The 57671-nt window shown below is 63.4% G+C and carries 45 protein-coding genes (1 of these 45 cut by a window edge); 29 read left to right on the top strand and 16 right to left on the bottom strand.

Annotation, left to right across the window (positions count from 1 at the left end; genetic code table 11):
* Positions 1-284: 284 nt before the first annotated feature.
* On the top strand, positions 285-719 hold the full coding sequence (locus Q7C30_RS08140) for a hypothetical protein (RefSeq protein ID WP_304484016.1): 435 nt from the start codon (positions 285-287) through the stop codon (positions 717-719).
* A gap of 73 nt (positions 720-792) precedes the next feature.
* Here Q7C30_RS08140 and Q7C30_RS08145 read toward each other — a convergent pair whose 3' ends face one another.
* The gene (locus Q7C30_RS08145; RefSeq protein WP_029613234.1) at positions 793-2010 is read right to left on the bottom strand and encodes an argininosuccinate synthase; all 1218 of its coding nucleotides are present in this window, start codon (positions 2008-2010) and stop codon (positions 793-795) included.
* A 128-nt stretch (positions 2011-2138) separates the two neighbouring features.
* Positions 2139-3119, bottom strand: a complete 981-nt coding sequence (locus Q7C30_RS08150) for an OmpA family protein (RefSeq protein ID WP_317871217.1) — start codon at positions 3117-3119, stop codon at positions 2139-2141.
* Between the two features lie 130 nt (positions 3120-3249).
* Here Q7C30_RS08150 and pyrC point away from each other — a divergent pair, with 130 nt between their 5' ends.
* Positions 3250-4296: a dihydroorotase gene (gene pyrC / locus Q7C30_RS08155; RefSeq protein WP_317871218.1), complete on the top strand. Its 1047-nt coding sequence runs from the start codon at positions 3250-3252 to the stop codon at positions 4294-4296.
* Positions 4293-4958, top strand: a complete 666-nt coding sequence (rnt, locus tag Q7C30_RS08160) for a ribonuclease T (protein WP_029613236.1) — start codon at positions 4293-4295, stop codon at positions 4956-4958. The genes pyrC and rnt overlap by 4 nt, the downstream gene beginning before the upstream one ends.
* 112 nt (positions 4959-5070) lie before the next feature.
* Here rnt and Q7C30_RS08165 read toward each other — a convergent pair whose 3' ends face one another.
* Entirely contained in the window at positions 5071-5673 is a 603-nt protein-coding gene (locus Q7C30_RS08165; RefSeq protein WP_295481347.1) for a peroxiredoxin C, read from the bottom strand.
* A 212-nt stretch (positions 5674-5885) separates the two neighbouring features.
* On the opposite strand from Q7C30_RS08165, the gene Q7C30_RS08170 reads away from it, so the two are divergent.
* Entirely contained in the window at positions 5886-6107 is a 222-nt protein-coding gene (locus Q7C30_RS08170) for a bacterioferritin-associated ferredoxin (RefSeq protein ID WP_029613237.1), read from the top strand.
* Positions 6108-6308: 201 nt separating this feature from the next.
* Entirely contained in the window at positions 6309-6782 is a 474-nt protein-coding gene (bfr, locus tag Q7C30_RS08175; RefSeq protein ID WP_029613238.1) for a bacterioferritin, read from the top strand.
* A 71-nt stretch (positions 6783-6853) separates the two neighbouring features.
* Here bfr and grxD read toward each other — a convergent pair whose 3' ends face one another.
* Positions 6854-7189: a Grx4 family monothiol glutaredoxin gene (gene grxD, locus Q7C30_RS08180; RefSeq protein ID WP_039575941.1), complete on the bottom strand. Its 336-nt coding sequence runs from the start codon at positions 7187-7189 to the stop codon at positions 6854-6856.
* A 104-nt stretch (positions 7190-7293) separates the two neighbouring features.
* On the bottom strand, positions 7294-9402 hold the full coding sequence (locus Q7C30_RS08185; RefSeq protein ID WP_317871219.1) for a molybdopterin oxidoreductase family protein: 2109 nt from the start codon (positions 9400-9402) through the stop codon (positions 7294-7296).
* A gap of 363 nt (positions 9403-9765) precedes the next feature.
* Between Q7C30_RS08185 and argF the strand changes: the two genes are divergently transcribed.
* Both argF and Q7C30_RS08195 read left to right on the top strand, forming a co-directional pair.
* Entirely contained in the window at positions 9766-10686 is a 921-nt protein-coding gene (argF, locus tag Q7C30_RS08190) for an ornithine carbamoyltransferase (RefSeq protein WP_029613239.1), read from the top strand.
* Positions 10683-11792 carry an ABC transporter ATP-binding protein gene (locus Q7C30_RS08195; protein WP_317871220.1) on the top strand — a complete coding sequence of 370 codons (1110 nt, stop codon included), beginning with the start codon at positions 10683-10685 and terminating at the stop codon, positions 11790-11792. The genes argF and Q7C30_RS08195 overlap by 4 nt, the downstream gene beginning before the upstream one ends.
* A 28-nt stretch (positions 11793-11820) precedes the next feature.
* On the opposite strand, the gene ybaK is transcribed toward Q7C30_RS08195, so the two are convergent.
* On the bottom strand, positions 11821-12291 hold the full coding sequence (ybaK, locus tag Q7C30_RS08200) for a Cys-tRNA(Pro) deacylase (RefSeq protein ID WP_039575937.1): 471 nt from the start codon (positions 12289-12291) through the stop codon (positions 11821-11823).
* A gap of 306 nt (positions 12292-12597) precedes the next feature.
* On the opposite strand from ybaK, the gene Q7C30_RS08205 reads away from it, so the two are divergent.
* The 4 genes from Q7C30_RS08205 to glpD all read left to right on the top strand — a co-directional run bounded on the left by Q7C30_RS08205 (position 12598) and on the right by glpD (position 17631).
* The gene (locus Q7C30_RS08205; protein ID WP_317871221.1) at positions 12598-13449 is read left to right on the top strand and encodes an MIP/aquaporin family protein; all 852 of its coding nucleotides are present in this window, start codon (positions 12598-12600) and stop codon (positions 13447-13449) included.
* Positions 13450-13515: 66 nt separating this feature from the next.
* Positions 13516-15015, top strand: coding sequence for a glycerol kinase GlpK (glpK, locus tag Q7C30_RS08210; RefSeq protein ID WP_304483988.1), 1500 nt, complete (start codon positions 13516-13518; stop codon positions 15013-15015).
* A gap of 137 nt (positions 15016-15152) precedes the next feature.
* Positions 15153-15908, top strand: a complete 756-nt coding sequence (gene glpR / locus Q7C30_RS08215; protein ID WP_029615293.1) for a DNA-binding transcriptional repressor GlpR — start codon at positions 15153-15155, stop codon at positions 15906-15908.
* A 196-nt stretch (positions 15909-16104) separates the two neighbouring features.
* Entirely contained in the window at positions 16105-17631 is a 1527-nt protein-coding gene (gene glpD, locus Q7C30_RS08220; protein ID WP_317871222.1) for a glycerol-3-phosphate dehydrogenase, read from the top strand.
* 45 nt (positions 17632-17676) lie between these two features.
* On the opposite strand, the gene Q7C30_RS08225 is transcribed toward glpD, so the two are convergent.
* Positions 17677-21954 (bottom strand): NEL-type E3 ubiquitin ligase domain-containing protein, encoded by a 4278-nt coding sequence (locus tag Q7C30_RS08225; protein WP_317871223.1) that lies wholly within the window; start codon positions 21952-21954, stop codon positions 17677-17679.
* A 329-nt stretch (positions 21955-22283) separates the two neighbouring features.
* Between Q7C30_RS08225 and Q7C30_RS08230 the strand changes: the two genes are divergently transcribed.
* From Q7C30_RS08230 to Q7C30_RS08255, 6 genes are all read left to right on the top strand, one after another.
* Positions 22284-23201 carry a glutamate/aspartate ABC transporter substrate-binding protein gene (locus Q7C30_RS08230; RefSeq protein ID WP_317871224.1) on the top strand — a complete coding sequence of 306 codons (918 nt, stop codon included), beginning with the start codon at positions 22284-22286 and terminating at the stop codon, positions 23199-23201.
* Positions 23202-23348: 147 nt separating this feature from the next.
* Complete coding sequence (locus Q7C30_RS08235) at positions 23349-24095, top strand: amino acid ABC transporter permease (RefSeq protein ID WP_039575926.1); 747 nt, start codon at positions 23349-23351, stop codon at positions 24093-24095.
* The gene (locus Q7C30_RS08240) at positions 24095-24766 is read left to right on the top strand and encodes an ABC transporter permease subunit (protein ID WP_317871225.1); all 672 of its coding nucleotides are present in this window, start codon (positions 24095-24097) and stop codon (positions 24764-24766) included. Before Q7C30_RS08235 ends, Q7C30_RS08240 begins: the two co-directional genes overlap by 1 nt.
* Positions 24763-25497 (top strand): amino acid ABC transporter ATP-binding protein, encoded by a 735-nt coding sequence (locus Q7C30_RS08245; RefSeq protein WP_317871226.1) that lies wholly within the window; start codon positions 24763-24765, stop codon positions 25495-25497. Before Q7C30_RS08240 ends, Q7C30_RS08245 begins: the two co-directional genes overlap by 4 nt.
* 60 nt (positions 25498-25557) lie before the next feature.
* Positions 25558-27462, top strand: a complete 1905-nt coding sequence (locus tag Q7C30_RS08250; protein WP_116887694.1) for an ATP-binding protein — start codon at positions 25558-25560, stop codon at positions 27460-27462.
* 13 nt (positions 27463-27475) lie between these two features.
* On the top strand, positions 27476-28801 hold the full coding sequence (locus Q7C30_RS08255) for a sigma-54 dependent transcriptional regulator (RefSeq protein WP_317871227.1): 1326 nt from the start codon (positions 27476-27478) through the stop codon (positions 28799-28801).
* Between the two features lie 46 nt (positions 28802-28847).
* On the opposite strand, the gene Q7C30_RS08260 is transcribed toward Q7C30_RS08255, so the two are convergent.
* Positions 28848-29843 carry an alpha/beta hydrolase gene (locus Q7C30_RS08260; RefSeq protein ID WP_317871228.1) on the bottom strand — a complete coding sequence of 332 codons (996 nt, stop codon included), beginning with the start codon at positions 29841-29843 and terminating at the stop codon, positions 28848-28850.
* Positions 29844-30038: 195 nt separating this feature from the next.
* Between Q7C30_RS08260 and metR the strand changes: the two genes are divergently transcribed.
* Positions 30039-30956 carry a transcriptional regulator MetR gene (gene metR / locus Q7C30_RS08265; protein ID WP_039575916.1) on the top strand — a complete coding sequence of 306 codons (918 nt, stop codon included), beginning with the start codon at positions 30039-30041 and terminating at the stop codon, positions 30954-30956.
* Here the strand turns inward: metR and Q7C30_RS08270 are convergent.
* Positions 30940-31353 carry an NUDIX domain-containing protein gene (locus Q7C30_RS08270; protein WP_317871229.1) on the bottom strand — a complete coding sequence of 138 codons (414 nt, stop codon included), beginning with the start codon at positions 31351-31353 and terminating at the stop codon, positions 30940-30942. The two genes, metR and Q7C30_RS08270, sit on opposite strands and share 17 nt — an antisense overlap.
* A 113-nt stretch (positions 31354-31466) precedes the next feature.
* Here Q7C30_RS08270 and Q7C30_RS08275 point away from each other — a divergent pair, with 113 nt between their 5' ends.
* Positions 31467-35765, top strand: coding sequence for a DEAD/DEAH box helicase (locus Q7C30_RS08275; protein WP_317871230.1), 4299 nt, complete (start codon positions 31467-31469; stop codon positions 35763-35765).
* Between the two features lie 28 nt (positions 35766-35793).
* On the opposite strand, the gene Q7C30_RS08280 is transcribed toward Q7C30_RS08275, so the two are convergent.
* Positions 35794-36054 (bottom strand): type B 50S ribosomal protein L31, encoded by a 261-nt coding sequence (locus Q7C30_RS08280; protein WP_317871231.1) that lies wholly within the window; start codon positions 36052-36054, stop codon positions 35794-35796.
* Positions 36055-36216: 162 nt separating this feature from the next.
* Here Q7C30_RS08280 and Q7C30_RS08285 point away from each other — a divergent pair, with 162 nt between their 5' ends.
* The 3 genes from Q7C30_RS08285 (at position 36217) to Q7C30_RS08295 (ending at position 42005) form a co-directional block, all read left to right on the top strand.
* On the top strand, positions 36217-37836 hold the full coding sequence (locus Q7C30_RS08285) for an FMN-binding glutamate synthase family protein (protein WP_039575906.1): 1620 nt from the start codon (positions 36217-36219) through the stop codon (positions 37834-37836).
* Positions 37837-37938: 102 nt separating this feature from the next.
* Positions 37939-41055, top strand: a complete 3117-nt coding sequence (locus Q7C30_RS08290) for a transglycosylase domain-containing protein (protein ID WP_317871232.1) — start codon at positions 37939-37941, stop codon at positions 41053-41055.
* A 188-nt stretch (positions 41056-41243) separates the two neighbouring features.
* Positions 41244-42005 carry a siderophore-interacting protein gene (locus Q7C30_RS08295; protein ID WP_317871233.1) on the top strand — a complete coding sequence of 254 codons (762 nt, stop codon included), beginning with the start codon at positions 41244-41246 and terminating at the stop codon, positions 42003-42005.
* A gap of 9 nt (positions 42006-42014) precedes the next feature.
* Here Q7C30_RS08295 and Q7C30_RS08300 read toward each other — a convergent pair whose 3' ends face one another.
* Together Q7C30_RS08300 and Q7C30_RS08305 are read right to left on the bottom strand one after the other, a co-directional pair.
* Positions 42015-42650, bottom strand: coding sequence for a Pr6Pr family membrane protein (locus tag Q7C30_RS08300; RefSeq protein ID WP_317871234.1), 636 nt, complete (start codon positions 42648-42650; stop codon positions 42015-42017).
* A complete protein-coding gene (locus Q7C30_RS08305; protein WP_116887687.1) occupies positions 42647-42868 on the bottom strand; it encodes a VF530 family protein in 222 nt (73 codons plus the stop codon). Before Q7C30_RS08305 ends, Q7C30_RS08300 begins: the two co-directional genes overlap by 4 nt.
* Before the next feature lie 210 nt (positions 42869-43078).
* On the opposite strand from Q7C30_RS08305, the gene Q7C30_RS08310 reads away from it, so the two are divergent.
* The 5 genes from Q7C30_RS08310 to Q7C30_RS08330 all read left to right on the top strand — a co-directional run bounded on the left by Q7C30_RS08310 (position 43079) and on the right by Q7C30_RS08330 (position 52246).
* Entirely contained in the window at positions 43079-45085 is a 2007-nt protein-coding gene (locus tag Q7C30_RS08310) for a TonB-dependent receptor (RefSeq protein WP_317871235.1), read from the top strand.
* 253 nt (positions 45086-45338) lie between these two features.
* The gene (locus tag Q7C30_RS08315; RefSeq protein ID WP_317871236.1) at positions 45339-46685 is read left to right on the top strand and encodes a carbohydrate porin; all 1347 of its coding nucleotides are present in this window, start codon (positions 45339-45341) and stop codon (positions 46683-46685) included.
* Positions 46686-46715: 30 nt separating this feature from the next.
* Positions 46716-49127, top strand: coding sequence for a glucose/quinate/shikimate family membrane-bound PQQ-dependent dehydrogenase (locus Q7C30_RS08320; RefSeq protein WP_317871237.1), 2412 nt, complete (start codon positions 46716-46718; stop codon positions 49125-49127).
* A gap of 227 nt (positions 49128-49354) precedes the next feature.
* Positions 49355-51775, top strand: coding sequence for an endopeptidase La (lon, locus tag Q7C30_RS08325; protein ID WP_317871238.1), 2421 nt, complete (start codon positions 49355-49357; stop codon positions 51773-51775).
* 78 nt (positions 51776-51853) lie between these two features.
* Positions 51854-52246: a protease inhibitor I42 family protein gene (locus Q7C30_RS08330; RefSeq protein WP_029614103.1), complete on the top strand. Its 393-nt coding sequence runs from the start codon at positions 51854-51856 to the stop codon at positions 52244-52246.
* Positions 52247-52252: 6 nt separating this feature from the next.
* On the opposite strand, the gene Q7C30_RS08335 is transcribed toward Q7C30_RS08330, so the two are convergent.
* Positions 52253-53194, bottom strand: coding sequence for an alpha-xenorhabdolysin family binary toxin subunit B (locus Q7C30_RS08335; protein WP_317871239.1), 942 nt, complete (start codon positions 53192-53194; stop codon positions 52253-52255).
* Between the two features lie 11 nt (positions 53195-53205).
* A complete protein-coding gene (locus tag Q7C30_RS08340) occupies positions 53206-54393 on the bottom strand; it encodes an alpha-xenorhabdolysin family binary toxin subunit A (RefSeq protein ID WP_317871240.1) in 1188 nt (395 codons plus the stop codon).
* 247 nt (positions 54394-54640) lie between these two features.
* On the opposite strand from Q7C30_RS08340, the gene cmoA reads away from it, so the two are divergent.
* Together cmoA and cmoB are read left to right on the top strand one after the other, a co-directional pair.
* Entirely contained in the window at positions 54641-55384 is a 744-nt protein-coding gene (gene cmoA / locus Q7C30_RS08345; RefSeq protein ID WP_029614107.1) for a carboxy-S-adenosyl-L-methionine synthase CmoA, read from the top strand.
* On the top strand, positions 55381-56337 hold the full coding sequence (gene cmoB, locus Q7C30_RS08350; RefSeq protein WP_317871241.1) for a tRNA 5-methoxyuridine(34)/uridine 5-oxyacetic acid(34) synthase CmoB: 957 nt from the start codon (positions 55381-55383) through the stop codon (positions 56335-56337). The genes cmoA and cmoB overlap by 4 nt, the downstream gene beginning before the upstream one ends.
* 31 nt (positions 56338-56368) lie before the next feature.
* Here the strand turns inward: cmoB and pdxJ are convergent, their stop codons facing one another.
* Positions 56369-57118: a pyridoxine 5'-phosphate synthase gene (gene pdxJ / locus Q7C30_RS08355; RefSeq protein WP_029614108.1), complete on the bottom strand. Its 750-nt coding sequence runs from the start codon at positions 57116-57118 to the stop codon at positions 56369-56371.
* A gap of 43 nt (positions 57119-57161) precedes the next feature.
* Positions 57162-57671 carry the 3' portion of a DNA repair protein RecO gene (recO, locus tag Q7C30_RS08360; RefSeq protein ID WP_317871242.1) on the bottom strand. It continues 174 nt past the right edge of the window, so the window shows 510 of its 684 coding nt (coding positions 175-684); its start codon lies beyond the right edge, outside the window; the stop codon is at positions 57162-57164.

The raw sequence follows: 57671 nt of genomic DNA on the forward strand, positions 1-57671 counted from the left end.
TCAAAGATGAAACTTACACTGCTAATAGAAACGTCCTACATTTGTGCGACAGATCCGTTCGATATCCATCACCTGAATGGGCGATCAAGTGAAAGTCCGGTGGCCGCAAAAATGCAAAGTGTGGATAGCACGACCAACGAGTGAGATCTTTCAATCTTTTGGGAGCGAATAGTTATACCGGGCCCATGACAACCGGTAATTTTTTCCTTGAGGGGAAACAGCAAGCGTTTTTCTCGGCGAGGCGACAGGGTACAGATGGACAAAGCCCGAAGGAGGCCCTCGCCATGAACAGCACCGAACAGATGAGTCCCTTGACGATCATTGCCATTTTCTCCGGCATCATCGAGGCGTCGGCGCTTGCTTCGTTGCCGTTCCTGAGCGAGAGCAGTCAATCGATCTACACCTGGTTTCTGGTGGGCTTCCCGTTTTTCCTCACCGTGCTGTTCTTTTTGACGCTGAACTTCAACCACGAGTCGCTCTACACCCCGGACAAGCGCGCTGTGGACGATGAGGAGCCGCTCTACGCCGATACCCAGGCGCCCATGACCATCGCCCTGTCAGGGCCCGGTGCACACAAGAACATCGAGACTCACGTGCTCAATGCACTCGATCGCCCCCCCGGCAGGGAGTGCCGGTGGATCTTCTACAACCTGGAGTGCCGATCACGCATCTTGCTGTCGATTCGAGCGTTGGAGAAAGGCGACAAAATCGACTTGTAGGCGGGCCGGAGCACTACCTGCAGATACAAAAAACCCGGTCGTTGCGACCGGGCTTTGTTCACTGCAACAACAATCAGAGCAGCGAGCGGCCCTTGTTCGCAGCAATACGCATGCGCAGGGCGTTGAGCTTGATGAAGCCTGCCGCGTCGGCCTGATTGTAGGCGCCGCCATCTTCCTCGAAGGTAGCGATGTTGGCATCGAACAGCGAGTCGTCCGACTTGCGACCGACGACGGTGACGTTGCCCTTGTACAGCTTCAGGCGCACGACACCGTTCACGTTGACCTGGGAAGCGTCGATCATCTGCTGCAGCATCACCCGCTCCGGGCTCCACCAGTAACCGGTGTAGATCAGGCTGGCGTACTTGGGCATCAGCTCATCCTTGAGGTGAGCGACTTCGCGGTCCAGCGTGATCGACTCGATGGCACGGTGCGCCTTGAGCATGATGGTACCGCCAGGCGTCTCGTAGCAGCCGCGCGACTTCATGCCCACGTAGCGGTTTTCGACGATGTCCAGGCGACCGATGCCGTTGGCGCCGCCAATGCGGTTCAGATCGGCCAGCACGGTGGCCGGCGTCTTCTCGACGCCGTCAATGGCCACGATGTCACCGTTGCGGTAGGTCAGCTCGAGATAAGTCGCCTGGTCCGGGGCATTTTCCGGGGAGACGCTCCAGCGCCACATGTCTTCTTCGTGCTCGGTCCAGGTATCTTCCAGAACGCCGCCTTCGTAGGAGATGTGCAACAGGTTGGCGTCCATCGAGTACGGCGATTTCTTCTTGCCATGACGCTCGATCGGAATACCGTGTTTCTCGGCGTAGTCCATCAGCTTTTCACGGGACAGCAAGTCCCATTCACGCCACGGGGCGATGACCTTGACGCCCGGCTTGAGCGCATAGGCGCCCAGCTCGAAGCGCACCTGGTCGTTGCCTTTGCCGGTGGCGCCGTGGGAGATCGCGTCGGCACCGGTTTCGTTGGCGATTTCGATCAGACGCTTGGCGATCAACGGACGGGCGATGGAGGTACCCAGCAGGTACTCGCCTTCGTAGACGGTATTGGCACGGAACATCGGGAAGACGAAATCGCGGACGAACTCTTCGCGCAGGTCGTCGATGTAGATTTCCTTGACGCCCATGGCCTGCGCCTTGGCACGGGCCGGTTCGACCTCTTCGCCCTGGCCCAGGTCAGCGGTGAAGGTCACCACTTCGCAGTTGTAGGTGTCTTGCAGCCACTTGAGAATCACCGAAGTATCAAGGCCGCCGGAATACGCCAGTACGACCTTCTTTACGTCCGCCATGCCATCACTCCACGGGGTTGTACGGAAAACCCGCGATTCTACCGATCTCGTTGAGGAATTTACAGTGGCGCGACAGCTTCTGATGCCAAAGCGACAGGAAGTGTCGCGGGCGCGACCTTCCGTCGAAATCAGATTTTCTTGGCCGAGGCCGCCGCAGCGGTGGCCGCTGGCGCAGCGGTCGCGGCAGGTGCCGCAGCGGGCTGGGCGGGCGTGGCAGGCGCCGCGTCGTGGGGCTTCTCGACCGGTTTCTCGACCGGCGTGACACGGTCTAGCTGAATGTTCACACGCCGATTGCGCGCGCGATTGGCGGGGGTGTTGTTCTTGACCAGCGGATAACGCTCACCGTGGAAACGTACGACGATCTGCGCCTGCGGCACGCCGTGGGCTTGCAGATACTCGGCCACGGCCATGGCACGACGCCGCGACGCGTCGCGGTTGGCCAGGCGATTGCCGCTGTTGTCGGAATGGCCGTCGAGCTCGATATGGTTGACCGTCGGATCGGCCTTCATGTAGTCGAGGATCACGTCCAGACGCGCCCGTGCCGAGCTGTCCAGCTCGAAACCGGTGCCGGGGAACGGTATCTGGGTCTGACGAATCTGATCGTAATTCATCGGCAACAGCTTGGCGGCGCAGACCTGATAGTCGCTGTAGGCCTTGGCGAAGCTGACCGGCAACACATGCACTTCCATGGGCCGGCCGCCCTCGCCGGTATAGTTGCGCACCACGGTACTGCGGCCGTCGAGCAACCCGTTGATCAACCGGCTGGCCTGTCCCTGGGAGGTGCTGAACAGCACGCCGGAGCGGCTTAGACGCACGGCCCCCAGGTTGACGTCGCCACGTCCGGGTTGCCATGGCGCGGCAGCCGCCAACAGGGTGGCCGAGCCCGCGCCCAGCGCGTTGCTGTCAGAACGCAACTGGAACACCGGCTGCTCTCCGGCACGGCGCACGAACTGGCCGCTGCCGAAGCCCTCGATGGGCTGAATCAGCCGACACTCGAACTGATCGCCTTCGACCTTCCACGCGATGTTCTCCATGCGGGTCTGGAAGGTCATTGCACCGGCCGGCAGGCTGGCGCACAGGCTGAGCAGGAGTAGGTAACGCTGGCGCACAGGCGGCTCCACAAATTCTGACGTCTTACCTGCAGGCTATCGGACGCCTGCTGGAAAACTTGATAGCCGTGCCGCTCTCAGGGTTTTCCGGTAGCATTGGCGGCTGAGTTCGAACCGCCTGGAAACCCCAATGTCCGATCGCCTGACCCTCCTGCGTCCCGACGACTGGCACATCCATCTGCGCGATGGAGCTGTGCTGCGACATACCGTCGGCGACGTGGCGCGTACCTTCGCCCGCGCCATCATCATGCCCAATCTGGTTCCACCGGTACGTACCGCCCATGAAGCCGAAGCCTACCGCGAGCGCATCCTCGCGGCGCGTCCTGCCGGCAGCCGTTTCGAGCCCCTGATGGTGCTGTACCTCACCGACCGCACCCGCCCCGAAGACATCCATGCGGCCAAGGCCAGCGGCATCGTGTTCGCTGCCAAGCTCTATCCGGCCGGCGCCACGACCAACTCCGACTCGGGCGTCACCAGCATCGACAACATCTTCCCGGCGATCGAAGCGCTGGCCGAAACCGGGCTGCCGCTGTTGGTGCATGGTGAAGTGACGCGCGCGGACATCGACGTGTTCGACCGCGAAAAACGCTTCATCGATGAGCATATGCGTCGCCTGGTCGAGCGCTTCCCGACGCTCAAGGTGGTGTTCGAGCACATCACCACCGCCGATGCCGCGCAATTCGTCAGCGAGGCCACGGCCAACGTCGCGGCGACCATCACCGCGCAGCACCTGCTGTACAACCGCAACCACATGCTGGTCGGCGGCATTCGTCCACACTTCTATTGCCTGCCGATCCTCAAGCGCAATACGCACCAGGTGGCCCTGCTGGATGCGGCGACCAGCGGTAATCCGAAGTTCTTCCTCGGTACCGACTCAGCGCCGCATGCCCAGCATGCCAAGGAAGCGGCCTGCGGTTGCGCCGGTTGCTACACCGCCTACGCGGCCATCGAGCTGTACGCCGAAGCCTTCGAGCAACGCAACGCCTTGGACAAGCTGGAGGGCTTCGCCAGCCTGCACGGTCCAGCGTTCTATGGTCTGCCGGCGAACACCGACCGCATCACGCTCATCCGTGAAGACTGGACCGCACCGACCAGCCTGCCATTCGGCGATACCCAGGTGGTGCCGCTGCGTGCGGGTGAAACCCTGCGCTGGCGCCTGCTGGAGGACAACGTATGAGCGAAGACCTCTACGAAGACGATCAAGACTTGCCGTCCGGTGGCGGTTCGCGCCATCCCATGGCCGAGCGTTTTCGCGGCTACCTGCCGGTGGTGGTGGATGTCGAGACCGGCGGTTTCAACAGCGCCACCGACGCGCTGCTGGAAATTGCCGCCGTCACCATCGGCATGGACGAAAAGGGCTTCCTGTTCCCGGAACACACCTACTTCTTCCGTGTCGAGCCGTTCGAAGGCGCCAATATCGAGCCTGCTGCGCTGGAGTTCACCGGCATCAAGCTGGATCACCCGCTGCGCATGGCCGTGAGCGAGGAAAGCGCACTCACCGACATCTTCCGTGGTGTGCGCAAAGCGCTGAAGGCCAATGGCTGCAAGCGGGCGATCCTGGTCGGCCACAACAGCAGCTTCGACCTGGGCTTCCTCAACGCTGCGGTGGCGCGCAACGACCTCAAGCGCAACCCCTTCCACCCCTTCTCCAGCTTCGACACCGCCACGCTGGCCGGCTTGGCCTACGGTCAGACGGTACTGGCCAGAGCGTGCCAAAGCGCAGACATCGATTTCGACGGCCGCGAGGCGCACTCGGCGCGCTACGACACGGAGAAAACCGCTGAGCTGTTCTGCGGCATCGTCAACCGCTGGAAGGACATGGGCGGCTGGCGCGGCTGAGCAAGCGGCAAGCGTGGACACCGCAGTGCTGGCTTTCTTTGCCGCTTGTCGCTAAAAACTCGACGCTCAAAAAAACCGGCCAGGAGGCCGGTTTTTTTTGCATCACGCCGTATTACAGCTTGCCGGCGTTCTCGCTCAGGTAGGCCGCAACGCCTTCCGGCGAAGCGTTCATGCCTTTGTCGCCTTTCTTCCAGTTGGCCGGGCAGACTTCGCCGTGCTCTTCGTGGAATTGCAGGGCGTCGACCAGGCGCAGCAGCTCGTCCATGTTACGGCCCAGCGGCAGGTCGTTGACGATCTGCGAACGGACCACGCCGTTCTTGTCGATCAGGAACGCACCACGGAAGGCCACGCCGCCTTCGGACTCGACGTCGTAGGCCTTGCAGATTTCGTGAGTGATGTCGGCAGCCAGGGTGTACTTCACTTGGCCGATGCCGCCGTTGTTGACCGGGGTGTTACGCCAGGCGTTGTGGGTGAAGTGCGAGTCGATCGACACGCCGATCACTTCTACGCCGCGGGCTTCGAAATCGGGAATGCGGTGGTCCAGGGCAATCAGCTCGGACGGGCAGACGAAGGTGAAGTCCAGCGGGTAGAAGAACACCAGGCCATACTTGCCTTTGATCGCCGAAGCCAGGTTGAAGCTGTCGACGATCTCGCCGTTGCCCAGCACGGCTGGAACGGTGAAGTCCGGGGCTTGTTTACCAACGAGTACGCTCATTCGTCATCTCCTGATGGGGGTGAAAACCGTTGCCCAGGCGAGACAACTCGCCCGGCATCCTGCAAAGACCGACCATCATACACGGGATATCATGACAGGCCGAATCGGACCGCCGGTCGCGCGAAGATGAATCATTCTTCAAGTGCTTTGACAAGCATTCTCATTACCATTAGTCTCCAACGCATCGACTCACCCAGCGATGGTCAGACCCTATGTACGTATGTCTCTGCGTCGGCGTCACCGATGGACAGATCCGCGATGCGATCTACGAAGGATGCTGCAGCTACAAGGAAGTCCGTACCGCCACCAACGTGGCCAGCCAATGTGGTAAATGCGCCTGCCTGGCCAAACAGGTGGTTCGTGAGACCCTGACCGAACTTCAGCTCGCCCAGCAGCCTGCACTGCCCTACCCCGTCGAATTCACCGCCGCTTAAAACGCCCCCCTTTCAAAGAACCGGACCTCGTGTCCGGTTTTTTTATGCCTGTAATTCAATAAGTTAGCCCACCAACGCGGTTCACAAACATTCTTATTCCTATTAATTTTCACTTATTATTCAACAACTTAGGTTTGACATAGAAAGTTGTCGGGCTCAGACTTCGCCTATTGGCTCACTTCTCAGGGCAGGAACCCGGACATGAAAGGCGACGTAAGCGTCATCCAGCATCTCAACAAGATCCTCGGAAACGAGCTGGTCGCGATCAACCAGTACTTCCTGCACGCGCGTATGTATGAAGACTGGGGCCTGAACGCGCTCGGCAAGCACGAGTACAAAGAGTCCATCGACGAGATGAAGCACGCTGATAAATTGATCAAGCGTATTCTCTTCCTCGAAGGCATTCCCAACGTTCAGGACCTGGGCAAACTGCTCATCGGCGAGCACACCCGTGAAATGCTCGAGTGCGACCTGAAGATCGAAAACAAAGGCCTGATCGATCTGAAAGCCGCCATCGCCCACTGCGAAACCGCTGGTGACTTTGGCTCGCGCGACCTGCTCGAAGACATCCTCGAAGCCGAGGAAGAGCACATCGACTGGCTGGAAACCCAGTTGGGCCTGATCGACAAGATCGGCATCGAGAACTACCTGCAGTCGCAGATGGGCGAAGAGTAAGTTTCGCCTCTACCGCCCATGAAAAAGCCCCGCCTAGGCGGGGCTTTTTCATGGGCGTGCCAAAGATACCATCAGGCCTCGGAGGCCTTGGCCTTGGCGGCCGCGTCCTTGATCAGGGTCTGCAGTTCACCCTTTTCGAACATTTCCAGCACGATGTCGCTGCCGCCGACCAGTTCGCCGCCCACCCACAGTTGCGGGAAGGTCGGCCAGTTGGCGTATTTGGGCAGGTTGGCGCGGATTTCCGGATTCTGCAGGATGTCGACGTAGGCGAACTTCTCGCCGCACCCCATCACCGCCTGCGAAGCACGGGCCGAGAAGCCGCACTGCGGGGCATTCGGCGAGCCTTTCATGTAAAGCAGAATGGTGTTGTTGGCAATCTGCTCTTTGATTGTTTCGATGATATCCATGGAGCACCTCGGCTGAACTTTCCGACACGGTCGTCGGCACGGTCGGGCATTGTATCGGAAAGCCGAGTGCCGTGCTCGGCCATGGCCCTCGGCTCACGATCGAATCAAGCCGCCTCTACCTGCACCGGTACGCCATTGAGCGCGGCGTTGCCCGACAGTGCATCGCGCAGGGTTTCGTCGGTCAGGTCATTGGCACTCACCCCCGGCTGCGCCTGGGCGATCTGCAATTGGACGCCCTGGCGTGCGTGCCCCCACCCATGGGGCAGGCTGACCACACCCGGCATCACCTCGTCACTGGCCAACACCTGGACTTCCAGGCTGCCGGTGCGCGAACGCACGCGTACCCACTGGCCATCTTCGAGCTGCCGCTGCTGCAGATCCTGCGGATGCATGAGCAGTTGATGGCGCGGCTTGCCTTTGATCAGGCGGTGATAGTTGTGCATCCAGGAATTATTGCTGCGGACATGACGCCGGCCGATGAGCAACAGTTGGTCGGGCGCCATGGGCACCTGGCGTGCCAGACGTTGCAAGTCGTCGAGCAGCACCTGCGGCGCGGCCTGCACCGCCTGCGCGGGAGTGCGCAGACGCGTGGCGAGGTTCGCCTGCAACGGCCCCAGGTCCAGGCCATGGGGATGTGCGTCCAGCGTCTGTAACGACAGGTTCCAGGGCGAGGCTTCGCCACGGGGTCCTGTGCGCAAGGCCAGGTCGATCATCTGCGCCGGCGGCAAGGTCGGCTTGAGTTCCAGGGCCGCCCGCTCGGCGAAGGCGCGGGCCAGACCGACGAAGATCTCCCAGTCGTGCAGTGCGCCCTGCGGCTTGGCCAGGATCGCCCGGTTGAAACGGGTGACATTGCGCACCGCCAGCAGGTTGAAGGTGCTGTCGTAATGGTCGTTTTCCAGCGCCGAGGTGGACGGCAGGATCAGGTCGGCGTGGCGCGTGGTCTCGTTGATGTACAGGTCGATGCTGAGCATGAATTCCAGCCCCGCCAGGGCGCCGTCCAATTGGCGGCCATTGGGGGTGGACAGCACCGGATTGCCGGCCACCGTGACCAAGGCTTTGATTTGGCCTTCGCCAGGCGTCAGCATTTCTTCGGCCAGCGCCGCCACCGGCAGCTCGCCGCCGTACTCCGGCAAGCCGGAAACGCGGCTGCGCCATTGGTCGAAGTGGCCGCCCGAGGTACTGGCGACCAGGTCCACCGCCGGGTCGGTGCACAGCGCGCCGCCCACCCGGTCAAGGTTGCCGGTGACCAGGTTGATCAGTTGCACCAGCCAATGGCACAGGGTGCCGAAGGTCTGGGTCGAGACCCCCATGCGCCCGTAACACACCGCGCGCTCCGCCGCCGCGAAATCGCGGGCCAGCTGGCGGATCTGTTCGGCCTCTATGCCGCACAGCGCACTCATGGCCTGGGCCGTGAACGGCGCAATGGCTTCGCGCACCTGTTGCAGCCCTTGCACCGGCAGGTGCGAGCCGCGTGCGAGGTCTTCACTGAACAGGGTGCTGAGCAGCCCGCAGAGCAACGCCGCGTCACCACCGGGGCGGATGAACAGGTGCTGATCGGCCATGGCTGCCGTTTCGCTGCGACGGGGGTCGATCACCACCAGGCGACCACCGCGGGCACGCAGCGCTTTCAGGCGTTTTTCCACATCCGGCACGGTCATGATGCTGCCGTTGGAGGCCAGCGGGTTGCCGCCGAGGATCAGCATGAAGTCGGTGTGGTCGATGTCCGGTATCGGCAGCAGCAGGCCATGGCCGTACATCAGGTGGCTGGTCAGGTGCTGGGGCAACTGGTCGACCGAAGTGGCGGAAAAACGGTTGCGGGTCTTGAGCAGGCCGAGAAAGTAGTTGCTGTGGGTCATCAGCCCATAGTTGTGCACGCTGGGATTGCCCTGGTACACCGCCACGGCGTTGCGCCCATGATGCTGCTGGATCTGCCACAGCCGCTCGGCGGCCAGGGCGAAGGCTTCGTCCCAGCCGATCGGCTGCCAGTGATCGCCGACCCGCCGATGGGGCTGACGCAGGCGATCCGGGTCGTCCTGGATGTCCTGCAGGGCCACGGCCTTGGGGCAGATGTGGCCACGGCTGAACGGGTCTTCGCGGTCGCCCTTGATGGAATCGATCGAAGCCAGCCCGTCCGGTCCGTGGCTGACTTCGATGGCCAGGCCACAGATGGCTTCGCACAGATGACACGCACGGTAATGCAGGGTCTTGGTCATGGCCGCCTCTGCCTTGTTGTTCTGGAGAGCCCAGACTATGCCCGCGCGCCTCTCGCCGCCACGGCGCTAAGCGCTGTGAATCGAGCGTCATCAGGCACACGATTCGCGACACGGGGTTTGCAAACGCCCCGATGGCCCGTGTACAACCCTGTAGAAAATAAAAAACAGTCGCTTCACAAGGGTTTACGACACGCCTTGATACAGGCGACCTGTTTCACCTCTTGGTTTCAGGCGACATTTAATTATAGTATTGCGCCTTTCCTCATTCCGTCCGCCCCGCGCGGCTTACGCCGCAGGTCACCGCCGTTGTCAAAAAAAACCTACGGCCGGCCTGCAAAACGTTGCAGATAAGGTAGTCATCTCATGAGCACCAGGCACTTTCTCTCCCTGCTGGATTTCACCGCTGACGAACTGCTCGGCGTGATCCGTCGAGGCATCGAGCTGAAGGGCCTGCGCAAGCGCGGCGTGCTCCATGAGCCTTTGAAGAACCGCGTACTGGGGATGATCTTCGAGAAGTCCTCGACCCGTACGCGGGTGTCGTTCGAAGCCGGCATGATCCAGCTCGGCGGCCAGGCGATATTCCTGTCCCCGCGCGACACCCAACTGGGCCGTGGCGAACCGATTGGCGACAGCGCCATCGTGCTCTCGAGCATGGTCGATGTGGTGATGATCCGTACCCACGCCCACAGCACCCTCACCGAGTTCGCCGCCCATTCGAAAGTCCCGTTGATCAACGGCTTGTCCGATGAATCGCACCCCTGCCAACTGCTCGCCGACATGCAGACCTTCGTCGAGCACCGCGGCTCGATCCAGGGCAAGACCGTGGCCTGGATCGGTGATGGCTTCAACATGTGCAACTCGTACATCGAAGCCGCCCGCCAGTTCGACTTCCAACTGCGCATCGCCTGCCCCGAAGGCTACGAACCCGATCCGCGCTTCCTGGCGTTGGGCGGCGATCGCGTGCAGATCATCCGCGACCCGCAGCAAGCGGTGCGCGGCGCGCATCTGGTGACCACCGATGTCTGGACTTCCATGGGCCAGGAAGAGGAAACTGCCAGGCGCCTGGCGCACTTCGCGCCTTACCAGGTCACCCGCGAATTGCTCGACCTGGCGGCACCCGATGCCCTGTTCATGCACTGCCTGCCCGCCCACCGTGGCGAGGAAATCAGCCAGGACCTGCTCGACGACCCCCGGTCGGTCGCCTGGGACCAGGCCGAGAACCGCCTGCATGCACAGAAGGCCCTTCTTGAATTCCTTGTAGAACCGGCTTACCACACCGCATGAGTCAACCCCTGCTGCTCAACCTGCGCAACCTCGCCTGTGGCTACGGCGAGCAGCGCATCGTCCAGAACCTCAACCTGCACCTGAACGCCGGCGACATCGGTTGCCTGCTCGGCTCCTCCGGTTGCGGCAAGACCACCACCCTGCGCGCCATCGCCGGCTTCGAGCCGGTGCATGACGGCGAGATCCAGTTGGCCGGCGAGGTCATCTCGCGCGCCGGCTTCACCCTCGCACCGGAAAAGCGCCGCATCGGCATGGTGTTCCAGGATTACGCGCTGTTCCCGCACCTCACGGTGGCGCAGAACATCGCCTTCGGCATCGCCAAGCACCCACGCCAGGCCCAGGTGGTCGAAGACATGCTTGAACTGGTCAAGCTCGTCGGCCTGGGTGGGCGTTACCCGCACGAGCTGTCCGGCGGCCAGCAGCAACGCGTCGCGCTGGCCAGGGCGCTGGCGCCGGAGCCGCAACTGCTGCTGCTCGACGAGCCCTTTTCCAACCTCGACGTCGAGCTGCGCAAGCGCCTGAGCCACGAGGTGCGCGACATTCTCAAGAGCCGCGGCACCAGTGCGATTCTGGTCACCCATGACCAGGAAGAAGCCTTCGCCGTCAGCGACCATGTCGGTGTGTTCAAGGAAGGTCGCCTGGAGCAATGGGACACGCCCTACAACCTGTACCACGAACCGCAGACGCCGTTCGTCGCCAGCTTCATCGGCCAGGGTTACTTCATCCGAGGGCAAATGAGCAGCCCCGAGGCCGTCACCACGGAGCTGGGTGAGCTGCGCGGCAACCGTGCCTATGCGATGCCCGCGGGCAGCGCAGTGGACGTGCTGTTGCGACCCGACGACATCGTGCATGCCCCGGACAGCGCATTGCGCGCGCGCATCCACGGCAAGAGCTTCCTCGGCGCCTCAACCCTCTATCGCCTGCAACTGCCGACCGGTAGCCAACTGGAGGCGATCTTCCCCAGTCATGTCGATCATCAGATCGGTCAGGACGTGGGCATTGCCGTAGCGGCCGATCATCTGGTGCTGTTCGCCGTGCCCGGCAGCGTAGCCGCGCACCTCACCACGCAGGACAACGGCGTGCGTCGCCACAGTCCAGCCCATTGATCACTGCGGCCGGGCTGTGACGCTCGTCTCAGCCCCGGCCGATGCTGGCGAACACACCCTTGGTATGCTCGGCCAGCACCGCAGCGGCCAGTTCCACCTCCAGGCCGCGCCGTCCGGCACTGACATGAATACTGTCGAACTGCTGCGCTGATGCATCGATGAAGGTGCGCAAGCGCTTCTTCTGCCCCAGCGGACTGATGCCGCCTACCAAATAGCCGGTGGCACGCTGCGCGGCGGCAGGGTCGGCCATCTCGCACTTTTTCACCCCGGCGGCATGGGCCAACGCCTTCAGATCGAGTGTGCCGACCACCGGCACCACCGCAACCAGCAACTCTCCCTTCTCGCTGCACGCCAGCAGTGTCTTGAACACCTGCTGCGGATCCAGCCCGAGTTTCTCGGCAGCCTCCAGGCCATAGGAGGCGGACTTTGGGTCGTGTTCGTAGCTGAGCACGCGATGTTCGGCGCGCGCGTTCTTCAACAGGTCGAGGGCGGGGGTCATGCACAGCTCCAGTCAGGATCGGCTCGGCGGCTACTGTAGGCCAATTGCCCGGGGCCAGCCAGTGGCCTTCTGCCGCCTGCACCAGCAGTGCGCAAACGACTGCGCGGCCGTGAGTCGAAATGTGGCTGATCGTTCACTTTCGACCTTTGACATCAGCGTTTCTTGTCTATATTTTTTCGTTTTTGAAGAAAACACGCACAGAAAAAGTGCACATTCGTACACTCGCTGATGATTCATGGGGATGGATTACCGGCGAGAACCGCTGAGCGCTCAGCGTCTCACAACAACAAGAACCGAGGTTCATCCATGACCACAGCTCTACGACAACCGACGCTTGGCGGCCAATGCATGGCCGAATTCCTGGGTACGGCACTGCTGATCTTTTTCGGCACCGGCTGCGTCGCTGCGCTCAAGGTCGCCGGCGCCAGCTTCGGCCTGTGGGAAATCAGCATCATCTGGGGGGTTGGCGTCAGCATGGCGATCTACCTCAGTGCCGGGGTATCGGGCGCTCACCTGAATCCGGCGGTCAGCATCGCGTTGACGCTGTTCGCCGGTTTCGAGAAGCGCAAACTGCCGTTCTACGTGATCGCTCAGGTAGCCGGTGCGTTCTGTGGCGCTGCGTTGGTGTACTGCCTGTACAGCACGCTGTTCTTCGATTTCGAACAGGCCCACGGCATGCTGCGCGGCAGTCCGGCGAGCCTGGAGCTGGCCTCGGTGTTCTCCACTTACCCGCATCCCTCGCTGTCCACCGCCCAGGCGGCGTTGGTGGAAGTGATCATCACCGCCATCCTCATGGCCGTGATCATGGCCCTGACCGATGACAACAACGGCCTGCCGCGCGGCGCCACCGCGCCGTTGCTGATCGGCCTGCTGATCGCGGTGATCGGCAGCGCCATGGGCCCACTGACCGGCTTCGCCATGAATCCGGCCCGAGATTTCGGTCCCAAACTGATGACCTTCTTTGCCGGCTGGGGCGATATTGCCTTCACCGGCGGACGCGACATCCCGTACTTCCTGGTCCCGCTGCTGGCACCGATCCTCGGTGCTTGCCTGGGGGCCGCAGGCTACCGCGTACTCATCGCCCGCAGCCTGCCGACGGCCGAAGCCGACCAACCGCAGACAGCGGCCGTCAACCAGGGCGATACTCAGGCCTCCTGAGATCGGCACTGAGCCCTCTGGCCCCTTCAAGCCCTGACCCTACCCATTTCGTGCAAGGCAACGACCATGACAGACACCCAGGATAAGCACTACATCATCGCCCTGGACCAGGGCACCACCAGTTCGCGGGCGATCATCTTCGACCGCGACGCCAACGTGGTCGGCACCTCCCAGCGCGAGTTCGTCCAGCACTACCCGCAGGCCGGCTGGGTCGAGCATGACCCCATGGAAATCTTCGCCACCCAGAGCGCAACCATGGTCGAAGCCCTGGCACAGGCCGGCCTGAGCCACGCCCAGGTGGCCGCGATCGGCATCACCAACCAGCGCGAAACCACCGTGGTGTGGGACAAGGAAACCGGGCGCCCGGTGTACAACGCCATCGTCTGGCAGTGCCGACGCAGCACCGAGATCTGCGCCCAGCTCAAGCGTGACGGTCACGAACAGTACATTCGCCAAGCCACGGGACTGGTCACCGACCCCTACTTCTCCGGCACCAAGCTGAAGTGGATCCTGGACAACGTCGAGGGCGTGCGCGAGCGCGCCGAGCGCGGCGAACTGCTGTTCGGCACCGTCGACAGCTGGCTGATCTGGAAATTCTCCGGCGGCAAGGTGCATGTCACCGACTACACCAATGCCTCGCGCACGCTGATGTTCAACATCCATAGCCTGCAGTGGGACGACAAACTGCTGGAGATCCTCGGCATTCCGCGGCAGATGCTGCCTGAGGTGCGCCCCTCGTCCGAAGTCTACGGCCACACCAAGAGCGGCATCGCCATCGCCGGCATCGCGGGCGATCAGCAGTCGGCGCTGTTCGGCCAGATGTGCGTGGAACCTGGCCAGGCCAAGAACACCTATGGCACCGGCTGCTTCCTGCTGATGAATACCGGCGACAAGGCCGTGACCTCGTCCCACGGCTTGCTCACCACCATCGCCTGCGGACCGCGCGGCGAGGTGGCTTACGCCCTGGAGGGCGCAGTGTTCAACGGCGGCTCCACCGTGCAGTGGCTGCGCGACGAACTGAAGATCGTCAACGACGCACTGGACACCGAGTACTTCGCCAGCAAGGTCAAGGACAGTAACGGCGTCTACCTGGTCCCAGCCTTCACCGGCCTGGGCGCGCCCTACTGGGATCCCTACGCACGCGGCGCGCTGTTCGGCCTGACCCGTGGGGTGAAAGTCGATCACATCATCCGCGCGGCGCTGGAGTCGATCGCCTACCAGACCCGCGACGTGCTCGACGCCATGCAGCAGGACTGCGGCCAGCGCCTGTCCGAACTGCGCGTGGACGGCGGTGCGGTGGCCAACAACTTCCTCATGCAGTTCCAGGCCGACATTCTCGGTACCTGTGTCGAGCGGCCGAAGATGCGCGAGACCACCGCCCTGGGCGCTGCCTACCTGGCGGGCCTGGCCTGCGGGTTCTGGGGCAGCCTGGACGAGTTGCGCGACAAGGCGATCATCGAGCGAGAGTTCAGCCCACAACTGGACGACGCGCAGAAAGAAAAGCTGTATGCCGGCTGGAAGAAAGCCGTCGAGCGCACCCGTGACTGGGAAGATCACACCGACTGAAGCCTGCTGCACCCTGTAGGCGCGGTGCTTCGCCGCGCCTACAGGGCCAGGACGCAGCGGTGGGACACGCCACTGGCCGACATCCCCGTCCTACGGCATCATTGCAGCATTTGTCCGGCAGCCCCAAAGGACCGCCCATGAATCTGCCTCCCCGCCAACAACAAATTCTCGAACTGGTGCGCGAACGCGGCTACGTCAGTATCGAGGAAATGGCCCAGCTGTTCGTCGTCACCCCCCAGACCATCCGCCGCGACATCAACCAACTGGCCGAAGCCAACCTGCTGCGCCGCTATCACGGTGGCGCCGCCTACGACTCGAGTGTCGAGAACACCGCCTACGCCATGCGCGCCGACCAGATGCGCGACGAAAAGCAGCGCATCGCCGACGCCGTGGCCCGGCAGATTCCCGATCACGCCTCGCTGTTCATCAATATCGGCACCACCACCGAATCCATCGCCCGCGCCCTGCTCAACCACAACCACCTCAAGGTGATCACCAACAACCTGCACGTGGCCTCGATCCTCGCCGCCAAGGACGACTTCGAGGTACTGGTGGCCGGCGGCACCGTGCGCCGTGACGGCGGTGTGGTCGGCCAGGCCAGCGTCGACTTCATCAGCCAGTTCAAGGTGGACTTCGCCGTGGTCGGTATCAGCGGGATCGACGAAGACGGTAGCCTGCTGGACTTCGACTATCAGGAAGTGCGCGTCTCCCAGGCGATCATCGCCAACGCTCGACAAGTGCTGCTCGCGGCCGACTCCAGTAAATTCGGGCGCAACGCCATGGTGCGACTGGGTTCGATCAACCTGATCGACTGCCTGGTCACCGACCAGACGCCGACCCCGGCGCTTTCGCAGTTGCTGAACCAGAACAAGGTTCGCCTCGAGGTCGTCTGAGCCTTCCTTGACGGCGCCCGCCGGGGACGACCCGGCGCGGCCGTCATCTCATGTTCACAAATGTTCATTTAACCCGTAAGCGATCAGTATTTTCTATGGATCGCGACTGGAAAGGGCCGTTTTGTTGCGCTAGTATTTTCGCAAACGAACATCGATGTTCACATTCGCTGTGAGCCGTGCCCAGGAGGCCTTGCCCGTGTCCCAGTCCCTACAGACCCCATCGACCCCCGCAGACTGCTACGACCTTGCCGTGATCGGCGGCGGCATCAATGGCGTCGGCATCGCGGCGGACGCTGCCGGGCGTGGCCTGAAGGTGTTTCTCTGCGAGCGCGACGACCTGGCTCAGCACACCTCCTCGGCCAGCAGCAAGCTGATTCACGGTGGCCTGCGCTACCTGGAGCACTACGAGTTCCGTCTGGTCCGCGAAGCCTTGGCCGAGCGTGAAGTGTTGCTGGGCAAGGCGCCGCATATCGTCAAGCCCATGCGCTTCGTCCTGCCACACCGTCCGCACCTGCGCCCGGCCTGGATGATTCGCGCCGGCCTGTTCCTCTACGATCACCTGGGCAAGCGCAAACGCCTGGGCGCCTCGCGCAGCCTGCGCTTCGGCCCGGGCTACCCGCTCAAGCCCGAGATCAGTCGCGGTTTCGAATATGCCGACTGCTGGGTCGACGATGCTCGCCTGGTGGTGCTCAACGCCATGGCCGCCCGTGAGCAAGGAGCGACTATCCAGACCCGCACCCGCTGCCTGCGCGCCGAGCGCGTCGATGGCGTGTGGCAGGTGGAGTTGCAGCATGCCGACGGTCGTCTGCAGAGCATTCGGGCCCGCGCGCTGGTCAATGCCGCCGGCCCTTGGGTGGCCAGCTTCATCAAGGACGATCTGAAACTGGACGCGCCCTACGGCATTCGCCTGATCCAGGGTAGCCACCTGATCGTGCCGCGCTTGTACGAAGGTGAGCAGGCCTACATCCTGCAAAACGAAGATCAGCGTATCGTCTTCTGCATCCCCTATCTGGACCGTTTCACCCTGATCGGCACCACCGACCGCGAATACAGCGGCGATCCGGCGCAGGTGGCAATCACCGATGCCGAGACCGATTACCTGCTGAAGGTGGTCAATGCCCACTTCAATCATCAGCTATCGCGTGCTGACATCCAGCACACCTACTCCGGTGTGCGCCCGCTGTGCAACGACGAGTCCGACAACCCCTCGGCAGTCACCCGTGACTACACCTTGGCGCTGTCACGCCACGCCGACCAGGCGCCTCTGCTGTCGGTGTTCGGCGGCAAGCTGACCACCTACCGCAAATTGGCCGAATCGGCGATGGCCGAACTCAAGCCGTTCTTCCCCCAGATGCGCGGCAGTTGGACCGCGACCTCGGCGCTGCCCGGCGGTGAGGACATGACCAGCGTGCAAGCCTTGGTGCAAGCCCTGTTGGCGGCCCACGGCTGGCTGGCAGTGGACATCGCCAAGCGCTGGGCGGTCACCTATGGCAACCGTGTCTGGCGCTTGCTGGAGGGCGTACAAGGGCCCGACGATCTTGGCCAGGCCATCGGCGGCGGTCTGTTCGCCCGTGAAGTGGATTATCTGTGCAAGGAAGAATGGGCGGTGTCGGCGGACGACATTCTCTGGCGCCGCACCAAGTTGGGCTTGTTCACCAACGCCGCCGAGCAGCAGGCGCTGGCTGACTACCTGAAACACAGACTTCATCGGGCAGCCGCTTGAATTCCGCGGGCCGGGACTCATGACCCGGCCCCGGCTCGGGCGACATCACTTCAGATGTCGCAGGGCCTCCTCTGCCATCGTGCGCAACAGTCTGTTCTCGGCTATCTCGTACTCGTACTTGAGCCCCCTGCTGCGCAGTTCGTAGGTCCACTCGTCGATCGCGCGACGCTCGACCTGTACCTCCAACGCCTCCATCCGACCATGGAACTGGTCTGCCAGAGCGTCGAAGCGTTGCGGGTGCAGGACGCGCATCTGCTCGGCCCAGAAAGGTCGTTGAGCAATCGATTCAGCCAGGACCCTGGGCGTTTCTGCAGCCAGCACTTCCTGCTGAGCCGCCGAAAGGTGGCTGCTGGTGACGTTTGCGAAACTTTCGTAATACATTTCGTCAGCATTGATCGGTAATGCCAGAGGCCGGAGCAACCTCTGCCGGTAGTACAAGCGCACCTCGATCTCGTCCACCACCGCCATGGGCTGCTCGCGCATGCGCGCGATATGCCGCGAGGCAATGCGATCGACCTCGTCGAGACGGAACAGTCCCCGGCCAAGCGCGACCAGGCTCGCTTCTGATTCAGTTGCGTTGCCCGCAGCCAGGACACCTTGCGCCATGACGGCGATCTCCATCTGCTCGAGCACCAGTGTCAAGCGATCCTCACAGGTGCCAGGCCCTGCCGCCTCCAGAAACAACCGTTGACGCAGTGCCGTGTGCTGTTCGCACGCTTGCAGGATCTGCCATACCCGTTTGCGATAGTACTGGGGATAGGACTGAACCTCTTCACTCTCGAGCAGGTCGGCGAGAAACCGAAACAGGTCTCTCGAGTCCGCCTCCCCCTGTAACACCGCCCAGATAGCACGGCGTCTGTCGCCCAGTGGCGCACTGACATCGCCAACCCACGCATCGCGCAGCGCGATGTCCACGGGCGCATGCCGGAACGACGGGCTGCCGCGAGCCCCAGACGCAATCCCCGACGCCTGGTCGGCCAAAGCCTCGCTGGTCTCATCCAAAGGATTGTCGTGTAGCGCCGTTCGCTCCAATTGGTCGCGCAACTGACGCAAATCCTCGCGCAACTGGCGAATCTGGTTGTCACGCACGTCCACCCTACCGCGCCAACTGACCTGCTCGGGCAGGGCATTGAGACCGGCATCGCGCAGACGCACTTCGCGCAGACGTCGCAACTGCGTGAGTGCCGGAGCACGTCCCAGCGGATTGTGGCTCAGGTCAAGCACCTCCAGCTCGTGCAGCATTGATAGGGTGCGTTCGCCAGCAGTTGTCAGGCTGATGCGGTTGTTGGCCAGACGTAGCACGCGAAGTCGGGGCATCTGCTCGATGGCCGGTGGAATGGCCTGCAGCCGATTGGCGCTCAGATCCAGCTCGATCAACCGCTCGAAGCGCGTGAGAAATCCGTTGTCGATGTCTTCGAGCGCCATGTTGCGCAGGCGCAGACGGCGTATGTGCGCAAAGCTGACGCCTGAGGGCAAGCTAGGCAGGCTACCGACCGACTCGCCATCGATGAGCAGTACGAAGTCCTCTGCCTGATCGGTGACCTTGCGTCGCCAGCTACGGCGAATCGACGTGGCCACGCGGCGACGCCTGAGCGCATCGAGCGGATTCGACCAGTCTCTCTGCCAACTCGCCAGCGCCTGGCGCAGCCGCCCCAACTGGTCTTGCAATTGCGCATAGTGCTCCCAAAGGCCCACCCGCTGCTGACCCAAGGACTCCAGATAGGCATCCAGCTGCAGGTCATCGAGCGTTGGATAAATCTGATGAATACCGCGTCGTATCGCCTGTCGATCCCCCCCGGCACGCCCACTGAGCGGGTAGCCCAGGCGACCGTCGGCGAAACGACGGGGTGGTGCGAAGCCAGCCTGGGCCCCCCTCATGCCCAGTATCGATGCGGCACGTTCACGATCAATAGCGTGAGTGACCTTGGCCAATAGCGCCGCTTCGCTGGACGCACTTTGGCCCAGAACGCTGCGCTGCTGCGTAGTCAGCCGGTTCAATAATGCACCGATCACGTGATTCGAAGGGGCGTTGGTGCCCTGCACTCGATAGCCATCGGCTGCCCGGACGACCGTGAGCAGCTCCGACGCCTGCAGAGAGCCATGACTGGCCAACAACGGGCCTTGCGCGGTCGTGTCGCGCACCTCGACACGTACAGAGTCCGGCCAGGGCGCATGCTGATCCAACAGCCCCAGCGCCAGTTGCTCGCTGTCCGCTGTGCTCGACCATGGCCAGCGCAACCCCGCACAGGCGCGATCCAGTCGGCGCTGGCGCAAGGCCCAGCGCGCGTGCTCGGCGAGCGAGAGTGGTACCCGTCCGGCGCTGGTCAGCCGTTCGATATCCGCTGTGCCCGCCTGTCCCAGCAGCTCCTGGATACAGCGCAGTGTGAGTCCCGGAAAACTGTCCTTGAGCAGACGTTCATGGGTCGAGTTCGGACGTTGCCGCAAGAACTGTTGTTCCTCCAGTGCAGCCATCTCGGCATCCGGCTGAGCTTGGTGCAGACGAAGCAGGTCTACCAGATCGGCCAGCCGGGCCGGCGCCGGCGCGCTCTCCAGGTGCAGGCGACGCAATTGATCCTGACTCATACCTGTGATCTGCAGCACATCCTCGGCCACTGTATCGGGAATGTCGGCGAAGCCGTCGCCAAATCGGCTCAGCAGCTCACGAGCACCTTGCCAGCGCTGGGGCTGCTCGAGTTCGTGTCGCCAGCCAGACACGCCATTGCTGGAGGCACGCGGGGCATAGGCCCCGCTGCGTGATGGATGAACGATACGCGCCCACTCTTCACCCTCTTCGAACGCGAGCCCGAAGCGGCTTTGCCCCACCGCGATCGCTTGGGCAGCTTCCGGCTGGGGGTAACCGACCAACTGCGGATCCATCAGCCGCAACTGGCCATTATCCAGGCGTATCGGTGCCAGCGCGTCGACAAAACCCAGCCGCTGCACCAAAGCAGCGCCACCCACCGACACCACTGCGCCGATCACCACTTGCTCGGCAATATTCAGCGCATGGTCGATCGCCCCTTTGCGGTCACCGATCTGCCAGTCCCTGTACCCCTCGTACATTTCATCGGCGATCTGCGCCATGCCGACCACCAAGAGCGCCTGACCCAGCAGCGGAACGAAAAACCCTGCCATGCCTACCAAGTCCATGCCCAACGATAAGTAGCTTTGCAGACGTTGCTGCCGGTCTTCCTCGTCCTCGTCACCCGTGGGCACCGCCAGCAATCGGGCATCGTCGAAAAGCGTGTCGATCTGCTGCTGGCGTAAGTAGGGAAACAGAGGTTCTGCCAGCGGCAGGGCACGACCATCCAGATGATCGGTCTGCCCTGCGTCGAGTTTGGCCAGCCGAGCCTGCAACACGCTGAGGAACTGTGGGCGATCACGCAAGCTGACCAAACGCTGGAAAAAATCCTGATAATCGGCCTGGCGAAGACGTTCGGCCTTGGCGCGGTAGAAGGCGTCCCAGGACCGATGGCAGCTTACCGGTCGCTCGGGATCGTTTGGAATCCAGACCAACACCGCGCTGAGCTCGGTTTTTCCGACATCCCGGACCTCGATGCCCACCACACCGCGCAGGCACTTGCCGAGCAGGTGGGGCTGGCACGCCGTGAGCGTTACTGGCAGTGCCGATACGACAGGTGTGCGTGCGAAGACCGGCAGCAATTGCAGGTAGCTGGTCTCGTCCAGCTCGTCCTTCAACTTGGCCGTGCGCACGGCCAACTCCAGATTGGCGCGCCAGCTCTCTTCGAAGACACGATTCACAATTCCACGTGCCTCTCCCGGCGACTGCCCAGGAGCGTCGGCCGGGCGCAGGCACTGCTCCAGACGCGCTTGGTAGGCTTTGCCGATGTCCGTCTGGCGACACAGCCCAGCGAAAGCCTCCAGCCCCAGTGGCAGAGGCTTGCCCTTGGCGTCCAACAGTTGACCCGTGCGCAGAAAATGAGGGCGGGTCTCAACCACATGAAAATTATGCAACGCCGCGCCGAGCAGGCTCTGCTGTGACACCACCGGATAGACCGGACCCGGCAGAGCGGTACCGACCGAAGGCGCCTTCACCTGCCGGGTGATGCGTACGCAGGAACGACGCAGGTCGGTCTCAGGCACGCCCCGGGCCTTGAGCGCTTGGCCCAGCCGCTGTTCGGCGAAGTCGTCGAGCGTTGGGATGCTGTCGAGCAGTGCCGCCAGGCGCTCGGCAGACGCCCGGTGGGTGAACAAGGCACGGCGGTAGAGTGTGAACTGATCGAGACCTGCCTGGGTCAACCAAGGCGGCAAACGGGAAGCGATCAAGGTATCGATGGATTCGGGATGCAGAACAGGGGTCATGGTGGCGTCTCGTTGATGGTGATCATCAGCACACCCGCTCCTGGCAAGCCCCTGGCGGTAATCAGCTAACACCCTACCGCCACTACCGTGATCGTTCGGCATTCCGAACGAGCAAGCAGACCCTATTCGGAAAACCGCACACGGACTGTTTATCCGACGATTCAGAAAAGACTTATTCCAAGTAAATTCGAGACGTTATGATCGATATCAGAGTTTGGCACGAGTCATGCTCTACACTTGGAAGCCGAATGCATACCACACTGGTGTGTTCGTTGAACGAAGAGTCCGCCAACGGCTCCATAAGAAAAACAAACGTCGAGGAAAATTTGATGCGTATCGTTCGTCAATTGCTGGGCGCTGCAATCGCCGCCGCCGTCATCGCTTCGCCGGTCATGGCCGAAGAGCTGACCGGCACGCTCAAGAAGATCAAGGATTCCGGCACCATCAGCCTGGGTCATCGCGACTCTTCCATTCCCTTCTCGTACCTGACGGGCGGCACCGTTCCTCAGGGTTACTCCCATGATGTCCAACTGGCCGTGGTCGAGGCGCTGAAAAAGCAACTGGGCACCGATATCAAGGTCGATTACAAGCTCGTCACTTCCCAGAACCGCATCCCGCTGGTGCAGAACGGCACCGTCGACCTGGAGTGCGGCTCCACCACCAACAACGTCGAACGCCAGCAACAAGTTGGCTTTACCGTGGGCATCTTCGAAGTCGGCACTCGCTTGCTGACCAAGGTCAAGGACGGTCAGCCGGCGTACAAAGACTTCCCGGACCTGGCGGGCAAGAATGTCGTCACCACCGCGGGCACCACCTCTGAGCGTCTGCTCAAAGCGATGAACGCCGAGAAAAACATGAAGATGAACGTGATCTCCGCCAAGGACCACGGTGAAGCCTTCAACATGCTCGAAAGCGGTCGTGCCGTCGCCTTCATGATGGACGACGCCCTGCTGGCCGGTGAAATGGCCAAGGCCAAGAAGCCATCCGATTGGACGATCACCGGCACGCCACAGTCGTACGAAATCTATGGCTGCATGGTGCGCAAGGACGATGCCCAGTTCAAGAAAGCGGTGGATGACGCCATCATCGCCTACTTCAAATCCGGCGACGTCGATAAGAGCTTCAAAAAATGGTTCGAGGAGCCGATTCCGCCGAAGGGTCTGAACCTGCAATTCCCAATGAGCGACGAACTGAAAAAGCTGATTGCCGAGCCTACCGACAAGGCTGCGGACGAAAAGAAGTCCTGACCTCCAGTAGCTAGTGGCCTGGTGCTCCAACGCACCGCAATCGATCCGACAGGCCACTCATTAGTGTCTAACCTTTACTTCCAAGGGCGCCTGCGCCCTCGGAAGTTCAAAGGTGCCCGTGAAACAACCGTCTGAGGGGAAATCCCGATGAATTACAACTGGGACTGGGGCGTTTTCTTCAAGTCCACCGGCGTGGGCGACGAAATCTACCTGGACTGGTACATCACCGGTCTGGGCTGGACCATTGCCATCGCCGTTTCAGCCTGGATCATCGCCTTGCTGCTGGGATCGCTGCTGGGCGTGATGCGTACCGTGCCGAATCGCCTCGTATCGGGCATCGCCACCGCTTATGTGGAACTGTTCCGCAACGTACCGCTGCTGGTGCAGTTGTTCATCTGGTACTTCCTGGTACCGGACCTGCTGCCCGAAGGCCTGCAGGAATGGTTCAAGCAGGATCTCAATCCGACCACCTCGGCACTGATCAGCGTAGTCATCTGCCTGGGCCTGTTCACCGCCGCGCGCGTGTGCGAGCAGGTACGCACCGGCATCCAGGCCCTGCCCCGCGGACAGGAATCGGCCGGGCGGGCGATGGGCTTCAGCCTGACGCAGATCTACATGAACGTGCTGCTGCCGCAAGCCTATCGGATCATCATCCCGCCGCTCACTTCCGAATTCCTCAACGTGTTCAAGAATTCGTCGGTAGCGTCGCTGATCGGCCTGATGGAGTTGCTGGCACAGACCAAGCAAACCGCCGAGTTCTCCGCCAACCTGTTCGAGGCCTTTACCCTGGCCACGCTGATCTACTTCACCCTGAACATGAGCTTGATGCTGCTCATGCGCTTGATCGAGAGGAAAGTCGCCGTGCCGGGCCTGATTTCCGTGGGAGGTAAATGATGGACCTGGATTTCAGTGAAATCATCCCCGCACTGCCAGCCCTGTGGGATGGCATGCTGATCACCCTGCAACTGATGGTCATGGGCGTGCTCGGCGGTATCGTGCTGGGCACCTTGCTGGCGCTGATGCGCCTGTCCTCGAGCAAGCTGATGGCCAACCTGGCAGGGGCCTATGTCAACTACTTCCGCTCGATCCCACTGCTGCTGGTAATCACCTGGTTCTACCTGGCCGTGCCCTTCGTGTTGCGCTGGATCACCGGTGAAGACACCCCGATCGGCGCCTTCACCTCCTGCGTCGTGGCCTTCATGATGTTCGAGGCTGCCTACTTCTGCGAAATCGTGCGCGCCGGTGTGCAGTCGATCTCCAAAGGCCAGATGGGCGCCGCCCAAGCCCTGGGGATGTCCTACGGACAGTGCATGCGCCTGATCATCCTGCCCCAGGCATTTCGCAAGATGACTCCATTGCTGCTGCAGCAGAGCATCATCCTGTTCCAGGACACCTCACTGGTATACACCGTGGGTCTGATCGACTTCCTCAACTCGGCACGCGCCAACGGCGACATCATCGGGCGCTCCCACGAGTTCCTGATCTTTGCCGGTGTCGTGTACTTCATCATCAGTTTCTCCGCCTCCTGGTTGGTCAAGCGCCTGCAAAAAAGGATCACCGTATGATTTCCATCAAGAACGTCAACAAGTGGTACGGGGACTTCCAGGTACTGACCGACTGCACCACCGAAGTCAAGAAAGGCGAAGTGGTGGTGGTCTGCGGCCCGTCCGGCTCGGGCAAGTCCACCCTGATCAAGTGCGTCAACGCGCTGGAGCCCTTCCAGAAGGGCGACATCGTGGTCGACGGCACCTCGATCGCCGACCCGAGGACCAACCTGCCGAAGCTGCGCTCGCGGGTCGGCATGGTGTTCCAGCACTTCGAGCTGTTCCCGCACCTGTCGATCACCGAGAACCTGACCATCGCTCAGCGCAAAGTGCTCGGGCGCAGCGAAGCCGAAGCCACCAAGAAAGGCCTGGCCCTGCTCGACCGCGTGGGCCTGGGCGCCCACGCCAAGAAGCACCCCGGTCAGCTTTCCGGCGGTCAGCAACAGCGCGTGGCGATTGCCCGGGCGCTGTCGATGGACCCGATCGTCATGCTGTTCGACGAACCGACCTCGGCGCTGGACCCGGAAATGGTCAACGAGGTGCTGGACGTGATGGTCGAGTTGGCCCATGAGGGCATGACCATGATGTGCGTCACCCATGAAATGGGCTTCGCCCGCAAGGTCGCCAACCGGGTCATTTTCATGGACAAGGGCCACATCATCGAGGACTGCCAGAAGGAAGACTTCTTCGGTAAACCCGAAGCGCGTCATGAACGCACCCAGCACTTCCTCAGCAAGATCCTGCAGCACTGATGCGCCAGGCGTGCGCCGTCCGCCAAGGCGGCGCACGCTGGTGGTGACAAGGCCACTGTGATGAAATGCGATCCCTCGCTTCTTCGCCCTGCACAGCCTGCCGTGAAATCCCGCCTGATCCGCCAACTGTTTCTACCGCCTCTGATCATCCTGCTGATGGTCGGCCTGGGGTCGGTCGGCTACATGATCAGCGAGAGCAACGGCATCCGCGCTCTCAGCGAGAACGGCGAACGCCAGCTCGAGCTGCATGCGCGCACGGTCGAGAGCGAAATCAGCAAGTACACCTACCTGCCCAGCCTGCTGGAACTCGAAGACAGCGTTTCGCAATTGCTCGCCGACCCCGACGGCGGTCCACGCCAGGCGGTCAACGAATACCTCGAAGGACTGAACCGGCGCAGCCGCAGCCGGGCCATCTATGTGCTCGACACCAACGGCCGGGTCCAGGCCACCAGCAACTGGCGAGACCCCGACTCCTTCCTGGGTGAGGACCTGGCCTTCCGCGCCTATTTCCAGGATGCCGTGCGCGGCCAACCGGGGCGCTTCTACGGCATCGGCAGCACCACTGGCGAGGCCGGCTATTACCTGGCCCATGGCCTGGAAGAGCACGGTCGGATCATCGGCGTGGCGGTGATCAAGGTGCGCCTGGACACGCTGGAGGAGCGCTGGCAGCGCGCGCGGCTGGAAGCCTTCGTCAGCGACGAGAACGGCATCATCATTCTTTCCAGCGATCCGGCGCGCCGGCTCAAATCGGTCCGCCCGCTGACCCCTCAGGTCAAGGAGGACCTGGCGCGCAGCCTGCAGTACTACTGGTGGCCGCTCAACGAGCTGCACCCTCTGGCGCGCGAAGCCCTGGGCGATGGCGTGGAGAAGCTCACCTTCCCGGCCAGCCGCGACAGCGGCCAGGACGCCAGCCACGAAGTCACCTACCTGGCACAGACCCGACGTCTGGCCGATACACCCTGGCACTTCACCCTGCTCACCCCGTTGCAGGACTTGCACCGCGAGTCGATGATCCAAGGCATCCTGGTAGGCGTCGCCTTCGCCCTGCTGGCGATCCTCGGCATCGCCTGGAACGAGCGGCGCAAGGTGATCGCTACCCGCCTGGCGGCCCGCGAAGCACTCGAAGAAGCCAACAGCCAGTTGGAACGGCGGATCGCCGAGCGTACCGCCGACCTGCGCGCCAGCAACGAGCGGCTCAAAGGTCAGATCCGCGAACGCCGTCATGCCGAACAAACCTTGCGTCACGCCCAGGACGAGCTGGTCCAGGCCGGCAAGCTGGCCGCCATTGGACAGATGTCCACCAGCATCGCCCACGAGCTCAACCAGCCACTGGCGGCGCTGCGCACGCTCTCGGGTAATACCGTGCGCTTCCTCGAACGCGGCGCCCTGGACACCGCCAGCACCAATCTGCGCACCATGAACGACCTGATCGACCGCATGGGCCGGATCACCGCGAGTCTGCGCTCCTTCGCCCGCCGCGGCGAAGACAGCGGCCTGGCGTCGCTCGATAGCGCGGTGGAGGCCACCTTGCAGGTGCTGGCCAACCGTATCGGTGCCTGCGGCCTGCAATTGCACCGCGATTTCGACGACCAGGCACTGGCCATCGACCAGACCCGGCTGGAACAGATCCTGGTCAACCTGATCGGCAACGCGCTGGACGCCATGACTGCCCAAGCCCACCCGCAACTGTGGCTGGAGGGCGAACTGGCCGGCGACCGCTACCGCCTGCGGGTACGCGACAATGGCCACGGCATCGACCATGAAGCGCGCAAACACCTGTTCGAACCCTTCTTCACCACCAAACCGGGCGAGCACGGCCTGGGCCTGGGCCTGACGCTGTCGGCCAGCCTGGCCGCTGCGGCCAAAGGCGCCCTGAGCGTCGAACACCCTGCCGGCGGCGGCACCGCGTTCGTCCTCAGCCTGCCGCTGGCAACGCCCGCCACCGACTCGGCCGATACACCATGAACGAAGAGTCCCCATGACCCCAGCTCCCCTGACCGTCCTGATCGTCGAAGACGACCCCCACGTGCTGCTCGGCTGCCAGCAAGCGCTGGCGCTGGAGGACATCGCCTGCGAAGGCGTGGGCAGCGCCGAACAGGCGCTGGAACGTATCGGCGACGATTTCGCCGGTATCGTCGTCAGCGACATTCGTCTACCCGGCATCGATGGCCTGGAACTGCTCAACCGCCTCAAGGCCCGCGACCGCAGCCTGCCGGTAGTGCTGATCACCGGCCACGGCGATATCGACATGGCGGTCGGTGCGATGCGCAACGGTGCCTACGACTTCATGGAAAAGCCGTTCTCGCCGGAGCGGCTGGTGGACGTGGTGCGCCGCGCGCTGGAGCAGCGCGGGCTGTCACGCGAAGTGGTGGCCTTGCGTAAGCAGTTGGCTGGCCAGGGCTCGCTGGAAGCGCGCATCATCGGCCGCTCGCCGGCCATGCAGGCGCTGCGCGAGCTGATCGCCAACGTCGCCGATACCTCAGCCAACGTACTGATCGAAGGCGAGACCGGCACCGGCAAGGAATTGGTCGCGCGTTGCCTGCACGATTTCAGCCGCCGCCAGAGCGCGCCGTTCGTGGCCCTGAACTGCGGCGGTCTGCCGGAGAACCTGTTCGAGAGCGAAATTTTCGGCCACGAAGCCAACGCCTTCACCGGCGCCGGCAAGCGGCGCATCGGCAAGATCGAGCACGCCAATGGCGGCACGCTGTTTCTCGACGAGGTCGAGAGCATGCCCGTCAACCTGCAGATCAAGCTACTGCGCGTACTACAGGAGCGCACGCTCGAACGGCTGGGCTCGAACCAGAGCATCCCGGTGGACTGCCGGATAATTGCCGCCACCAAGTCTGACCTAGACGCGCTGGGCTCCACGGGGCAGTTCCGCAGCGACCTGTACTACCGCCTCAACGTGGTCACGCTCGAGCTGCCGCCACTGCGCGAACGCCGCGAAGACGTCCTCCAGTTGTTCGAACATTTCCTCCAGCAGTCAGCGCTGCGCTTCGATCGTGAAGCGCCGCAATTGGACAGCCAGACCCTGTCGCGGCTAATGGCCCACGACTGGCCAGGCAACGTACGCGAGCTGCGCAACGTCGCCGAGCGTTACGCGCTGGGACTGCCAGCGTTCAAGAAACCCGGCGTCGGCGGCAGCCAGGGCCTGGGCTTTGCCGAGGCAGTCGAAGCCTTCGAGCGCAATTTGCTCAGCGATGCCTTGCAGCGCACCGGGGGTAACCTCAGCCAGGCCAGCCAGGAGCTGGGCATGGCCAAGACCACGTTGTTCGACAAGGTGAAGAAATACGGCCTGGGCTGAGCGCGTCTCACCGACGGCGCGGTTCCAGGCCTAGACGCCAGCCTGCTCAAAGCCCGGCGATGTGCGCCGTTTCCTGGCGATGCGACTTCAGATACGGCAGTACCGCCGCCAGCAGCGGCGCTTTGAACGGCTCCTGGAAACGGTGCGCCAAGCCCGGAATCAAGCGCAGTTGACTGCCCTGGATGTGCGCGGCCAGGTGTACGCCGTGCATCACCGGCAGCAAGGGATCGGCCGTGCCATGCACCACCAGTGTCGGCACCCGCAGGCGATTGAGCAGTTTTACCCGGCTCGGCTCGGCCAGAATCGCCATGATCTGGCGCTTGACCCCCTCCGGATTGAACGCCCGGTCGTAAGCCTGCGCGGCCTGCTGCAACAACACCGCGCGGTCATCGTGCACCGCTGGGCTGCCCAGTGCCGCCAACAAGTCGGCCTGCTGCTCCAGCGCGACCTCGCGGCTCGGTGCGCTGCGCCGGGCGAGCAATTGCACCAACGCCGCGCTCGGCGCCGGTAGGCCCTGGGCGCCGGAGCTGGACATGATCAAGGTCAGGCTACGCACCCGTTGCGGCGCCATGTCCGCCAGATGCTGGGCGATCATGCCGCCCATGCTCACGCCCAGCACATGGAACTGCTCGATGCCCAGCGCATCCATCAGCCCGAGGCCGTCACCGGCCATGTCAGTCAGGCTATAAGGGGCAGCCACTGGCAGCCCCAGCTTGTAGCGCAGCAGTTCGACGGTGAGGTTGGCCGAGGCCGGCGGCTGGTTCCAGCGCGACAGACCGACATCGCGATTATCGTAGCGAATCACCCGAAAGCCCTGGCGGCACAACGCCTCGACCACGTCGTCCGGCCAGTGGATCAGTTGCCCGCCCAGGCCCATCACCAGCAGCAGTGCCGGATCGCCCGGCGTACCGACGCTCTGGTAGACCAGGCTCAATCCCCCCAGCTCGGCGCGCTGCACCGGCACCTGGGCATCGCAACGCCCTGCAGCGAAACCGGCCGGCCCCCCGCACAGCAGCAGAACAATAATCAGAAAGTACCGCATGGACAGAAACACCAGAATGCAAATCCTCAGTAGAGCGCGAGTCTGATGAAATCCGTTAAAGCGCGCTGCCACAGTTGCGTGACAGTTTGATTAAGGTCGCTGAACGGTCATGAATCCTGCAGTCGACACACCGCGCAACATGAGGGAAACTCAACCCCATCTGATTTTCCTCAAAATTTGCTCACGGAGCTGCACGTGCTGGAAATCCGTCACCTGAAAACCCTTCATGCCTTGCGCGAGGCCGACAGCCTTGTGGAGGCTGCCGAGCGCCTGCACCTGACCCAGTCGGCGCTGTCGCATCAGTTCAAAGAACTGGAAGAACGTCTTGGCATGCAACTGTTCGTGCGCAAGACCAAGCCGATCCGCTTCACCAGCGCCGGCCTGCGTCTGCTGCAACTGGCCGACGCCACGCTGCCGCTGCTGCGCGGTGCCGAACGCGACATCGCGCGCCTGGCCGGCGGCACCGCCGGTCGCCTGCACATGGCCATCGAGTGCCACAGTTGCTTCCAGTGGCTCATGCCGACCATCGATCAATTCCGCGACGCCTGGCCGGAGGTGGAGCTGGACCTGGCCTCGGGTTTCGCCTTCGCTCCGCTGCCGGCGCTGGCCCGGGGCGACCTCGACCTGGTGGTGACTTCCGACCCGCTGGACCTGGCCGGCATCACCTACGTGCCGCTGTTCACCTACGAGGCCATGCTCGCGGTGGCCAATCAGCACGCGCTGGCGACCAAGCCCTACATCGTGCCGGAGGACTTGGTCGACCAGACGCTCATCACCTACCCAGTGGAACGCGATCGGCTGGACATCTTCACCCGCTTCCTGGAGCCAGCGGACATCGAACCGGCCGCCGTGCGCACTTCGGAACTGACCGTGATGATGATGCAACTGGTGGCCAGCGGCCGTGGCGTGTGCGGCATGCCCCACTGGGCCTTGCACGAGTACAGCTCGCGCGGCTACGTGAAGGGCAAGCGCCTGGGCGACAAGGGCCTGTTCGCCACGCTCTATGCCGCCGTGCGCACCGACATGCTCGATGCGCCGTACATGCGCGACTTTCTGCTGACGGCCAAGGACACCTCGTTCGCCACCCTCGATGGGGTCAGCGCGGTGCGTTGAGGGCGTCGCGCCACAGCGGCAGAATCAGGTCGCGGGTCAAGGGCGCGAGGGTCAGGGCGCTGGCCTGGTCGGCGGCCAGCCACTGCACTTCCTCGATTTCCGCCGCAGGCGTCACCGCCTCGGCGCAGTGAACGCGAAACAGCTCGGCCTGGACCTCGAAACCCGGCTCATTGGCCGCTGGCGCGCTGAAACGGCCCAGGTGCACCGCCTGCTCGGGATCGATGTGCAGGCCCAGTTCTTCGTGCAGTTCGCGCGCCAAGGCCTGCACCGCCGTTTCGCCCGCGTCGATCTTGCCACCGGGTTGCATGAAGGCCTGGGTGCCGCGTTTGCGCACCAGCAAGGTCCGGCCGGCCGGATCGATGAGCAGGGCAGCGGCGATAGGGATGATCTGGGACATGGGCAGGGCTTCCTCGACGACGGGGCGGGGAGGATACCCGAAAAGGCCCCGTGCGCTTCAAGCCAGACGAATGGCCCCTTGCCAAGCGGGCATTCAGTCGCCATAAACGGGGCATGAACCTGCCCGCCTTGCACCACCCGGCGCTCGACCTGTTCCACCCTGCGGTGGCCCAATGGTTCGGGCAACGCTTCGCCACGGTCACCGCTGCCCAGGCCCGCGCCTGGCCGTTGATCCACGCCGGGCAGTCGATGCTGCTGGCCGCCCCCACCGGCTCGGGCAAGACCCTCAGCGCCTTTCTCGCGGTGCTCGACGAACTGTTCCGCCAAGGCCTGGCGCTCGGCGGCGAGTTGCCCGCGCACACCCAAGTCGTCTACCTCTCACCGCTCAAGGCGCTGTCCAACGATGTCCGCCTGAACCTGCAGGCGCCGCTGGAAGGCATTGCCCAGACGCTCGCCGACCTGGGGTTGCACGCGCCGCAGATCACCACCGCCGTGCGCACCGGCGACACCCCTCAGAAAGACCGCGCCGCCATGCGCCGGCGCGCGCCGCACATTCTGGTGACCACGCCCGAGTCGCTCTACGTGCTGCTTGGCTCGGCGTCCGGGCGCGCCGGGCTGACCCAGGTGCACACGGTGATCGTCGACGAGATCCATGCCCTGGCCGGCAACAAGCGCGGCTGCCACCTGGCGCTGAGCCTGGAGCGTCTGCAAGCCCTGAGCGGACGGGCGCTGCGGCGAATAGGATTGTCGGCCACGCAACGTCCCATCGAGCGGGTCGCGCAGTTCCTGGTCGGGCATGAACGACCCTGCGCCATCGTCGACATCGGCCATACCCGTGCGCGCGACCTGGCCATCGAGGTGCCGCCGGTGCCGCTGGGTGCGGTAATGGCCAACGATGTCTGGGACCTGGTCTACGACCGCCTCGCCACCTTGGCCCGCGAGCACCGTACCACCCTGGTGTTCGTCAACACCCGACGGCTGGCCGAGCGCCTGACCCGCCACCTGAGCGAGCGCCTCGGCCAGGACCAGGTGGCCGCCCACCACGGCAGCCTGGCCAAGGAGCACCGGCTGGCGGCAGAACAGCGATTGAAAGCCGGCGAGTTGCGGCTGTTGGTGGCCACCGCCTCGCTGGAGCTGGGTATCGATATCGGCGAGGTCGACCTGGTGTGTCAAATCGCCTCGCCCGGCTCCATCGCTGCTTTCCTGCAACGCGTGGGCCGCTCGGGGCATCAGGTCGATGGCATTCCCAAAGGCCGATTGTTCGCGACCTCCCGCGACGACCTGATCGAATGTGCGGCCCTGCTCGACTGCGTACAGCGTGGCGAGCTCGATGCCCTGCACCTGCCAGAAGCCCCGCTGGATGTCCTGGCCCAGCAGATCATCGCCGAAGTCAGCAACCAGCCGTGGCCCGAGCAGGCGCTGCTGGACTGCCTGCGCGCCGCCACGCCGTACGCCGCGCTCAGCGATGAACGCTACCAGGCGGTGCTGCGCATGCTTGCCGAGGGCTACAACGGCCGCCAGGGTGTGCGCAGCGCGTACCTGCACCGCGACGCCGTCAGCGGCACCTTGCGCGGTCGGCGTGGCAGCCAGCTGGTCGCCTTGACCAGCGGCGGCACCATTGCGCAGACCGCCGACTACGCCGTGCTGCTCGAACCCCAGGCGCTGAACATCGGCAGCGTCAACGAGGATTTCGCGGTGGAGAGCCTCGCCGGCGACATCTTCCAGTTGGGCAACGCCTCCTACCGCATTCTGCGGATCGAGCCAGGCCGCGTGCGGGTCGAAGACGCCCAGGGGCTGGCGCCGAACATCCCGTTCTGGATGGGCGAAGCGCCGGGACGCAGCGACGAGCTGTCGGCGGCGGTGGCGCGTCTGCAACAGGGCCTGGATGCGCAGTTGCAACGCCAGACCGACGACCCCGACGCCGTCCTGAACTGGCTCATGACGCACTACGCATTGGGCGAGGACAGCGCCCGTCAGTTGCTCGACTACCTGGGGCGGACCTGGCACGTGCTCGGCGCCCTGCCCTCGCAGCAGACGCTGGTGATGGAGCGCTTCTTCGACGAATCCGGCGGCACCCAACTGATCATTCACGCCCCCTTCGGCAGCCGCATCAATCGCGCCTGGGGCCTGGCCCTGCGCAAGCGCTTCTGCCGCACCTTCAACTTCGAGCTGCAAGCGGCGGCCAGCGAAGATGCCATCGTGCTGTCGTTGTCCACCAGCCATAGCTTCGAACTGGACGAGGTGTGGCGCTACCTCTCCAGCCGCAGCGCCGAGTCGATCCTGATCCAGGCGCTGCTCGACGCGCCGCTGTTCGGTGTGCGCTGGCGCTGGAACGCCGCCACCGCGATGGCGCTGCCGCGCTACGTCGGCGGGCGCAAAGTGGCCCCGCAGATCCAGCGGATGAAGAGTGAAGACCTGGTGGCGTCGGTCTTTCCCGACCAGATCGCCTGCCTGGAAAACCTGGTCGGCGAACGCCAGGTGCCGGACCATCCTCTGGTGCAGCAGACGCTGGACGACTGCCTGCACGACGCCATGGACAGCCAGGGCTGGCTGGCCTTGCTGCGGCGCATGGAGCGCGGCGAAGTGCGCTTGCTCGCCCGTGATCTGCCAGCCCCGTCGCCCCTGGCCTCGGCCATCCTCAACGCGCGGCCCTATGCCTTTCTCGACGACGCGCCGCTGGAAGAACGGCGCACCCAGGCGGTGCTCAATCGACGCTGGAGCGACGTGCACAGCGCCGATGACTTGGGCGCCCTGGATGCCGAGGCGATTCACGCCGTCGCAATCGAGGCCTGGCCGCAACCGCGTGACGCCGATGAACTGCACGAAGCGCTGATGAGCCTGGGCGTGCTCACCACCGACGAGGTGCAGGCCAACCCAGGCTGGGACGCCCTGCTCGCGGACTTGACCCACGGGGGGCGTGCCTGTCGCCTGGAGACGGCCGACCTAGGCCTGTGGCTGCCCCGTGAGCGACTCAAGGCGCTGACCACCTTGTACCCCGGCGCCGTCCTGACGCCTGCGGTGCAGGCCCTGCCGGGCTTCGACCAGCCTGTCGCTGCCGACGACGCCCTGTGCGAGTTGCTGCGCGCCCGCCTCAGTGGCTTCGGCCCACAGACGCTGGCGCAGATCGCCGAGCCCTTGGGTCTGCGCGAAACCCAAGTGGAACAGGGCCTGGCACGACTGGAAGGCGAAGGCTATCTGCTGCGCGGACACTTCAGCCCTGCGCAACCGGCCTTGCAGTGGTGCGAACGGCATCTGCTGGCGCGGATTCATCGTTATACGGTCAAGCGTCTGCGTCGGGAGATCGAGCCGGTCAGCCTGCAGGACTTCATGCGTTTTCTGTTCGACTGGCAGCACCTGAGCGTCGACGAACGCTTGCGCGGTCCCCAGGCCGTGACCGTGGTACTGGCGCAACTCGAAGGCTTCCCTTGCGCGGCCGGGGCCTGGGAAGCGGACGTGCTGCCCACCCGTATCGGCGACTACAGCCCACATTGGCTGGATGACGCCTGCCGCAGCGGTCAGTGGGCCTGGACCCGGCTCACCGGTAGCGTGTCGAGCAGCACGCTGTCGAGCACGCCGCTGGTGTTGCTGCCACGCGAACGCCTGGGCCTGTGGCGCAGCCTGACCTGCGGCGCCGATCCCGACACGCTGGGGCCGCGGGCGCAGCGCGTGCACCAGGCCTTGCAGGCGCACGGCGCCTTGTTCTTCGACGAACTCGTCGATGAGGCGCGCCTGTTGCCCAGCGAATTGGAGACGGCGCTGCAGGAACTGGTCGGCTCAGGACTGGCCGCAGCCGACGGCTTCAGCGGCTTGCGCAGCCTGATCACGCCCGTGGGCAGGCGCACCGCGCGGCATGGCCGGCGCAGCCATGCGTCCTTCGCCAGCCCCATGCTCCAGGCCGGGCGCTGGTCATTGCTGCGCCGTGGCAGCCTCGAACAGGACAACGACGAGCGCCTTGAGTACATCGCCCGCGTGTTGCTGCGCCGCTATGGCGTGATCTGCTGGCGCCTGCTGGAGCGTGAAAGCGAACTGCTGCCGCCCTGGCGCGATCTGCTGCGCTGCTATCACCGACTGGAAGCGCGCGGGGAAATCCGTGGCGGTCGCTTCATCGCCGGGCTCGCTGGCGAGCAATTCGCCCTGCCCGAAGCCGTGGCCTCGTTGCGCCAGGTACGCCGGCGCGAGGCGAAGGGTGAGGGGGTGATGGTCAGCGGCAGCGACCCGTTGAATCTGCTCGGCACGTTACTGCCGGGCACCAAGCTGCCAGCGCTGAGCGCCAATCGCCTGCTCTACCGCGACGGCGTACCGGTGGCCGCACGGGCAGGCGGCACGTTCCGCTGCCTGGTCGAGGCCACCGGCGAGGAGCAAAACGCATGGCGCCAGCACTTGCTGCGCGGCGCCCCGATACGCAATCCCTGACCGGCTCGACGCGGCGGCGGGTGCGCGCTTATTTCGCCTGCCCGGCAAACCCGGCAAAGCGCTTGTTGAACCCGGCCACACGCCCCTCGACCGTGGTCTTGCGCTGCTGGCCGGTGTACACCGGGTGCGATGCGCTGGACACATCCAGCGCCACGCAGGGGTAGGTCTGGCCATCGGTGTGCCGATGCGTGCGGTCGGTCTCGACCGTCGAGCCAATCAGGAAGAATGCGTCCGCTGCCGTGTCGTGGAACAGCACGGGGCGGTAATCGGGATGGATGCCTGCTTTCATGGAAGTACCCTCGGATCGAAAGAGATACTTTATAACATAATATTTTGAGAATGATTTTTGATACCGAAGATTTCATTTGCTCGTGCTACCTCAGACTGGCCAATGCTTGCCGCGGCGGGCTAAGGTCGAGGTTCGACCGAAGCATTCGCAAGGGAATTTCGCATGAGTCTGTCACTTCTGAGCCGTTACGCTGTGTTCGCCGGGTGCGTGCTGTTCACCCTGGCCAGCCTGCCCTTCCTGCACCACGAATGGTTGTGGCCCTTCACCCTGACCACCGCCGTGCTCAGCCTGCTTGGCCTGTTCGACCTGCTGCAGACGCGCCACGCGGTGCGCCGCAATTACCCGATCCTTGGCAACATCCGTTACCTGGTCGAGGGCATCCGCCCCGAGATCCGCCAGTACCTGCTGGAATCGGACAGCGACGCGCTGCCCTTCTCCCGCGCCCAGCGTTCGCTGGTCTACGCCCGGGCCAAGAACGAGGCCTCGGACAAACCCTTTGGCACGCTCATCGATGTGTACGAGTCCGGCTTCGAGTTCATCGGCCACTCGATGCGTCCGGCACCGTTGGCCGATCCGGCGAGCTTTCGCATCGACATCGGCGGGCCGCAGTGCAGCCAACCCTACTCGGCGTCGATCTTCAACATCTCGGCGATGAGCTTCGGCTCACTGAGCGCCAACGCGATCCGCGCCCTCAACCAAGGCGCGCACCTGGGCAACTTCGCCCATGACACCGGCGAGGGCAGCATCAGCCCTTACCACCGCGAACACGGCGGCGACCTGGTCTGGGAACTGGGTAGCGGCTACTTCGGCTGCCGCAGCGCCGACGGGCAGTTCGATCCGGCGCGCTTCGCCGAACAGGCGGCCAACCCACAGGTGCGCATGATCGAAATCAAGATGAGCCAGGGCGCCAAGCCCGGTCACGGCGGCATCCTGCCCAAGCACAAGGTCACCCAGGAAATTGCCGACACGCGCGGCATCGCCATGGGCGAGGACTGCATCTCGCCCTCGCGCCACAGCGCCTTTTCCACGCCCATCGAGATGATGCAGTTCATCGCCACGCTGCGCGAGCTGTCGGGCGGCAAGCCGGTCGGATTCAAGTTCTGCCTGGGCCATCCGTGGGAATTCATGGGCATCGCCAAGGCCATGCTGGAGACCGGCATCCTGCCCGACTTCATCGTCGTCGACGGCAAGGAAGGTGGCACCGGTGCAGCGCCGGTGGAGTTCACCGACCACATCGGCGTGCCGTTGCGCGAGGGGCTGCTGTTCGTGCACAACACCCTGGTGGGCCTGAACCTGCGCGACAAGATCAAGCTCGGTGCCAGCGGCAAGATCGTCAGCGCCTTCGATATCGCCAGCGTGCTGGCCATTGGCGCCGACTGGGCCAACTCGGCACGCGGCTTCATGTTCGCCATCGGCTGCATTCAGTCGCAGAGCTGCCACACCAACAAATGCCCCACCGGCGTCGCCACCCAGGACACCCTGCGCCAACGCGCGCTGGTGGTGCCGGACAAAGCCCAGCGTGTGCTCAATTTCCACCACAACACCCTGCGCGCGCTGGCCGAAATGCTGGCCGCCGCCGGTCTCGAGCATCCGGCGCAACTGGAGGCCAAGCATTTGGTACGGCGCATCAGCGCAACCGAGATCAAACTGTTCTCGCAGATGCACGTGTTCCTCAAGCCCGGCGAGTTGCTGACCGGCGAAGTGGACGGCCAGTTCTATTCGCGGATGTGGCAGCTCGCCCGTGCCGACAGCTTCGAGCCGCACAGCGAAATCGCCGCCTGAGGCATACCCGTCCCACACCCCATGACAAATTTTTCACCAAACCCGGTCAGCGTCTAAGCTTCAGACAAGCAAGACGAAACTACCTGGCCGGACTGGAACACTATGGGCGTACTGTGGCACTCGGAACAGAGCAGCACCCAAGCGACCGAACCACCTCTGGCCGATGCCCCACAGCCGAAGACGCCTCGTCAACGCCGCCTGTGGTGGCGCCTGATCGTTCTGATCGTGCTGGTGGCCTTGGTGGCAGCGGGCTTGGCCGTGCGTGAAGAGGTGCAGACTTCGCAACTGCAATCGCGCGAGTTCAGCGCGCTGGCCAGTACCCTCACCTATTCGCTCGAGCGCGGCCCGAGCGACGCCATCGTCTATCCAGGCGACGGCCCGTTCGACAAGCGCCTGGGCTACAGTGCCCTGGGCCAGTTCCTGCCAAGGTTGCTCAAGCGCGACTACCTGATCAGCGAACAGGTGCGCTTCTCCCCGGCACTGATGCGCTATGTCGATCACGGCCTGTTCGTCCCCTACGTGGAAAAGGACCAGGCCGGATTGTCGATCACCGACTGCCGTGGCGATGCCCTCTACCAGTACCGTTATCCCCAGTACCTGTACGATCGCTTCGCGGACATACCGCCGGTAATCGTCAACAGCCTGCTGTTCATCGAGAACCGTGACCTGCTCGACCCCAGCAACCCGCGCAGCAACCCGGCGGTGGACTGGCCGCGTTTCGCCAAGGCCGCCTACAGCCAGGTGGCCAAGCACCTGGCCCTGCCGGGGCAGTCGGCCGGTGGCAGCACCTTGGCCACGCAGTTGGAAAAGTACCGCCATTCACCGGACGGTCTGACGGTCAGCGGGGCGGAAAAAATTCGCCAGATGATTTCTGCCAGCGTGCGCGCCTATCAGGGCGGTACAGACACCACCGTGGCGCGCCAGCGCATCGTGCGCGACTACCTCAACAGCGTGCCGCTGTCGGCAGTGCCTGGGCACGGCGAGGTGCATGGTCTGGCCGAAGGACTGCGGGTCTGGTACGGCGCCGATTTCGCCGAGGTGAACCAGGCGCTGGCCGCCAGCGCCACGGACGCGCAGAGCCTGGCTGCACGCGGCGTGGCCTTGCGCGAGGTGCTGTCGCTGATGATCGCCCAGCGCCGGCCCTCCCATTACCTGTCCAAGGGTCGAGAAGAACTGGCCGAACTGACCGATGCGCACATCCGTGTGCTCGCCGCCAACGCCATCGTCGACCGCCCGCTGGCCGAAGCCGCGCTGGCGAGCAAGGCGGTCTACCGCGACTGGGTGGCGCAGCCGACCATCGTGCCGATCGTCACCAACAAGGGCATCAGTCTGGCCCGTAACCGCCTGGCAGCCATGCTCGATCGGCCGCTGTACGACCTCGACCGCCTCGACCTGTCGGCCACCAGCACCCTGCAGGCCGAGTTGCAGACCCAGGTCAGCCAGTACCTGAAGAACCTCGCCGACCCCGCGTTCGCGGCGCAGATGGGCCTGATCGGCGAGCGCCTGCTGACCAGTCGCACCACCGACCAGGTCAGCTACAGCTTCACCCTGTTCGAGCGCACCGCCGATGGCTCGCGGGTCAGGGTGCAGACCGACAGCACCAACCAGCCGTTCGACATCAACGAGGGCAGCAAGCTGGAACTGGGTTCCACCGCCAAGTTGCGGGTACTGACCACCTATCTGGAAATCATCGCTGAGCTGCACGACCAGTACGCCGGCAAGTCAGTGGCCGACCTGCGCAAAGTGCCGGTGGCCGACCTGGACCGCATCAGCCAGTGGTCGCTGCAGTGGTTGATGCAGAACAACAAGGATCAGAACCTCGACGCCATGCTCGACGCGGCGCTGGAGCGCACCTATTCGGCCAATACCGGCGAGGCCTTCTTCACCGGCGGCGGTCTTCACCGCTTCAACAACTTTCGCCGCGAGGACAACGGTCGCAACCCCAGCCTCAAGGACGCCTTGCGCGAGTCGATCAACCTGCCCTTCATCCGCCTGATGCGCGACCTGGTGCGTTACGTCACCTACCAGCAGCCCTACAACCGCGAGCCGCTGCTCAAGGATGATGCCGATCCACGTCGCCAGGAATACCTGGCACGTTTCGCCGACCGGGAAGGCACCAACTACCTGATGCGTTTCTGGCGCAAGTACCAGCGCAAGACCTCCCAGCAGCGCCTCGACACCTTCCTCGATGGCATGCGCGTGACCCCGCAGCGCCTGGCCGCAGTGCATCGCTACCTGTTCCCCGACGCCAGCCAGGACACCTTCAACGCCTTCGTGCGCGCCCATGCCACCAAGGACAAGGCCGCCATGGCCAGGCTCAACGACGGACGCCTGGCCGAGATGTACGCGGCCTACGGTCCCGGCAAATTCGACCTGCCCGACCAGGGTTTCATTGCCAAGGTGCACCCACTGGACCTCTGGCTGCTGGGCTATCTGCTGCGCAACCCAGGCGCGAGCGCCGCCGACATGGTCAAGGCCAGCCGCTTCGAGCGCCAGGAGGTGTACAGTTGGCTGTTCAAGAGTCGCCATCAGGGCGCACGCGACAGCCGCATCCGCACCATGGTCGAGATCGAGGCATTCCTCGACATCCATCAACGCTGGAAACGCGTCGGCTACCCGTTCGATCACCTGGTGCCGTCGCTGGCCACCGCCATCGGCAGCTCGGGCGACCGGCCTGCCGCGCTCTCGGAGTTGGTGGGGATCATCCAGAACGATGGCGTGCGCCTGCCGACCCTGCGTATCGACACCCTGCATTTCGCCGCCGACACCCCCTACGAAACCCAGCTCGTCAGCGATCCGGACCGGGGCCGGCGCATTCTCAAGGTGGAGGTGGCGCGCGCCCTCAAAGGCGCCATGTCGCAAGTGGTCGATGCCGGTACGGCGCGGCGCATCTCCGGCAGCTTCAAGCTGCAAGACGGCACCTCGCTGGTGATGGGCGGCAAGACCGGCACCGGCGACAACCGTCTGCAAAGCTATGGCGCGGGCGGGCGACTGATCGCCTCGCGCTCGCTCAACCGCACCGCCACGTTCGTGTTCTTCCTCGGCGATAACCACTTCGGTACGCTCACGGCCTTCGTCCCCGGCCCCAGCGCCGAAGCCTTCACGTTCACCTCGGCCCTGCCGGTACAGGTGCTCAAGGGCATGGCACCGATCCTCATGCCTTATCTTGAGCCGGGAAACCCCAACGAATGCAAGGCGCCTCGGTTGGCCCTGCGCTGAACGGCCTTACGCATCGAAAAACCAGATGATAATCATCCGCATTTAAGACTTGAGCCTGGATATCGGTGGCGTAAGCTGTCGCGACGTCTCTCTACCCAGGGTCGTTCTCAACGGGCGTGAACCCTACGATCTTTTTCAGCCCCACTGAGCTGGGGCGCGCCGAGAGCGACCGGAACGCCGAGGTCCCCATGAGCGATACCATCCACCGCGTCAACCACGAAATCCGCCAACGCCACCTGCACGTGCTGCGGGTCACCGACCTGACCCCACGCATGCGCCGCATCACCCTCGGTGGCCCGGAACTGGCTGGTTTCACCAGCCTGGGCAGTGACGACCACGTCAAGGTGCTGTTCGGCTGCACCCCCGAGCAACAGCAGGCGATCGACACCCGCAGCCTCGGCCGCGACGGCAGCGTGCGGCCGACCATGCGCGAGTACACCCCGCGGCGCATCGACCTCCAGGCCCTGGAGTTGGACATCGATTTCGTGCTGCACGGCGACGGCCCCGCCTCCACCTGGGCCGCCCAAGCTGCCCCCGGCCAGACCCTCGACATCGCTGGGCCGCGCGCGTCGATGGTGGTGCCGGACATCTTCGACAGCTACTTACTGATCGGCGACGAGACCGCCATTCCCGCCATCGCCAGGCGCCTGGAAACCCTGCCGGCCGGGCGTCAGGTGCTGGCGGTGATAGAAATCGAGAATGAACAGGAGCGCCAGGCGCTGCCGAGCCAGGCCCAGGTGGAGGTGATTTGGCTGCGGCGCCAGGCAGAAAACGTGGCTGATTTCGTCGAGCATCTGGCATTGCCGCAAGGCCGGCTGTATGCCTGGGTGGCACTGGAGAAAACGCTGACCCGCCAGGTCAAGGCGCTGCTGCTGGACAAAGGGGTTGCAGAAGACGCGTTGAAAGCGGCCGCCTACTGGCGAGCGGATGGCGCCGCGGACGATGAATGAGGGGGCTGATCAGGCGTGTCGCCGTGACCACAGCCGGTCCACGCCCAGTACCGCCAGGCCGATCGCCCAGAACCCTGCCAGCACGCCCGACGCGTTGAGCATCACCTGGGCGTAACCGAGACTGGCGACGTCGACGAAAGGATAGGGATAGACCCCGATCTCATGCCCGCGCCACAGGATGAACAGAAAATACAGCAGCGGGTAAAGCGTCCAGGCGCCCAAGTGCCAGAGCCGCAAGTGCCCCTTGGGCACCGCCAGGCACCAGTACAACGCGAACACCCCTGGCATCACATCGTGCAGCAGCTCGTCGGCCAGGCGCTGCCAGCCTTGCGGGTGCCAGAGGTTACGCAATAGCAGGCTGTAGGTCAGCGCCACCAGCACGATACTCACCAGCACACCGGCACTCACGGCCGGGCGCAGGAACCAGCGCCGCGCCGGCGACTCGCGGCCAAAGGCGGCATAGCTCAACACCGTCGCCACCAAGGTGTTGCTTAGCACGGTAAAGAAACCGAACAGGTTGATCAGGCCGCCGATCAAGCTGGCCTGCTCCTGCCAGCGCGACCACAGCACCAGATACAACTGCACCGCCAACCCTGTCCAACCCAGCCAGGCCGCCACGCTCAGCCAAGGACGCGGCCACCTCAACTGCGGCGCTGCAGCGTGACGTACAACTGCTCGACCTTTTCCCGCGCCCACGGCGTCTTGCGCAGAAATGTCAGGCTCGACTTGATGCTCGGATCGCTCTTGAAGCAGCGGATATCCACACGTTCGGCCAGGCCCTGCCATTGGTAATGGGCCACCAGTTCGGTGAGGATCTGCTCCAGTGTCTTGCCGTGCAACGCAGTGTGTTGGGCCGTGCTCATGCAGCGCTCCTGTCCAAAGATGCGCACCTTACACCAGTGTAGGCGGCCGGTGGCGGTCGATTCGGCGCCCAGCGCCCGCGCGCCGGCACTTTCATACACGCCTTGACGAAGGCGTGCACAAATTCCTGGCCAGAGACAATACGGTCGTGATGAAATGGCAATGTTATATTGTATCAATTAATATCCTCTGCCAAGGAACGTCACTTCACCATGCTGTCCAAACCTCTGCACCTTTCCCCTCTCGCCATCGCCCTGTGGCTGGCTTCATCGCCTGGCCAGGCGGTGGAACTCGCCCCCCAGGTGATCACCGCCAACCCGCTGGGCAACAGTCAGCTCGCCGCCCCCAGCACCGTGCTCGAAGGCGACACCCTGCTACAGCAACAGCAAGGCAGCTTGGGCGAAACCCTGAACAAGCAGCCTGGCGTCGCCTCCACCTGGTTCGGTCCGGGCGCCAGCCGTCCGGTGATCCGCGGTCTTGACGGCGACCGCATTCGCATCCTGCGCAATGGCGTCGGCGCGCTGGACGCTTCGTCGCTGTCCTACGACCATGCCGTGCCGCTGGACCCGGTGAACGTCGAGCGCATCGAGATCGTCCGCGGCCCCGCGGCGCTGATGTATGGCGGCAACGCCATCGGCGGGGTAATCAATACATTCGACAACCGCATCCCCGACTCGCCCATCGACGGCATCCACGGCGCAGGCGAACTGCGCTATGGCGGCGCCGACACCACACGCAGCAGCGCCGGCAAACTGGAAGCGGGCGATGGCACCTTTGCATTGCATCTGGACGCCAACAGCCGCCAGTTCAACGACCTGCGCATTCCCGGCTACGCGCGCAGCAGCAAGGTGCGCGATGCCGACGACCCCGGTTCGAAACACCGTCTGGAGAACAGCGACGGTCGTCAGGACGGCGGCGCCATCGGCGGTTCCTACCAGTGGGATCACGGCTATGCCGGCCTGTCCTACAGCCGCTATGACGGCAATTACGGCTCGGTGGCCGAGCCCGGCGTGCGTCTGGACATGGAGCAGGACCACTATGCCTTCGCCTCCGAACTGCGCGACCTGCAAGGGCCGTTCAGCTCGATCAAGGTCGACGCGGGATACACCGAGTACCAGCACCGCGAGATCGAGGACGGCGAAGTCGGCACCACCTTCAAGAACAAAGGCTACGAGGCCCGCATCGAAGCGCGTCATCAGCCGCTGGGGCCGATCGAAGGCGTGATCGGTGCCCAAGTCAGCCGTAACGAATTCTCGGCCCTGGGTGAAGAGGCGTTCGTACCGCAGACCGATACCGACAGTTTGGCCGTGTTCATGCTCGAACAGTGGCAGGCCACCGAACGCCTGAACCTGAGCCTGGGCGCACGCCTGGAACACACCCGGGTGGATCCGGACGGCAAGGGCAACGAGCGCTTCGTCGATGCCGACAGCACCCACAGTTTCAATGCGGCGAGCTTGTCCTCCGGCGCGGTCTACCAACTCGATCCGGTCTGGGCGCTGGCTGCCAGCCTGGGCTACACCGAACGCGCCCCGACCTTCTTCGAGCTGTACGCCAACGGTGCCCATGTGGCGACCGGCACCTATGAAGTCGGCGACCCCAACCTGAACAAGGAAAAGGCCATTTCCGGCGATCTGGCCCTGCGTTTCGACAACGGCACCCATAAAGGCAGCGTCGGAGTGTTCTACAGTCACTTCCGCAACTACATCGGCCTGATCGGCAGCGGTATCCAGCGCGAAGGCGAGGACGACGAGACCATTCCCGAATACCTCTATTCGGGCGTGCGCGCACGCTTCTACGGCGTCGAAGCCCAGGACCACTGGAAGCTGCTGGAGAACCGCTACGGCAGCTTCGCCCTGGAACTGTCCGGCGACTATACCCGCGCCAAGAACCTCGACACGGGCGAGCCGCTGCCACGCATCGCGCCGCTGCGGGTCAACAGCGGGCTGCTGTGGGAGTTGGACCGCTGGCAAGCGCGCGTCGATGTGCAGCATGCCGCCGCGCAGCACCGTAAACCGGCCAATGAAACCAGCACCGACGGCTACACCACCCTCGGCGCCAGCGTGGGTTACCACTTCGATATCGGCCAGAGCCAATGGCTGGCCTTCGTGCGCGGTGAAAACCTGACCAACCAGACCGTGCGCTACGCCAGCTCGATCCTGCGTGACATCGCCCCGGCACCTGGGCGCAGCGTCGAAGTGGGCCTGACCACACGTTTCTGAGACCCGAGCACTCGGCACGCCAATCCCTGTTCCTGCCCCGTGGCGGGAACAGGTCCCCCTTTCAGACGACTGTTACCCGGATCACAACAATCCCCTGCGACATTTTGTCTTTTTTTCCGCTCGCTTCCTCTATATCCTCCCCGCCGCACGCTGAAACGCTTCACTCATCATTCCTTGCAGCCATCAACATCGAAGAGAACAACTCTTTGATGCGCTTGCGTTTTTTCGATAATCAATAAGACAGCGCTATCTCATGCTCCAACTGCCGAAATACCGACTCCCCGGCACCGCCCTGGCGGTCCTGCTGACCAGCTTCGCCACGCCTGCTAGCGCCCAGGCGCCGTTCTCCGCCGACTCGCCGTGGATGCTTGGCGACTGGGGCGGCGCGCGCCAACGACTGCAGCAACAGGGCTACGACTTCACCCTCGGCTACACCGGCGAAATGGGCAGCAACCTGCACGGCGGCTTCGACCATGACCGTACCGCGCGCTACAGCGACCAATTCACCCTGGGCACCCACTTCGATCTGCAGAAACTGCTCGGCTGGCAAGCCAGCGAGTTCCAGCTCACCGTCACCGAGCGCAGTGGTCGCAACATCAGCAACGACCGCCTCAACGACCCGCGCGTCGGCGGCTTCACCTCCGCCCAGGAAGTCTGGGGCCGTGGCCAGACCTGGCGGCTGACGCAGATGTGGTTCAAGCAGAAGTACTTCGACGGTGCGCTGGACATCAAGGTCGGCCGCTTCGGCGAAGGCGAGGACTTCAACAGCTTCCCCTGCGACTTCCAGAACCTGGCCTTCTGCGGCTCGCAGGTGGGCAACTGGGTCGGTGGCATCTGGTACAACTGGCCGGTCAGTCAATGGGCCCTGCGTGTCAGATACAACCTACACGATGACCTCTACGCCCAAGTCGGCGTGTTCGAGCAGAACCCCTCCAACCTGGACACCGGCAACGGTTTCAAGCTCAGCGGCAGCGGTACGCAAGGCGCGCTGATGCCGATAGAACTGGTGTGGAGCCCGCAGGTCAATGGCTTGAAAGGGGAATATCGCGCCGGCTACTACTACAGTAATGCCAAGGCACAGGATGTTTACCGAGACCGCAACGGCCAGCCCGCTGCCCTCAGTGGCCAGGCCTACCGCAGCAGCGCCAGCAAGCATGGCCTGTGGCTCGGTGCCCAACAGCAGGTGACCTCGCTCGCCTCCGACGCCTCGCGCGGCCTGAGCCTGTTCGCCAACGCGACGATGCACGACAAGAAGACCAATGTCATCGACAACTATGTTCAGGCGGGTGTGGTGTACAAGGGACCGTTCGACGTCCGTGCCAAGGACGACCTCGGCTTCGCCCTGGCGCGCGTGCACGTCAACCCCGCCTACCGCAAGAACGCCCGCCTGGCCAACCAGGTCAACGCCGTGGACGACTATGACAATCCCGGCTTCCTGCCTGTCCAGGACACCGAATACAGCGCCGAACTCTACTACGGCATCCATCTGGCCGACTGGCTCACCGTGCGCCCGAACCTGCAGTACATCCGCCATCCGGGCGGGGTGTCGCGGGTCGACGATGCACTGGTCGGCGGCGTGAAGATCCAAAGCAGTTTCTGAACCTCACCTTGAATGAACGGAGAAGCTACGATGAGCACTGACGGTGCCAACTCTGGAACCCGCTGGCTACCGCGCCTGATCGGCGTATTGCTGCTGTTGATGGGCCTCGCCCTGATCGCCGGCGGCGTCAAGCTCAGCCAGTTGGGCGGATCGCTGTATTACCTGATCGGCGGTATCGGCTTCGCCCTCTCGGGCGTGTTGCTGATCGCCCTGCGTCGCATCGGCCTGGGCCTGTACGGCGCCGTGCTGCTGGCCAGTACGGCCTGGGCACTGTGGGAAGTGGGCCTGGACTGGTGGCAACTGGTGCCGCGTCTGGCGCTGTGGTTCGCCTTGGGCGTTATTCTGCTGTTGCCATGGGCACGTCGTCCCCTGCGCGGCCCGGCGTCGACAGTCAACGGCGCCTTGCTCAGCGTGGCGGTGGTCGCCGCCGGCGCCAGCGCCCTGGCCAGCCAATTCACCCATCCCGGGGAAATTGCCGGGAAACTGGGGCGCGACAGCAGCGAAATGGCCAGTGCCGCGCCGTCGATGCCCGATGGCGACTGGCAGGCCTACGGTCGCACCGAGTTCGGCGACCGCTACTCGCCGCTGCGCCAGATCACCGCGCAGAACGTCAATCGCCTGGAGGAAGCCTGGCGCATCCGCACCGGCGATCTGCCCAGCGACAACGACCCGGTCGAGCTGACCAACGAAAACACCCCGCTCAAGGTCAACGGCATGCTCTATGCCTGCACTGCGCACAGCAAGGTGTTGGCCCTGGACCCGGACACCGGTGCCGAAATCTGGCGCTTCGATCCGCAGATCAAGAGCTCGGTGGGCACCTTCAAGGGCTTCGCCCATATGACCTGCCGCGGCGTGTCGTACTACGACGAAAACCGCTACGTCAGCCGTGACGGCAGCCCCGTGCCGGCCATTTCCGCCGCCGGCCAGGCCGTGGCGCAAGCCTGCCCGCGCCGCCTGTACCTGCCCACCGCCGACGCCCGCCTGATCGCCATCAACGCCGACAACGGCAAAGTCTGCGAAGGCTTCGCCAACCAGGGCGCCATCGACCTGACCCAAGGCATCGGTCCGTTCACCGCCGGCGGCTACTATTCCACCTCGCCGGTGGCCGTGACCCGCGACCTGGTGATCATCGGCGGTCATGTCACCGACAACGAGTCGACCAACGAGCCGTCCGGGGTGATTCGCGCCTACGACGTGCACGACGGTCACCTGGTGTGGAACTGGGACAGCAACAACCCCGACGACACCCAACCGTTGGCGCCTGGAAAGACCTACAGCCGCAACTCGGCCAACATGTGGTCGCTGGCCAGCGTCGACGAAGAGTTGGGCATGGTCTACCTGCCGCTGGGCAACCAGATGCCTGACCAGTACGGTGCCGACCGCACGCCAGGCGCCGAGAAGTACAGCGCGGGTATCGTCGCCCTCGACCTGGCCACCGGCAAGGCCCGCTGGAACTACCAGTTCACTCACCACGACCTGTGGGACATGGATGTCGGCAGCCAGCCGACCCTGGTCCACCTGAAGACCGACGACGGCGTCAAGCCGGCCGTGATCGTGCCGACCAAACAGGGCAGCCTGTACGTGCTCGACCGCCGCAACGGTACGCCGATCGTGCCGATCCGCGAGATTCCGGTGCCGCAGGGTGCCGTCAAAGGCGATTTCACCGCGCCGACCCAGGCCCGTTCCGACCTCAACCTGCTCGGCCCTGAACTGACCGAGCAGGCCATGTGGGGCGCCACGCCGTTCGACCAGATGCTGTGCCGCATCCAGTTCCGCGAGCTGCGCTACGAGGGTCAGTACACCCCGCCGTCCGAGCAGGGCACGCTGGTGTATCCGGGCAACGTGGGAGTGTTCAACTGGGGCGGCGTGTCGGTCGATCCGGTGCGCCAACTGCTGTTCACCTCGCCGAACTACATGGCGTTCGTGTCGAAGATGATCCCGCGCGACCAGGTCGCCGCCGACAGCAAGCGTGAAAGCGAAACCAGCGGTATCCAGCCGAACACGGGTGCGCCTTACGCGGTGACCATGCATCCGTTCATGTCGCCGCTGGGCGTACCGTGCCAGGCTCCGGCCTGGGGCTATGTGGCCGCCATCGACCTGTTCACCCACAAGGTGGTGTGGAAGCACAAGAACGGCACCACCCGTGACAGCACCCCGGTGCCGATCGGCCTGCCGGTGGGCGTGCCGAGCATGGGCGGTTCGATCGTCACTGCCGGTGGCGTGGGCTTCCTCAGCGGCACGCTGGACCAGTACCTGCGCGCCTATGACGTGAACGACGGCAAGCAGCTGTGGAGCGCCCGCCTGCCGGCCGGCGGCCAGGCGACACCGATGACCTACACCGGCAAGGATGGCGAGCAGTATGTGCTGATCGTCGCCGGCGGCCACGGCTCGCTGGGCACGCGGATGGGCGACTACATCATCGCTTACAAGCTCGCGCGCTAGCGCGCGGGCTTGTAGGCGAGCGGCAAGCTAGAAGCTAGAAGCTGCAAGCTGGATAGCAAAAGCGGGGCCTGCGCGGTCCCGCTTTTTCTTGCCGCTTGAAGCTTGCCGCTTGAAGCTCGCAGCGAGCTGCGAGCTGCGAGCGGCTCGGTGCGCGCCAAGCGCGCACCGCTTGAAACCCAGGACCATTCGCCCCATCTAAGCACCATAGCCATTCACGCAGGTGCCCCATGAGCGACCAGCAGGATTTTCCTGATCACCCCGACGAGCACGACGAAGTCGAGCATATCGACGCCAAGTCCAGTACCAGCCATGCCCTCGCCCTGCCCGGCCAGCAACTGCCGGACAAAGTCTATGTGATCCCCATTCACAATCGCCCGTTCTTCCCCGCGCAGGTGCTGCCGGTGATCGTCAACGAAGAGCCCTGGGCGGAAACCCTCGACCTCGTCGCCAAGACCGATCATCACACCCTCGCACTGTTCTTCATGGACACCCCAGCCGAAGACCACCGGCACTTCGACACCAAGGCCCTGCCTGAGTACGGCACCCTGGTGAAGGTCCACCATGCCAGTCGCGAGGGCGGCAAGCTGCAGTTCGTCGCTCAGGGACTGACCCGTGTGCGCATTCGCACCTGGCTCAAGCATCATCGCCCGCCCTATCTCGTGGAAGTCGAATACCCGCGTCAGCCCACCGAGCCCAACGACGAAGTCAAGGCCTACGGCATGGCGCTGATCAACGCCATCAAGGAACTGCTGCCGCTCAATCCGCTGTACAGCGAAGAGCTGAAGAACTACCTCAACCGCTTCAGCCCCAACGACCCTTCGCCGTTGACCGACTTCGCCGCGGCCCTCACCTCGGCCACCGGCAATCAGTTGCAGGAAGTGCTCGATTGCGTGCCCATGCTCAAACGCATGGAAAAAGTCCTGCCGATGCTGCGCAAGGAAGTGGAGGTCGCGCGCCTGCAGAACGAGATTTCCGCCGAGGTAAACCGGCAGATAGGCGAGCACCAGCGCGAGTTCTTCCTCAAGGAGCAACTCAAGGTCATCCAGCAGGAACTGGGGCTGACCAAGGACGACCGCAGTGCCGACCTCGAACAGTTCGAGCAGCGCCTGGAAGGCAAGACCCTGCCCGATCAGGCGAAAAAACGCATCGACGAAGAAATGGGCAAGCTGGCCATTCTCGAGACGGGCTCGCCTGAGTATGCCGTCACCCGCAATTACCTGGACTGGGCCACCGCGTTGCCGTGGGGCCTCTATGGCCAGGACAAACTCGACCTCAAGCACGCACGCAAAGTGCTCGACCAACACCACGCCGGTCTGGACGACATCAAGGAGCGCATCCTCGAGTTCCTCGCCGTCGGCGCCTGGAAAGGTGAAATCAGCGGTTCCATCGTGCTGCTGGTCGGCCCACCCGGCGTGGGCAAGACCAGCATTGGCAAGTCCATTGCCGAATCCTTGGGCCGGCCGTTCTACCGCTTCAGCGTCGGCGGCATGCGCGACGAGGCCGAGATCAAGGGCCACCGCCGCACCTACATCGGCGCCCAGCCCGGCAAACTGGTGCAGGCGCTGAAGGACGTCGAAGTGATGAACCCGGTCATCATGCTCGACGAGATCGACAAGATGGGCCAGAGCTTCCAGGGCGACCCCGCCTCGGCGCTGCTGGAAACCCTCGATCCAGAGCAGAACGTCGACTTCCTCGACCATTACCTGGACCTGCGCCTGGACCTGTCCAAGGTGCTGTTCGTCTGCACCGCCAACACCCTCGACTCGATCCCCGGCCCGCTGCTCGACCGCATGGAAGTGATCCGCCTCTCCGGTTACATCACCGAAGAGAAGGTGGCCATCGCCAAGCGCCACCTGTGGCCCAAGCAGTTGGACAAGGCAGGCGTGGCCAAGACCAGCCTGAGCATCTCCGACAGCGCACTGCGCCTGGTGATCGAGGGCTATGCCCGCGAGGCCGGCGTGCGTCAGTTGGAAAAACAGCTAGGCAAACTGGTGCGCAAGTCCGTGGTCAAGTTGCTGGACAATCCCAACGCCAAACTCAAGATCGGTCCTAAGGAACTGGAACCGGCACTGGGCATGCCGGTATTCCGCAGCGAACAGGTGCTGTCGGGCAAAGGCGTGATCACAGGCTTGGCCTGGACCAGCATGGGCGGGGCCACACTGCCGATCGAGGCAACGCGCGTGCACACCCTCAATCGCGGCTTCAAGCTCACCGGCAAGCTGGGAGATGTGATGAAAGAGTCCGCCGAAATCGCCTATAGCTATGTCAGCTCTAACCTCAAGCAATACGGTGGCGATTCGGGCTTCTTCAATGAGGCCTTCATTCACCTGCACGTACCCGAGGGGGCTACGCCGAAAGATGGGCCGAGCGCAGGCGTGACCATGGCCAGTGCACTGCTGTCGCTGGCCCGCGATCAGGCGCCGAAAAAGGGCGTGGCCATGACCGGCGAGTTGACCCTCACCGGCCAGGTGCTGCCCATCGGCGGCGTGCGCGAGAAGGTGATCGCTGCACGGCGGCAGAAAATCCACGAGTTGATCCTGCCCGAGGCCAACCGGGGCGACTTCGAGGAACTGCCGGCGTACCTGCGCGAGGGGTTGACGGTGCATTTCGCCAAACGCTTCGCCGACGTGGCGAAAGTGCTGTTCTGATCGGCCGGGGCCGCGCGCCGGCCCCACAGGCCCACCCGCTTCGGTTATCCTCAGGCCATCGTCGCCTGAGGAGACACCATGACCCTCCCCCGCCTATTGCTTCCCATGAGCCTTGCATTGCTGACCGCCTGCGCCCAGCAGTCCCGGCAGACCGTCGAACTGGACGCCGAGAGCGAATGCCCCAAGCGCTTGGCGCCAGGCCAGAACCTGACCCTCACCCTGACCAGCAATCCGACTACCGGATACCGCTGGCAGGTCAAGGATCCCGCTTCGAGCGTGCTGCGCAGCCTCGGTCCAGAGGTGTACAGCAGCCCTGAAGAAAGCGGTCTGGTCGGTGTTGCCGGGACATCCACCTGGCGTTTCCAGGCCAGCGCGCCGGGAGATGGCAACCTGGTATTGGTCTATCAACAACCGTGGGCGCCTGAAGTGCAACCGGTGCAGACATTCGAGTGCGCGATCAGGGTCAGATGACCCGCATCAAACCGCCTCAATGCGTCTGCGCACGGTCAGCAGGTAGTCGCGCGCGGCTTGCAAGGCAACTAACAAAGGCCCCGCTTCTACCTGGCTGTTCAGGACGGAATCCACGGCACTCCACCCATCCACGAACAGTGATCCCTGCACCAACCACTGCTGGCGGAGCTCGAGCAGTTCGCCGGCCCTGCCGTATTGGGTGATCACTTCGTTATTCTGCGCCAGCTGCGCTTTGAGACCAGCCAGGTTCTGCTGCTCCTGCTTGAGCTTGTCCGCCATCTGTGCTCTGACCGCAAGTACTTTGGCGTATTCACGGCCCTGCTCCAGTAGATCCAGATGCGTGTTCAGCTTGCCGACGGCAGCCTTGATCAGATCCGGCGATATACCAGGCGTCTGCATTTGACCCAGAATGACATCGATGTCCTTGTCGTCGGGAATCAGGTTCCTCAGCGCTTGACGGACCGTCGGCGTATTGAGCGTGGCAAGGCTATCGTCTATCTCCGCCAACTTGGCTTCGCGCGTATTGACCGTGCTCTGGACCTGCTTGAACGTCTTGTCGTTCTCCTGCAGGTCTTCTTTGGCCGTTCGCTGCAGCTCAGTGAGCTCAGGTGCCGAGTACGTGCGCACAGCCTCTACGCTGGCCAGCACCTGCCGGATAGTCGTCTGCACGTCGGCGCGCAGGGTCACGAGTTCGTTCTCATCGAGCTCGGCGGTAGCGACACTGCCAAGCGGGTCCAAGTCGAGATTGAGATCGATCAGGCCCTGCGTGACATTCCCACAAAAACGCGCATTGGCCTTTTTGATGGTTTCGGCGATGTCCTGCAAGCGTTCGCGTACAGCGGGAATGAGCAATTCGATCCCATGGTGGGAAATCTGAAACGCCTGTCGCTCGATGTTGAGCATCGCTTTGGCATCGGGCAACGGTGTTTCGACGTTCGCACTCTTCATATTATTCATCCTTAAAGGGCGTCGCCCAGTGCTTCGTTGAAGATCGCCGAGAGCTGCTTGGAGATATTCAAAATATTGGTCCAGGGCGAGAGGACGCGTTCAAACTGCACAATGAACTTTTTCAGTTCCACGTTACTGGAAACGGCGGTGGCTTTTTTAATCGAAGCGGACATGTAGGACTCCAACAGCACCCAGACATCCTCCAAGTTCTTGGTGGCTGCACGAACTTCCACCAATCTGAAGTTAATGTCCGTGACCATCCTCTTCAAGGCCACGAAATTTTCGATTTCGGCCAACAGTTCACGTTGCTGCGTGGCCACCATATCGCGCTCTTCGATCAATGCATTCTTATCCTTACGCACCACTTCCGCTTGCGCACCGTAAATACCTCCGGTCACGATCAAACCGATCGGACCGAACGCAATCCCGAAAAACGCCGTGCCGACCAATTTGTCATATTGAGCCACCTTTTTTTCAATCTCAGTGTCGAGCGCAATCAACTGCTCGCCGATCGTAGCAATCTTCTTGTCGACACTTTCTTTCTTCAAACATGCCAAGAGACCAGAGCCCTTGGGATGCAAGACCTTGTCGATCTGCTCACCGAAATGATCGACCAGCGCCTTGACGTGGCGAATGGTGGCGAGCATTTCCGTAATTTCACCTTGGATGGTCGGCAAGTAGAGATCGATCGCCGACTTCAGTGATGTGATGTCCGCTGTCGAGAGCGCGGCCCTCGGAATCTTGTCGGCCGGAATCGCTGGCAACAGCGTGTCCATTGCCTGCGTGTTCTTCAGTTCGGCAATAAACTTCACACCTTCAGTAATAAAGTTTTCGGAAAAGACCTGTAAATCGCCACCCATTGTTTTACAGGCATCTTCTACGCCGTCCCACGCATCCACATGCTGATGCAGATTCTCATGGAAGGACCAGAAGTCATCAGCACTGATTGCCAAGGCAGTAAAGTTTACATTCGCCTCCATCTCTCGCCGCTCCCTGGGCAGCAGTCGTACCGCCCTCTGATAGCGTTTGATGGTGCGCAGGTTGTCTTGACTGAATAGAAAAGCCGGTTCTTTCTTTTTGAAATCGAAAATTTGCTGAGGGATGAACTCGACCCGTTCATCCACTGTGAGCTCATCGAAAGGCAGACTCGCTTTTGAAGCAGAATTCTCCGCCCGCTGCTCAGTTACATCAGTTGCCATGATTATTCCCCTCTACTCACACTCTTCTGCAGTTGAGAGCGCGTTACTGAGGAACCAATCTAACGGTCTACGGCCGTTCACGAAGTCAGGACGGTGCTCAGCCTGTGGGAGGAAAACACACTGCTCTCTGCCAGATCATTGATCATTGGACAAACTGACAAATGCCCCGAGACTGCTCTGCCACGCAGACGGCGTTCCCTGATTTTCGCTAGAATGTGCCTCCTTCAACCCACTGCACGAGCCCGCTGTGAGCCACCCCTCAGACCGCCTATTCGCCCAGCCTCTGGAACAGGTACCCGACTTCGTCTTCAACGAAGACGTCGTGCGCGTGTTCCCGGACATGATCAAGCGCTCGGTGCCCGGCTATCCGACCATCGTCGAGAACATCGGTGTGCTGGGTGCGCGCTTTGCCCAACCGCATAGCGTCTTGTATGACCTGGGCGCTTCGCTGGGCGCCGTGACTCAGTCGCTGCGTCGTCATGTGCGCGCTGACGGCTGCCGGGTCATGGCGGTGGACAACTCGGCAGCGATGGTCGAGCGCTGCCGCCAGTACCTCACCGCCCAGGACTCCATGTTCCAGGAACTGCTGCCGGTGCAGGTACTGGAGGCCGACATCCTGGCGCTGTCGCTGGAGCCGGCGTCGTTCGTCGCAATGAACTTCACCCTGCAATTCATCGCCCCAGACGAACGCCTCGACCTGCTGGCCCGCATCCGCCAGGCGCTGCTCCCCGGTGGCGCGCTGGTGCTCTCGGAAAAGCTGCGCTTCGACGACGCGCAGACCCACGATCTGCTCAACGAACTGCACCTGGACTTCAAGCGTGCCAATGGCTACAGCGAACTGGAAATTGCCCAGAAACGCAGCGCCATCGAGCACGTCATGAAGCCTGACACTCTGGAGACCCACGAGCAGCGCCTGCGCGCCGCCGGTTTCTCCAAGGTGGTGCCCTGGTTCCAATGCCTCAACTTCGCCTCGCTGATAGCCCTGCCATGATCGATCTGTCTCCCCTGGTCCGCCGTCTGGCGGGCACCCCACTGGCTCGCTGGTCCCAAGGCCTGCAAGCGCAACTGGATGCCAAGCTGGAAAAAGGCCACGGCGACCTGGAGCGCTGGCGTGGCGCACTGGACGCGCTGCCCGCCTTGACGCCGAGCACCCTCGACCTGGTCAACGGCCTGCGCCTGGACAGCGACTGCGATCCCGCCAGCCGTGCGCAGATGCATCAGGCGCTGATGGGGCTGTCGCCCTGGCGCAAGGGGCCGTTCGAGCTGTTCGGCGTGCACGTGGACACCGAATGGCGCTCGGACTGGAAGTGGTCGCGGGTCAGTCCGCACCTGAACCTCAGCGGCAAACGCGTGCTGGATGTGGGCTGTGGCAACGGCTATTACCAGTGGCGCATGCTCGGTGCCGGCGCCGACCTGGTGGTCGGGGTAGACCCGAACTGGCTGTTCTTCTGCCAGTTCCAGGCTGTCAGTAAATACCTCCCGCACCTCCCGGCCTGGCACCTGCCGTTCGCCCTGGAAGAACTGCCGGCCAATCTGGAAGGGTTCGACACAGTGTTCTCGATGGGCGTGTTCTACCACCGTCGCTCGCCAATCGAGCACCTGCTGGCGCTGAAGGACTGCCTGGTCAAAGGCGGCGAGCTGGTGCTGGAAACGCTGGTGATCGAAGGTGACGCGCATCAAATGCTGGTGCCCGAAGACCGTTACGCGCAGATGCGCAACGTCTGGTTCCTGCCGTCGGTGCCGGCCCTGGAACGCCTGCTGCGCCGGGCAGGTTTCAGCGACGTGCGCTGCGTGGATGTCAGCGTCACCAGCGTCGAGGAACAGCGCAGCACCGATTGGATGCGCTACCAGTCGCTCAGCGACTTCCTCGACCCTGCCGACCACAGCAAGACCATCGAAGGCCTGCCAGCGCCGCGCCGGGCCACGTTGCTGGCGCGCAAATAGAGAGCCGCAAGTGCCCCAAGGGGCATTGCATTCAGTTGCGGCGCGGCGCGGCAGCGAGCATCAGCGCTTTCATCTCGGCAACGGCGGCCGGGAAACCGACGAACAGTGCGTGCGCCACCAGCGCATGGCCGATGTTCAGCTCATTGATGCCTTCAATGGCCGCCACGGCTTCGACGTTGTGGTAATGCAGGCCATGGCCGGCATTGACGATCAGACCCTGAGCCAAACCGAAAGCGACGCCCTGAACGATACGTTCGAGCTCTTCGGCCACCTCCTTTGGGGTCTGGGCATCGGCGTAGCGCCCGGTGTGCAGTTCGATGGCCGGCGCACCGACCCGGCGCGACGCCTCGATCTGACGCTCATCGGCATCGATGAACAAGGACACTTCGGCGCCGGTGCGCGACAAGCGCTCCACAGCGGCCTTGATCCGCTGCTCTTGGCCGGCCACGTCCAGCCCGCCCTCGGTGGTCAGTTCCTGGCGCGTTTCAGGCACCAGGCAGATGTGCGCCGGGCGAATCTTCTCGGCAAAGGCCATCATCTCTTCAGTGACGCCCATTTCGAAGTTCATGCGTGTCTGCAAGACATCCTTGAGCAGCAGCACGTCGCGCTCCTGGATATGCCGACGGTCTTCGCGCAGGTGCACGGTGATACCGTCGGCCCCCGCCTGCTCGGCGTCCAGCGCTGCCTTGACCGGATCCGGATAGCGAGTGCCGCGGGCCTGGCGCAAGGTCGCCACATGGTCGATATTGACGCCGAGAAGGATGCGGTTGCTCTGAGTCACGAAAGGCTCTCCTGAAGATTGAGCCCCACAGCATACGTCGTGCTCAGCGCTTGCGAAACAGTTCGCGGCTGACCAGTGGCTTGGCCCCCAGGTGGACCGCCAATGCCTGGCGCATCAGGCGCTTGGCGGCCAGCAAGGCGCCCGGCGCTTCCCACTCGGCCTCGGACAGCGCCAGCAACTGCGCGCCATTGAACAGTCCGGGCTGGAACAGCTCGACACGCTCAAGCCCGGCATCCACCTGCAGCCGGTACAGTCCTTCGGCAACCACTGGGGCCTGGTCGACATCTTCGGTCAGGGAAAACGCGTAGCCCAGCTCATCGAGCAGGCGCCACTCGAACGCACGCAGCAGCGGCTCGAGGGGGCGACCCGCCGCCAGCGCTTGCAGGGTAAGACCGTAGTGTTCGAACAAAGCGGGATAAGGGGCTTCGGCAGGAAGCAGGCGCATCAGCAACTCATTGAGGTACAAGCCGCTGAACAACGCGTCGCCGTTGAGCCAATCGGCGAGGCCGACGGTGTCCATGCGCCCCACATTCTTCAGCTCGCCGCGCCCGCG

Source organism: Pseudomonas sp. RAC1 (genome assembly GCF_030658255.1).
GTDB classification, from domain to species: domain Bacteria; phylum Pseudomonadota; class Gammaproteobacteria; order Pseudomonadales; family Pseudomonadaceae; genus Aquipseudomonas; species Aquipseudomonas boreofloridensis.

Bases quoted from the DNA above. Each gene is read 5' to 3' on its own strand.
- Q7C30_RS08255 (WP_317871227.1), top strand. From the start codon at position 27,476: ATGACCCCAGCTCCCCTGACCGTCCTGATCGTCGAAGACGACCCCCAC.
- bfr (WP_029613238.1), top strand. From the start codon at position 6,309: ATGAAAGGCGACGTAAGCGTCATCCAGCATCTCAACAAGATCCTCGGA.
- Q7C30_RS08145 (WP_029613234.1), bottom strand. From the start codon at position 2,010: ATGGCGGACGTAAAGAAGGTCGTACTGGCGTATTCCGGCGGCCTTGAT.
- argF (WP_029613239.1), top strand. From the start codon at position 9,766: ATGAGCACCAGGCACTTTCTCTCCCTGCTGGATTTCACCGCTGACGAA.
- Q7C30_RS08195 (WP_317871220.1), top strand. From the start codon at position 10,683: ATGAGTCAACCCCTGCTGCTCAACCTGCGCAACCTCGCCTGTGGCTAC.
- cmoB (WP_317871241.1), top strand. From the start codon at position 55,381: ATGATCGATCTGTCTCCCCTGGTCCGCCGTCTGGCGGGCACCCCACTG.
- Q7C30_RS08170 (WP_029613237.1), top strand. From the start codon at position 5,886: ATGTACGTATGTCTCTGCGTCGGCGTCACCGATGGACAGATCCGCGAT.
- Q7C30_RS08285 (WP_039575906.1), top strand. From the start codon at position 36,217: ATGAGTCTGTCACTTCTGAGCCGTTACGCTGTGTTCGCCGGGTGCGTG.
- Q7C30_RS08245 (WP_317871226.1), top strand. From the start codon at position 24,763: ATGATTTCCATCAAGAACGTCAACAAGTGGTACGGGGACTTCCAGGTA.
- Q7C30_RS08290 (WP_317871232.1), top strand. From the start codon at position 37,939: ATGGGCGTACTGTGGCACTCGGAACAGAGCAGCACCCAAGCGACCGAA.
- grxD (WP_039575941.1), bottom strand. From the start codon at position 7,189: ATGGATATCATCGAAACAATCAAAGAGCAGATTGCCAACAACACCATT.
- Q7C30_RS08335 (WP_317871239.1), bottom strand. From the start codon at position 53,194: ATGAAGAGTGCGAACGTCGAAACACCGTTGCCCGATGCCAAAGCGATG.
- Q7C30_RS08275 (WP_317871230.1), top strand. From the start codon at position 31,467: ATGAACCTGCCCGCCTTGCACCACCCGGCGCTCGACCTGTTCCACCCT.
- Q7C30_RS08250 (WP_116887694.1), top strand. From the start codon at position 25,558: ATGAAATGCGATCCCTCGCTTCTTCGCCCTGCACAGCCTGCCGTGAAA.
- Q7C30_RS08305 (WP_116887687.1), bottom strand. From the start codon at position 42,868: ATGAGCACGGCCCAACACACTGCGTTGCACGGCAAGACACTGGAGCAG.
- Q7C30_RS08330 (WP_029614103.1), top strand. From the start codon at position 51,854: ATGACCCTCCCCCGCCTATTGCTTCCCATGAGCCTTGCATTGCTGACC.
- Q7C30_RS08205 (WP_317871221.1), top strand. From the start codon at position 12,598: ATGACCACAGCTCTACGACAACCGACGCTTGGCGGCCAATGCATGGCC.
- Q7C30_RS08320 (WP_317871237.1), top strand. From the start codon at position 46,716: ATGAGCACTGACGGTGCCAACTCTGGAACCCGCTGGCTACCGCGCCTG.
- rnt (WP_029613236.1), top strand. From the start codon at position 4,293: ATGAGCGAAGACCTCTACGAAGACGATCAAGACTTGCCGTCCGGTGGC.
- Q7C30_RS08260 (WP_317871228.1), bottom strand. From the start codon at position 29,843: ATGCGGTACTTTCTGATTATTGTTCTGCTGCTGTGCGGGGGGCCGGCC.
- glpK (WP_304483988.1), top strand. From the start codon at position 13,516: ATGACAGACACCCAGGATAAGCACTACATCATCGCCCTGGACCAGGGC.
- ybaK (WP_039575937.1), bottom strand. From the start codon at position 12,291: ATGACCCCCGCCCTCGACCTGTTGAAGAACGCGCGCGCCGAACATCGC.
- Q7C30_RS08230 (WP_317871224.1), top strand. From the start codon at position 22,284: ATGCGTATCGTTCGTCAATTGCTGGGCGCTGCAATCGCCGCCGCCGTC.
- Q7C30_RS08310 (WP_317871235.1), top strand. From the start codon at position 43,079: ATGCTGTCCAAACCTCTGCACCTTTCCCCTCTCGCCATCGCCCTGTGG.
- Q7C30_RS08270 (WP_317871229.1), bottom strand. From the start codon at position 31,353: ATGTCCCAGATCATCCCTATCGCCGCTGCCCTGCTCATCGATCCGGCC.
- Q7C30_RS08240 (WP_317871225.1), top strand. From the start codon at position 24,095: ATGGACCTGGATTTCAGTGAAATCATCCCCGCACTGCCAGCCCTGTGG.
- lon (WP_317871238.1), top strand. From the start codon at position 49,355: ATGAGCGACCAGCAGGATTTTCCTGATCACCCCGACGAGCACGACGAA.
- Q7C30_RS08185 (WP_317871219.1), bottom strand. From the start codon at position 9,402: ATGACCAAGACCCTGCATTACCGTGCGTGTCATCTGTGCGAAGCCATC.
- Q7C30_RS08295 (WP_317871233.1), top strand. From the start codon at position 41,244: ATGAGCGATACCATCCACCGCGTCAACCACGAAATCCGCCAACGCCAC.
- Q7C30_RS08165 (WP_295481347.1), bottom strand. From the start codon at position 5,673: ATGAGCGTACTCGTTGGTAAACAAGCCCCGGACTTCACCGTTCCAGCC.
- pyrC (WP_317871218.1), top strand. From the start codon at position 3,250: ATGTCCGATCGCCTGACCCTCCTGCGTCCCGACGACTGGCACATCCAT.
- Q7C30_RS08225 (WP_317871223.1), bottom strand. From the start codon at position 21,954: ATGACCCCTGTTCTGCATCCCGAATCCATCGATACCTTGATCGCTTCC.
- glpR (WP_029615293.1), top strand. From the start codon at position 15,153: ATGAATCTGCCTCCCCGCCAACAACAAATTCTCGAACTGGTGCGCGAA.
- Q7C30_RS08235 (WP_039575926.1), top strand. From the start codon at position 23,349: ATGAATTACAACTGGGACTGGGGCGTTTTCTTCAAGTCCACCGGCGTG.
- Q7C30_RS08140 (WP_304484016.1), top strand. From the start codon at position 285: ATGAACAGCACCGAACAGATGAGTCCCTTGACGATCATTGCCATTTTC.
- Q7C30_RS08315 (WP_317871236.1), top strand. From the start codon at position 45,339: ATGCTCCAACTGCCGAAATACCGACTCCCCGGCACCGCCCTGGCGGTC.
- Q7C30_RS08280 (WP_317871231.1), bottom strand. From the start codon at position 36,054: ATGAAAGCAGGCATCCATCCCGATTACCGCCCCGTGCTGTTCCACGAC.
- Q7C30_RS08340 (WP_317871240.1), bottom strand. From the start codon at position 54,393: ATGGCAACTGATGTAACTGAGCAGCGGGCGGAGAATTCTGCTTCAAAA.